At 57.0% G+C, this 50928-nt stretch carries 28 protein-coding genes and 1 tRNA gene; 21 read left to right on the plus strand and 8 right to left on the minus strand.

The window, feature by feature from the left end; genetic code table 11:
* Positions 1-233 precede the first annotated feature (233 nt).
* From B5F54_RS15360 to B5F54_RS15375, 4 genes are all read right to left on the minus strand, one after another.
* Positions 234-650 carry a winged helix-turn-helix transcriptional regulator gene (locus B5F54_RS15360; protein WP_087235087.1) on the minus strand — a complete coding sequence of 139 codons (417 nt, stop codon included), beginning with the start codon at positions 648-650 and terminating at the stop codon, positions 234-236.
* Between the two features lie 60 nt (positions 651-710).
* Positions 711-1874, minus strand: coding sequence for an MFS transporter (locus B5F54_RS15365; protein ID WP_087235088.1), 1164 nt, complete (start codon positions 1872-1874; stop codon positions 711-713).
* A gap of 134 nt (positions 1875-2008) precedes the next feature.
* Positions 2009-2641 (minus strand): epoxyqueuosine reductase QueH, encoded by a 633-nt coding sequence (locus tag B5F54_RS15370; RefSeq protein WP_087235113.1) that lies wholly within the window; start codon positions 2639-2641, stop codon positions 2009-2011.
* Positions 2638-3366, minus strand: coding sequence for a metallophosphoesterase (locus tag B5F54_RS15375; protein WP_087235089.1), 729 nt, complete (start codon positions 3364-3366; stop codon positions 2638-2640). Before B5F54_RS15375 ends, B5F54_RS15370 begins: the two co-directional genes overlap by 4 nt.
* 149 nt (positions 3367-3515) lie before the next feature.
* Here B5F54_RS15375 and B5F54_RS15380 point away from each other — a divergent pair, with 149 nt between their 5' ends.
* The 3 genes from B5F54_RS15380 (at position 3516) to B5F54_RS15390 (ending at position 6029) form a co-directional block, all read left to right on the plus strand.
* Complete coding sequence (locus B5F54_RS15380; RefSeq protein ID WP_087235090.1) at positions 3516-4040, plus strand: hypothetical protein; 525 nt, start codon at positions 3516-3518, stop codon at positions 4038-4040.
* 323 nt (positions 4041-4363) lie between these two features.
* On the plus strand, positions 4364-5701 hold the full coding sequence (locus B5F54_RS15385; protein WP_087235091.1) for an MATE family efflux transporter: 1338 nt from the start codon (positions 4364-4366) through the stop codon (positions 5699-5701).
* Positions 5702-5771: 70 nt separating this feature from the next.
* A complete protein-coding gene (locus tag B5F54_RS15390) occupies positions 5772-6029 on the plus strand; it encodes a helix-turn-helix domain-containing protein (RefSeq protein WP_087235092.1) in 258 nt (85 codons plus the stop codon).
* Positions 6030-6229: 200 nt separating this feature from the next.
* On the opposite strand, the gene B5F54_RS15395 is transcribed toward B5F54_RS15390, so the two are convergent.
* The 4 genes from B5F54_RS15395 to B5F54_RS15415 all read right to left on the minus strand — a co-directional run bounded on the left by B5F54_RS15395 (position 6230) and on the right by B5F54_RS15415 (position 19496).
* Entirely contained in the window at positions 6230-13942 is a 7713-nt protein-coding gene (locus B5F54_RS15395; protein ID WP_087235093.1) for a glycoside hydrolase family 2 TIM barrel-domain containing protein, read from the minus strand.
* A gap of 659 nt (positions 13943-14601) precedes the next feature.
* Positions 14602-14678: transfer RNA gene (locus B5F54_RS15400), tRNA-Arg, on the minus strand.
* A 100-nt stretch (positions 14679-14778) separates the two neighbouring features.
* Positions 14779-16689 carry a glycoside hydrolase family 13 protein gene (locus tag B5F54_RS15405; RefSeq protein WP_087235094.1) on the minus strand — a complete coding sequence of 637 codons (1911 nt, stop codon included), beginning with the start codon at positions 16687-16689 and terminating at the stop codon, positions 14779-14781.
* Positions 16690-17024: 335 nt separating this feature from the next.
* Positions 17025-19496, minus strand: coding sequence for a glycogen/starch/alpha-glucan phosphorylase (locus B5F54_RS15415; RefSeq protein ID WP_087235096.1), 2472 nt, complete (start codon positions 19494-19496; stop codon positions 17025-17027).
* A gap of 407 nt (positions 19497-19903) precedes the next feature.
* Here B5F54_RS15415 and zapA point away from each other — a divergent pair, with 407 nt between their 5' ends.
* The 18 genes from zapA to B5F54_RS15500 form a co-directional block, all read left to right on the plus strand.
* Positions 19904-20461, plus strand: coding sequence for a cell division protein ZapA (zapA, locus tag B5F54_RS15420; RefSeq protein ID WP_087235097.1), 558 nt, complete (start codon positions 19904-19906; stop codon positions 20459-20461).
* Positions 20451-22553 carry a peptidase U32 family protein gene (locus B5F54_RS15425; RefSeq protein ID WP_087235098.1) on the plus strand — a complete coding sequence of 701 codons (2103 nt, stop codon included), beginning with the start codon at positions 20451-20453 and terminating at the stop codon, positions 22551-22553. The genes zapA and B5F54_RS15425 overlap by 11 nt, the downstream gene beginning before the upstream one ends.
* Before the next feature lie 99 nt (positions 22554-22652).
* Positions 22653-23093, plus strand: a complete 441-nt coding sequence (gene dut, locus B5F54_RS15430) for a dUTP diphosphatase (RefSeq protein ID WP_087235099.1) — start codon at positions 22653-22655, stop codon at positions 23091-23093.
* A 12-nt stretch (positions 23094-23105) separates the two neighbouring features.
* Complete coding sequence (locus tag B5F54_RS15435; RefSeq protein WP_087235100.1) at positions 23106-23372, plus strand: DUF4321 domain-containing protein; 267 nt, start codon at positions 23106-23108, stop codon at positions 23370-23372.
* A gap of 4 nt (positions 23373-23376) precedes the next feature.
* On the plus strand, positions 23377-23931 hold the full coding sequence (locus B5F54_RS15440) for a Maf family protein (protein ID WP_087235101.1): 555 nt from the start codon (positions 23377-23379) through the stop codon (positions 23929-23931).
* A gap of 221 nt (positions 23932-24152) precedes the next feature.
* Positions 24153-25166 (plus strand): rod shape-determining protein, encoded by a 1014-nt coding sequence (locus tag B5F54_RS15445; protein WP_087235102.1) that lies wholly within the window; start codon positions 24153-24155, stop codon positions 25164-25166.
* A gap of 257 nt (positions 25167-25423) precedes the next feature.
* On the plus strand, positions 25424-26380 hold the full coding sequence (gene mreC / locus B5F54_RS15450) for a rod shape-determining protein MreC (RefSeq protein ID WP_087235103.1): 957 nt from the start codon (positions 25424-25426) through the stop codon (positions 26378-26380).
* Complete coding sequence (gene mreD / locus B5F54_RS15455) at positions 26380-26892, plus strand: rod shape-determining protein MreD (RefSeq protein ID WP_207738232.1); 513 nt, start codon at positions 26380-26382, stop codon at positions 26890-26892. Before mreC ends, mreD begins: the two co-directional genes overlap by 1 nt.
* A 269-nt stretch (positions 26893-27161) precedes the next feature.
* Positions 27162-29327, plus strand: a complete 2166-nt coding sequence (locus B5F54_RS15460; RefSeq protein WP_087235105.1) for a penicillin-binding transpeptidase domain-containing protein — start codon at positions 27162-27164, stop codon at positions 29325-29327.
* 132 nt (positions 29328-29459) lie between these two features.
* Positions 29460-30200, plus strand: a complete 741-nt coding sequence (locus tag B5F54_RS15465; protein ID WP_087235106.1) for a P-loop NTPase — start codon at positions 29460-29462, stop codon at positions 30198-30200.
* A 35-nt stretch (positions 30201-30235) separates the two neighbouring features.
* Positions 30236-30640: a methylglyoxal synthase gene (locus B5F54_RS15470; protein WP_054324610.1), complete on the plus strand. Its 405-nt coding sequence runs from the start codon at positions 30236-30238 to the stop codon at positions 30638-30640.
* A gap of 458 nt (positions 30641-31098) precedes the next feature.
* The gene (gene hisS / locus B5F54_RS15475) at positions 31099-32388 is read left to right on the plus strand and encodes a histidine--tRNA ligase (RefSeq protein WP_087235107.1); all 1290 of its coding nucleotides are present in this window, start codon (positions 31099-31101) and stop codon (positions 32386-32388) included.
* A gap of 134 nt (positions 32389-32522) precedes the next feature.
* Positions 32523-34313, plus strand: coding sequence for an aspartate--tRNA ligase (gene aspS / locus B5F54_RS15480; RefSeq protein WP_087235108.1), 1791 nt, complete (start codon positions 32523-32525; stop codon positions 34311-34313).
* Between the two features lie 83 nt (positions 34314-34396).
* Positions 34397-34567 (plus strand): hypothetical protein, encoded by a 171-nt coding sequence (locus B5F54_RS17780; protein ID WP_172749769.1) that lies wholly within the window; start codon positions 34397-34399, stop codon positions 34565-34567.
* A gap of 433 nt (positions 34568-35000) precedes the next feature.
* Positions 35001-38261, plus strand: a complete 3261-nt coding sequence (locus tag B5F54_RS15485) for a lectin like domain-containing protein (RefSeq protein ID WP_087235109.1) — start codon at positions 35001-35003, stop codon at positions 38259-38261.
* Between the two features lie 411 nt (positions 38262-38672).
* Positions 38673-41885, plus strand: coding sequence for a lectin like domain-containing protein (locus B5F54_RS15490; RefSeq protein ID WP_087235110.1), 3213 nt, complete (start codon positions 38673-38675; stop codon positions 41883-41885).
* A gap of 344 nt (positions 41886-42229) precedes the next feature.
* A complete protein-coding gene (locus tag B5F54_RS15495) occupies positions 42230-45799 on the plus strand; it encodes an FIVAR domain-containing protein (RefSeq protein WP_087235111.1) in 3570 nt (1189 codons plus the stop codon).
* Positions 45800-46574: 775 nt separating this feature from the next.
* Positions 46575-50928: TIM-barrel domain-containing protein (locus B5F54_RS15500; RefSeq protein ID WP_087235112.1), on the plus strand; the 4354-nt coding region annotated here is incomplete at its 3' end.

Genomic DNA, 50928 nt, shown 5'->3' on the forward strand with positions numbered 1-50928 from the left:
TATGGAGCAGAAAGCAAACTCTTTTCCGTTTGCTTTCTTAGGGAACGCCGTAGGCGAGAGAGGCACTTTGTGCCCGCGAAAGGCACTGTGTGCCCGCGAAAAGACGCTGTGCGTCCCCTGTAAACAGCAAGGTTCCTGTCCTGAGAAAATTTCCGGGACAGGGACCTTCCTGTTTTCGTATTTTTCTTACGTATATGCCAAGAGGAGCAGTATTGGTACGTTCATTTTCCTCGTTATGAATGGTTGGAAAGTTCCATTTGGCGTTCCCACTCGCACAAAGCGTTCAACGCGGGCAAAAGTGTTTTCCCAGAGGGGGTCAGGCTGTATTCCACCTTTGGGGGAATCTCCTGATACTGCTGCCGGTGCAGCAACCCGTCCGCGCAGAGGTCCTTGAGGCTTTGGCTGAGCATCATATCCGTGATGCCGGATACCGCACTTTTGATCTCCCCATAGCGGTGGCATTTCCCATCTTGCAGCGCCCATAAAATCCGGGTTTTCCATTTGCCGCCCGCCACGCGCAGAAAATAGACGAGGGGCGCTTCCGGCGCAGCCAGTTGGACGCTTTCCCCGGCAGACACAACCTCCACGGGCGCGGGGGAGGGGGAAGCCCGCTTTAACCGCTTCTTCTTTTTTTCCTTATCCTTTTTCATACCGCCGCTCCTTTCTATATTCACTCATGAATATAGAGTCAATCTATAAAACCGATGATATCATATTCCCGGATGTTTGGCAAGCACTTTTCCCCGGAAACATAGAAATAGACCGAAAAAACAAAACGCGGCCCCCAGGAAAAGGGCAGGAATCACCGAATGATCGGCCAGGGCGCCAAAGGCCAAATTTGTGCTGGTGGCCGTCAGGTTCATCACAAAGGAATGCACGGACAACGCTGTCGCGCGGTTGGCGACGGAGATATGCCGGTTTTGAATGTCCATACGCAAAGGGATAAATAGGGCGCCCGCCGCGCTCAACGCCATCATCCCGGCAACTGAAAGGATGGGTTGCGCAAAGAGCGCCATGAGGATGCAGGCCATCCCTCCCGTGCCAAACAGCAGGATAGCCGAACGGCGCTCCCCGAGGCGGCCAGCCAAGCGGTGCGATTGCGCGGCCAAAAGGCTCGACAAGGTCACCAGGATGGTGCAAATGCCCATTGCAACGGGCGGGATGCCGCTGCGCAGATATTGGAGTTGATTTAAGAACACCGTGATGGTCTGTTTGCTTTCCGCCAAGAGCGCGGCGCCTAGGAGAAAGAGCAGGAACCGCCGGTCTTGGAAGAGCGTGGCCCAAAATGCGCGCAGTTTGGGCCGGGCGGCGGCAGCTTCCAAAGGGACGGATGGCAAAAACAGGGAGAGCAGAAAGGCCGCCCCGTATGTATAGGCGGAAAACAGCGCCGCCAAGCGGTAGTTCTCCCCGATGAAGAGAGAAAAGACCATGCAGGCAAGCACCAGTCCCGCGGTGTTCAGCGCTTCCCACAGACCAAAGATGCGGCGGGACTCCCGCTCCGGGCAGTTGTTCCCGCCCATGGAGAGGAAGAGATAGGCGCTGTCACATCCGGATAGGCCGGACAAAACAATGGAGAGCAGCAGCCGTTCCGTGAGAAACCAGCCGAACCCTTCCGCGCGCCAAAAGACGATTTTGGAGATAAAATAGAGAAAATGGCAGATCACCAGCGTGTTGCGGTAGCCGATACGGTCGGCGATCCAGCCCCAGGGAAGCTCCATCGCGAGGCTGGCCGCAAGGGAGATGCTTTCGATCACCGTGATTTGAAAAACGCCCACGCCGTTCGCCTGCCGGTACAGCGTGGCGACCGGCGCATAAAAGACAAGGCCCTGCAAAAATGCGATCGCATAGCAGAGCCGAATGTTTCGTTTCTGCATCGTGAATTTCCTTTCCGTGAAAAATGGCAACACAAATCAAAGCCCGCCGGGCATCATCCTACGGGCCTGTTTTGTCGAAACAGGAAAAGACAAATCAATGCAGAGGATTCATAGAGAAGTCCCTTTCGTCCGTTTTATTTGGCGTCCAGCGCCAGGGCTGCCGCGCGGGAATAGACGCATCCGCAATAGTTCTGGCGGTAAAGGTTGTATTCCCGGCTCAACTCGATGGAGCGCTTGTACCCGTTCCGCTTTTTGAAGTCGGAGAATAGATAGGGGACGCCGTACTCTTTCGCCAGCTCCGCGCCGATGGTATTCAATTTCTCGGCGTTTTTGTAGGGGCTGATGGAAAGGGTGGTGGTAAAATAGTCGCATGCCAGATCCTTTGCAGCCTGTGCTGCTTCCGTCAGGCGCAGGCGGTAACAGAGGGTGCAGCGGTCTCCCCCCTCGGGTTCCGCTTCGTGGCCCTTTGCCAGGTCGAAAAAGCGCTCGGGTTCGTAATCGCCCAGCGTCAATGTAACGGGGCCCGCAAGCGGCATTTCCTGCAAGAGGCGGCGTACCTCCGCCACGCGCTTTTCGTATTCCTCCTGCGGGGAGATGTTTGGATTATAGTAAAACAGGACGATGGAAAAATAGCGGGAGAGGTATTCCAGTACATAGCTGCTGCAAGGCGCGCAGCAGGCGTGCAGCAGCAGCTTGGGCCGCAGCGTTTCCTGCTCCAAATGCGCCAAAACCACATCCAGTTCTTTCTGATAGTTTCGCTTGTTCATATTTTCCACCATCCGTCCTCTTTCGGTTGAAAATCCACCTGGCCTTGCCCCAGGGGGAGAAGGTTTTGGTACACCGCCGTGTGGCGTTCATCCACGTCGAGATCCTTATGCACATGGCCGAAATACCAGCGCTTATAGTGAAGCCGCGCGTCAATCCCCTCTAAAAAACGGTTGAAGGGTTCTTCTCTCGGCCGCTTGCGGAATTGGTTGACGATCTGAAGCGGCGCCGTATGCGTGACGACGTAATCTACCGCAAACTGTGCGTCCATCAGGGTGCGCATCGCCTCCCCGTATTCGACCGCATTCGGCATTTCCTCCGGCCACCAGGAGACGCCCTCGGTCCGGAATTCCACATCCCCGGAGGCGCCGCCGCCCATGGTGAAGATTTTGCAGCCATCCAGCGTGAAAAGCTGGCCGCGCATCAGGTGGATGACGTGGTCCGTCACGCGGTGTACCTTGCCGCCGTTCCACAGCTCCACCGGGTATTGGTTCAACAGGCTGAAATTCTCGTGGTTGCCATCGACAAACAGCGTGGTGAACCGTTTGCGTTTAAACCAGCGGAGCCAGAAGTCGTCCGAACCGCCTGGCCCGGTCCACACGCCGCCGAAGTCGCCGCAGATCAACACATAATCGTTTTTGGTCAGCTTTTTCTGTTCGGGGAACGCCTTGGTCGTCAGTTTTGTCACGTCATAAGGAATATGCGTGTCGCCTGTGATATAGATCATGCGGTATCCCCCCTTTTGCATCTATTGTAACAAGCCGGTTTGGAAAAAGCAAATCCGGGGTGAAAAATCTGCCCCTTTTCTTGCATCGCCTATCCGGTTATGCTAAAATGGAACCAACGAAACCGGATGTACGCAGGAGGGGAACTGGTATGTTGGAGGAGAAGGACATCCAAGCGATTGCGCAGCTCATTTTGGCAAGCGAAGAGCGTTTGCGTGGAGAAATTGGCCAAGTCGAAGAGCGTTTGCGCGTGGAATTTCATTCGAAATTGGAAACCGAGATTCATGCCAGTGAAGAGCGGACGCGCACCGGAATACAGGAAGAAATTCGTGCCAGCGAAGACCGTTTGCGTGGGGAAATGGGCCAGGTAGAAGACCGTTTGCGCACGGAATTCCAATCGAAGCTGGAAACGGAGATCCGCGCGAGCGAGGAACGCCTGCGCACAGAATTCCATTCACAGCTGAAAGAGGAAATCCACGCCAGCGAAACCCGCACCCATGCCTACATAGAGAGCGGCGTGATGAAGCCGATCCGCCTGTTGGCCGAAGGCCATGCCCAGATTTTGGAACGTCTGCCGGAGGCGGACGAATTGGATTCCCTGCGCGGACGTGTGCGCAATTTGGAGCGAATCGTCACAGAGCAGGGCCGCGAGATCGACGCCCTGAAGCGCGCATAAGCCCTTCCTAGCGCGGGAAAAGCTCCCGTCTTACATTCCTTCCGAATCCTTCATGGGATGTCCATCCTGTTGAAAAACGATACCTGTGCCGGAGAACGTGTTCTCCGGCTTTTTTATGAAAGCGCAAGCTTTTGTATGGTAAGTCGCCTGCGGAACTATAGAGCTATTTTTCGGCATTATACTATTAATAATCAAATGATTTTGGGCGCGCGTTGTTTGGATGCGGGCCCACTTTTGACCTCAAAAGGGGAAGATCGCCGCCTGGTGGGGGAAAGGGGAGAATCCACACGAAAGACGCACAGAACGATTTTACCAAGGGAAGCATGGCTGGAAATATCATGAATATGGCCATGCCGATGATGCTGGCGCAGCTCATCAACCTGCTGTACAGCGTGGTGGACCGCGTCTATATCGGGCGCATTCCGGACGTGGGCACGTTGGCGCTGACGGGCCTGGGCGTGACCTTTCCCATCATCAATATTTTGAACGCCTTTGCGAACCTCTTTGGAATGGGCGGCGCGCCGCTCTGTTCCATTGCACGCGGGCGCGGGGAAAAGGAAGAGGCCGGGCGCATCATGCAGTGTTCCTATACGCTGCTGCTCATCAGCGGGGTGGCTCTGACCGCCCTCGGCTATCTCTTTTTAAAGCCGCTTTTGTATCTGTTCGGTGCGAGCGACGCGACGTATCCCTACGCGCGGGACTACATGCTGATCTATCTGGCCGGTACCCTCTTTGTAATGGTCAGCCTGGGGATGAACAATTTCATCAATTCGCAGGGCTTCGGGCGCGTCGGCATGCTCAGCGTGTTGAGCGGTGCCGTGGCGAATTTGGTGCTCGACCCAATCTTTATCTTTGCCTTTGGGATGGGCGTCCGCGGCGCGGCGATTGCGACGGTGCTCTCGCAGGGGTTGTCCGCGGCATGGGTGCTCTGCTTTTTGAGCGGGAAAAAGGCGATCCTGCGCCTGAAACCAGCGAAGTTCTTTTTGCACGGCGGGATGTCCAAACAGATCACAGCCATGGGCTTTTCGGGTTTTACGATGTCGGCCACCAACAGCGCTGTGCAGATCCTCTGCAACGCGCAGATGCAGGCCTACGGCGGTGACCTCTATGTGGGTGTTATGACCATCCTCAACTCGGTGCGCGACATCCTCACCATGCCGGTCAACGGATTGACCAGCGGGGCGCAGCCGGTGCTGGGCTTTAACTACGGCGCGCAGGCATACCGGCGGGTGAAAAAGGGCATTGTGTTCATGACACTGAGCTGCATGGCGTATACGCTGGTGGCGTGGCTGTTGGTGTTCCTGTTCCCGCAGTTCTTTATACAGATCTTTAATACCGACGACGCAGCCCTGTTGCAGGCGAGCATTCCGGCGCTGCACATGTATTTCTTCGGGTTCTTCATGATGACCTTCCAATTTGCCGGGCAATCCACGTTTGTGGCGCTGGGCAAGGCAAAACATGCGATCTTTTTCTCGATCTTCCGCAAGGTGATTATCGTCATCCCGCTGACCATCCTGCTGCCGGGCCTATTCCAGATGGGCGTGAACGGCGTCTTCTGGGCGGAACCGATTTCCAACTTTGTGGGCGGCGCGGCAAGCTTTATCACCATGCTGTGTACGGTATGGCCCGCCTTGAAAGAAGAAAAAGGGCTTGCGCATTAGGTCAAAATCCCCCTGACACGCCTTTAAAATCCTGTTATGATGAAAACAAGGATTTTAAGGGGGAAGAAACATGAAGGACAAAGTAACACGCGATTTGCTTCGAATGTGCCAGAATTTCCGGCGGCTTCGACGGGAAAGGGGAATCTCCCTTGAAGAGCTTTCGAAAAATACGTTGGTAGAGGAGTCCCTTTTACAGTGTTTAGAGGCGGATGACGTGCCCGATGCGTTTGATGTGGAGCAGTTTTGCCGGATGTGTGAATATTTCCAAATCCGGCCCTCGGAAGCCTTTCAGGAGCCGAAGGAAGCAAATAGTGATCGGAATGGATAATGATTGCTTGGGAATCCATGGCCGGCATGGATAGAAATGAATCGGAACGAAGTTTCTTACAAAAGAGAGAGCTCCCGCTCTGGAGAAATCCAGAGCGGGAGCTCTCTTGTTTACAGGGAAGAGTCTTCCCCTTTTCTGCTATTTCCGATTAGCCAATGGTTACCGTGCAATGGACGCGTAGCGTCCGTCTACGAAAGCTCTTACGCAATCGTCACTGCACAATGCTTCACAGCGTTCTGGCCCGGCAGGGTCGTATAAACGCCCGTGCTCTGGCCCGGCGTGCCGGTCGCCCAAACCCTGTAATAATAATCGTTGCCGATCTGGGTCAGGAACTGCGTCTTGAGCACGCTGCCATTGCCAACCGTAAAGCTCGGCGCCATGCCGTTGCCATTGACGACGGTCATCTTAAAGCAATACGCCTGGCCGTGCAGCAGGGTGAAGTCCACGGTCGTGTCGCTGCGCACGCTCGCCGGTGTAGCGACGTTCTGTGCAGCCGTCACGACGGAGACGCCCGCCGCGCCGTATGCGTTGGACGCATTCGCCGAGGTGGAACCGCTGGAACCCTTCTGTGGCTGCTGGTTTTCGGCCTTCACAAGGCCGTCCCGTGCCGTCTGCACCGCGTTGTATGCGGAGGCAAGCTCTTCCTTGCTCGCGTTGGCGTCTGCAACGACCGCCTTTGCGACGCGCAGGGCTGCTTGCAGGCTTGCCGCGCTCCGGTCGGTGTATTCGTCCAGGTCGATCTGTTCTGTCTCGTCGATGAGCTTTTGCAGCTCTTCGCGGGACGGGATTTTCCGCAGGGCTGCCATTGCGCGGTTCAGGGTTTCCGCCGCCTCGTCAACCTCTGCCTGCGTAGCGTCCAGGTTTTCCAGGACGTCCTTCGCCGCATCGAGGGCTTCCAGGAACGCATCCTGTCCATCCTCCAAATAGTCGGCCAGGTCGATGCTTTCCGCCTGGTTTACGACGGCCTGTAATTTGCTGGTATCCGCCACGAGGTCCAAATTGGTCAGGGCATCATAGAGGGCATCATATGCCTCTTCTACGTCCGCCTGGAGAGGCTCTTCGTCCGCAAGCACTTCCTGCGCCGCGTCCATTGCCTCTTGGAGCACGGACCAGCTGGAGGGGGTGTAGCCCGCTTCGTCGAGCATGCCTGCAATGGCGAGCAGCTCTTCCAGCTCGGTGGTGTCGCCCTCTGCAAAGCCCAGCAGATGGATGGCGTCGAGCAGGTCGCTCCATGCGCCGTTGATCGCGTCCTGCGTGGCCGCATGGTCCGCTTCAACGTCCTTCGCCGCCTGCAAAGCATTGTCAAAGATCTTTTGTACCGTCGGGATGGCTGCGTTGTATTCGTCGCCGCCGGCCAAGCCCTCTGCCGTTGCGATCACATTGCGGAGGATCTGCTTGTCCACGACGGTGAAGGTGAATTCCAGCGTCTGCGCCGCAGCCGCCATGCTGCCCTCATAGGTAAAGGTCGTGGTGTTGGTTTCTTCGTCGTAAGCGATCTGATCGCTGCAATCCTCGCCGTTGACCAGGACTGCGGAGAACTCCCTGCCGTCCACTCTGGGGGTAAAGACGAGCGTGTATGCGTCGCCCGCCTTCAGGGAGGAGGTGTACTTGCCAATCAGGTTTGCGATGGCATTGTCTTCACCGTTGACGGAAATTTCCGCATTCGTGGTGAAGTTCACGGTGAATCCATATTCCTGGTCGGGGTCCGTGGACTCGCCAACCGTCACCGTGCATTGTGCCTGCGCGCCGAAGCCGGCTGCATAGCCGTAGACGGTGAAACTGCCTTCCTGCTGGCAGGCATCCTCTGGGATGGTGTCCCAAACGATCGGAAGCGTTCCCTGCGTCCCGTCCACATAGGTGACGGAAGCGGTCTCCGGGAGAACCGGTGCAACGCCTACCGTAGTCTCTGCGGCGCTGGATGCGATGGCGGAGACCAGGTTGATCTCGCTGTACACATACAGGCGGCAGACCGCCGGACGGTCGGTGTCTTCCACGGTGCCGGTGAGGACGTGTTGGCCCAAAACGCTGGAAGCGCCGCTGAGGTCGCCCCAGGTGACGTTCCGGACTTCCTGCGCGCCGTTCGCCATGGTGACGGTCACCTGCTGCGGCAGGGAAACCGTTCCCTCATACGGCACGGAAGCGCTGACTTCTTCCACAGTGGAAACGGTGTTGGACTTGCTGACTTCCACCGTGCAGATTGCCTTGATGGAGGTACCTTCGACCGTGCCTTCAATTGTGAAGGAACCCTCCTGCGCATAGTCGCTAGCGTCGATGTCCGCCCACTTCAGGCCGATCATGCCGCTGGTGTTGTCCGAATAGAAGACCCGGACTTCTTCCGGCATATTTGGCGCATGCCCCACCAGCGTGGAAAGGGCTTCTTCCTGGATCGCGACGATGGCCGGTTCTTCTGCATAAATGCTGACCGGGATGGAGAGATACTGGGATTCAAAGCCCTCTTTGGTGAGGGAAACCAGCATCTCGGAATGTCCGGCCTGCTCGCCGGTGATCTGGTTGTTCTGAATGGAGAGCGCGCCGTCCGTGGACGCTACGCCATAGGCGATGGATACATCCGCGGGGTCGGTCTCGAGGTTCAGCGTATAGGTGGAACCCTCTTTGAGCTGAATCTGCTCCGGAATGCCGGTGACTTCGATCTGCTCAAAGTCGCCCTCGCCCCTCGGCAGGAAGCGGGCGTTTGCCCAGTCGCTGTGGTCGTGCGCGTTGGTTCCCATGGAATCGACGACCAGCTTGAGCTCCTTCGCGCCGATGATGTTCAGGCGGACGTGTTCCGCCTCGGTATCCTGGGTCATGACCGGGGAGGTGTAGACCTGCTCGTTGTCCACCCAGATCTCAAACCGGGCTTCGCCGCGGGATTCGGAACCGTCGCTGGCGATGCTGCCCAGCCAGTCGAGGCCGAGATACGTCTCAAAGATGTCGTAGCCGAGGCCCTCGATGTCATAGACGATTTCGGAGGAAGCATGGACGCCCAGGCCGCTGTTGAACTGCGTGCGTTCGCCGTTGACCGTCAGCTCCATCGGGCCGCCTTCGAGGTTGGTGCCGAAGCAAATGTCTTCCCAGCCCGTGGTGGCGGACTTCCATGCCACGTCCTCCAGCGGGATTTCATCCATCTGGGTGAAGTGGATGGTATACACCTGCGGGTTGCCGTCCGCGTCGTCGATGCGGACCTCTGCGGTATCGCTGAAGGACGTAGGCTGCTTCACTTCGGCCTGGATGGAGGAATGCGCGGTGACCGCTTCCACATGTGGGAGCTCCGTGCGGGCGCTCAGATAGGGGATGGTATACTCGTGCTTGTCCAGCGAGAAATCAGGCAGGGCGCGTCCGTCGACCTCGATGCCGGTGAGCGTCTGGGTGATGATCGCCTTTTGTGCCTGCTCCATCTTCTGTTCGACGGTGTTCGTCTCACTGGTGACCGGACGCATCCGGTAGGTGAAGGAATACTGCCGGTTGGACAGGACCTTGTATTTTTCCAACATGGTCGGGCCGCAGCTGCCGTTGCCAAGGCCGGTCTGCATGTAGTCCAGGGTCAGATAGACCTGGTCTGCCCGGGTGAGCTGGTATGGATGCGCCTTGCTGTTCAGCTCGGAAGCGGAATAGTGCAGCGCGCCGAACTCCATCGGGGTGTCGGTGGAGAACAGGATGCCGTCGCCCGCCTCGTCCGTCAGGGAGACCCAGCGGACGTCCGTGCGGTTGCCGTTCTCCTGCGGCTTGAGGTACGGCACAAACATGCCGTCCACGGTGTTGTCATACACGCCGATCGGGGAACCGGTCTTGCGGTCCACATAGTTTTCTTCCGGCCCTCTGCCGTAGTAGGTGATGTTCTCATAGCCTGCGGGCAATTCCATCTTCATACCCACGCGGCCCAGCATTTCGGACGCCTTGGAGTCGAATTCGCTGTTGACCACGATGTCGCCCGAGGGGTACACGGTGTAGGTGATGACATTGGTGGAATTGTTCAGGGTGGAATAGGAGAGCGGCACGGTGATGACGATCTTATGCTCGTCCTTCTCCACTGTTACCTCGCCGACGGTGGTTGCCGGGTCGCGGTACTTGGTGTTGATGGTGCCGTTGTCGATCCTTGCGCGCCAGTAGTTCGGCTCCGGCGCATTGTGGATCAGTTCCTTGCCGTTGTTCTTAAAGGAGGTCAGCTCGCCCTTGGCGGTGTCGAAGGTGACCTCAAAGCCCTCGCCCTTGGCCGTCAGCGTGTCGCCGCTTTCCGTGACCTCGGTGAACGTCGCGGAGGTGTCCAGTATGAGACCGGGCTCGTTTGCGTCAAAGCTCAGTTCGAACTGCTCGAACGCCATGGTGGTTCCCTTGTCCGCCCAGAGGGTATCCTCTTTCAGGCGGAACTCGATGTTGAGCAGGAATTCGCTGCCTTCGCGCACGGTTTCGGGCGTGTGATAGCCGATGGTCACCACTTTGGTCTCGCCGCCCGGGATGTCGAGCTGCTCGTCCGTCAGAACGCCGGACTGGATGACCTCATTGTTGTTGTACAGTGTCCAAACGCCCTCGTACTCGTTCAAATTGGTGAAGTCGAGGAGGTTTTCGATCTGGATCTCGCCGGTTTCGAGGTCTTTCGCCGTGAGCTTGACGCCCTGATAGGCCTTTTTGACCTCCTGATAGGCGGGATGCAGGGAGCGGTCGGGGAATACAACGCCGTTTCCGCAGAAGTTGCCGTCGTTGGTGTTGTCGCCCCAGTCGCCGCCGTAGCCGAAATACCACTGCTGGTTTTCGCCGGTATCGATCTCCTTGACAGAATCAAAGTCCATCCAGAGGACAACGCCGTCGTCTTCCGGCGTGCGGCTTTCGCTGTTGATCTCTTCGAGCGAGAGCGCGCGGTCATAGATGCGCACATTGTCGATCTTTCCCTGGAATTCACGGCCGGTACGCTCCGTATCGGTGCCGATGGCGACCGCGTAATCGTTGGAGGTGACCGTCTTCTGGGTGACCTCTTTGCTGGCGCAGAGCTCGCCGTCGATGTAGATGTTGATGGTGCCCGCGTCTGCGTCAAATGTAGAGACGACCTGATGCCAGTTCTCGAACCAGTCGTCCGGGACGGTCGCTTCAAGGCTGATCCAGGTGGCGCTGGTGCTGCCGGTCGCGTTTGCGTCGTAGATGAAGAATTCCACCACGCTCTTGCCGGTCGATGTGTTGCCGATGTACTTCATCGCATACTGGCTGTTGCCCTTTGTGACGATGGCGCCGTTGGTGCTGCCGGAGACCTTGTCCGGATAGACAAGCGCTTCCAGGGTCAGGCTGCCGGTCAGGTCGAGAGCCTCGCTCACGGGCAAGGTTGCGGTGCCTTCCAAAGCGGTGCCGTTGCCAATGCCGCCGCGGGCTTCCAACGTGCCTTCATAGGCGGCGTTCAGCCCCAAGGGCCCGTTGTCAACCAGCTTGTTTTCGGTATCCACTGCGCCGAAATCACACCAGAACAGGACGGATTCGTCGTTGGAAGGAACGCTCGCATCCGCGACCTCCTGCGCCGTCAGTGCGCGGTCATAAATGCGCACTTCGTCGATCAGGCCGGTGAATTCACGGCCGGGGCGCTCCAGGTTTTCACCCACCGTGACGGCATAGGTGTTGGTATTGCGCACATTCTTGCCGCCGGTGGATACGGATTTCAGTTCCACGCCGTCCACATAGATCTTCAAGGTGCCGTCCTCTGCGCTGAACACGCCGGTGATCCGGTGCCAGTTGTCGAGCCAGTCCGCAGGTGCGGCGACCGTCGCAGAGACCCAGGAATTGCCGCTCTTGTAGCAGAATTCCAGGTTGCCCTTGGTGTATTGCAGCGTAAGCTGCTCGTTGCCCTTGGCAACGATGGTGTCGTAGCCTTCCGTATTTTTGCCCGTCTGACAGACAAGCGCTTCCACGGAGAAGCTGCCGGTTGTGTCGAAGGCCGGGTCGGCGGGCAGCTCTGCGGTGCCCTTGAGCGCGTTGTCCGCGTCCTTGCCTGCAACCAGGGAGCCGGCGAATTCGGCCTGGAATTGGTTGTGGCTGCTGTCGGTCAGGACGTTCTTCTTATCGCCGCCCAGATCGACGCGGATCGACTGGTCTACCCAGTCCCAAATGCAGCCGCCGATCAGCTTGTCGTATTTTTCAAAGACATCCACATATTCCTGGAGGTTGCCGGTGCTGTTGCCCATGGAGTGCGCATATTCGTGTGCAAGATAGGGCTTGGGGTTGCTGTCTGTCCCAATGGCCGGCAGGCTGATACGCCCGGAGAAGGAGCCGTCTGCGGATGGATAGGTGGAGGAACGGGTGTCCGAATAGGTGGCATTTCCGTCTCCTCTGGAATTGAAGTAGTGGACCGGGCGCGTATTGTCGCGCGCCTTGGTCCAATCGTACAGGATCTGGAACACGGAACCTGCGCCGGACTCATTGCCCATGGACCACATGATCACGCTGGGGTGGTTCTTGTCGCGCTCGACCATGCTCTTCACGCGGTCGAGATGGACATCCGCCCATTTTTCCGCGTCGTCGCCCGGGATCTTATGCATGGCGCCGTGCGCCTCGATGTTGGCTTCGTCAACGACGTACATGCCGTATTCGTCGCACAGCTCATACCAATAGGTATTGTTCGGATAGTGCGCCGTGCGGACCGTGTTGACGTTGGCCTGCTTCATCAGGATGATGTCCTGCTCCATCAGTTCGCGGCTGACGGTGCGGCCCGTGTCCGGCGAAGTCTCGTGGCGGTTAAAGCCTTTTATGATGACATTTTTGCCATTGACAAACAGGCCGGTGTTATCGCGCAGCTCCACCTCGCGGAAGCCGATCCGGGAGCTGGCAAACTCCACGCTGGCGCCCGTGTCGTCGCACAATTCCAGAACCAGTGTGTACAGGTTCGGCTTTTCTGCGCTCCAGAGCTTGGGGGAGAGGATGGTCTGCCCATAGTCCATGGTGCAGACGGCATGCCCCTTCTCATCCACGTCGCTGCCGAACGTCACCGGGAATTCCTGCTCCACGATGGCGTTCTGCTGGTCGTCCAGCAGGCGGGCGCGGACGGTGTATCCCTCCGGCGCATCCTGCGTCAGCTGGCGCGCCTTGATGGAAAGCTCGAACTGCGCATTTTCGTAGGCGTCGTCGAGGTCGGTGACCACCTCATAGTCGAAGATTTCGACTTCGTCTTTGGAATAGAGGTATACGTCGCGGAAAATGCCGCTCAAACGGATGAAGTCCTGGTCCTCCATGTAACTGCCGTCCGACCAGCGGTACACCTGGACGGAGACGGAGTTTTCACCCTCATGGAGATAGGGGGTGATGTTAAAGTCCGCCGGGGTGTAGCTGTCTTCGCTGTAGCCCACCTGCTGGCCGTTGATCCAGAGGTAGAATGCGGATTCCACGCCCTGGAACGAGATGAAGATCTGGCGTCCGCCTTCCAGCATCTCGGGCTTCACGGTGAAGCTCCGGCGGTAGGAACCGACCGGGTTGTACGTGGTTGGAGCGGTGGCGTTGGTGGTATCGGCCGAACCGCCGCCGTTCATCGTCCACGGGTAAGTCGAGTTGGAGTAAATCGGCTTATCATACCCCTGGGTTTGCCAGTTGCCGGGGACCTGGATGGTATCCCAGTCGCTGACGTCGTAGTCCTCTTTGAAAAATTCCGTGTTGCGGTCCGCTGGTTTGTCCGCATACTGGAATGCCCAGTCCCCGTTCAAGAGCTGGTAGTACGCGGAGTCCTCTTCGGACCGTGCGAGCGCTTTTTCTTCCGTATCGTACGGGACAAATGCGGTGTGGGCAGGTTCGCGGTTCACTTGATACTGCGTGGGCTGCCCAGTCCATTCGCTGCCTGTCCATTGGACGCCCGGTTCCGCGGTCACAGCCATGGAAACCACATTCCCAAGGCCCGTCCCGCTGAACAGCATGGTGAGCGCCAACAGCCAAGCAATCCTTCGCTGTTTCATAATGTTTCTCCTTTTCCTATCAATCTCTCCCAAAAGAATTTAGGCCATCCAAATTTATCCTATCACCTCCGTTTTGATCGTATTGCCTAATACTTTTTAACTTTATCACGGCTTTTTTTCTGTATTTTTCTGGATTGATTATAATAGTTTTATCCAGTTAATATTTTTTACAGTTCAAAGAGATCTTCTAACAGATGAAACCAATTTTTGAAAGAAAATCCAGAAGTTTTCCAGAAAATAAAGCATATCTATCAGGGTGTATTTGTATTCCTCCCAAGGATACACGACCCTTCGGGCGAAGTGCGATTGGAGGATGAGAGGCGAGAGAAAAAGAAAAAGTCAATTAAGCGACAAGCACTTAATTGACTCTTTATGGCGTGCCCTACGTTTCTTCCCAAGAACACGAGCCCCCTAGGGCGAAGTGCGATTGGAGGATGAGCAGTGAAAGAAAAAGAAAAAGTCAACTCAGCGACAAGCACTAAGTTGACTTTTTGTGGCGCGCCCGAAGTTGAGACGCAAAAAAGCTCCTGTGGAGCGTTTTTGTTGCCGAGGTCCCTTCCCAAGAACACGAGCCCCCTAGGGCGAAGTGCGATTGGAGGATGAGCAGTGAAAGAAAAAGAAAAAGTCAACTCAGCGACAAGCACTAAGTTGACTTTTTGTGGCGCGCCCGAAGGGACTCGAACCCCTGACCTTCTGATTCGTAGTCAGACACTCTATCCAGCTGAGCTACGAGCGCATAGACAGCTCACTTAAAGCTGCCATAGTATAATAGCATGTTTGTCCGAAAAATACAAGGGGTTTTTCAAAAAATATTCCATAATTTGCAGGAATTTCTTTTATTGCAGATCCTTCGGGCCGGGTGCGGGCTGTGCCGGTTTCTCTTTTGGCGCCGGATAGGACCATTTCAAGACAACGCAATCGAGCGGCGGGAGGAAAAGCGCGCTGCGCTCGTCGGGAAGCTTCCCAATCAACGCTTCTGCGTCGTGCCACTCCGGGGGCAGATAGATGCAGTGGTCCTGTTCCCCCGCGTTGATCGCCACCAGGAGACGCTGTTCGCCGTCGTCGCGGATATAGGCCATGCAGTGATCCCCTGCCATCAAGGGATAGATAATGCCCTCGTTTAGGCACGGGCAGGATTTGCGGAGTCTTGCAAGGCGGCGGTACCATTCAACCAGCCCTTCGTTCTCGTGGCCCCAGGGGTAGCAGCCGCGGTTAAACGGGTCGCGGTACCCTTCCAGGCCCGCCTCGTCCCCGTAATAGATACAGGGGACCCCCGGCAGGGTGTATTGCATCAACGCCGCCAGACGCATGAGACGAAGGCCCTTTTGCCTGCGCTCGCGCGAAAGATGCGTGCTGCTCTGCCAGTCGCGGCCGTGGTTGCCCATGGGTTCCCCCGCAAGGACCGTGATGGCGCGTTCGGTGTCGTGCGTACCGATGTGGTTCATCAGAAGGCGCAACACCTGCGGCGGATAGTTCTCCACAATATTCATGATGATCTCCATCATATTGGCCGCGTCCGCGCCGGTTAAGAATCCCAAGATGGCGTTGCGGAACGGGTAGTTCATCACGCTGTCGAGCTGATGTCCCTGGAAATATTTGCGGCGCTGCCCATAGGCTTCTTTGTTGGAGGCATCCTCCCAGACTTCGCCCAAAATAACCGCGTCGGGCTTTTCCGCCTTTGCCGCATCGCGCAGGTTCTCCAGGAATTCGTCCGGCAATTCGTCGGCAACATCCAGGCGCCATCCGTCCGCGCCCAGCGCCAGCCATTTGCGGATGATCCCATGGGTGCCATTGATGTAGTCATTGTAGGAGGGATCGCATTCGTTGACGTCCGGCAGGGTGTCGAAATTCCACCAGCAGTCGTATTGGTTGGGCCATGGATGGAAGTTGTACCAGGAGGAGTAGGGCGACTGCTGGGAATTGTACGCGCCTTCCACCGGGTAGCGCTTTTCGCGGTTGAAATAGATGCTGTCGCTGCCCGTGTGGTTGAAGACGCCGTCCACGATCACATGCATCCCGCGCTTTTTTGCTGCGGCGCACAGATGCTGGAAGTCGGCCTCCGTGCCGAGCAAGGGGTCGATTTTGGAGTAATCCGCCGTATTGTACCGGTGGTTGGAGTGCGCTTCAAAGATGGGGTTCAGGTAGATGCAGGTCACGCCGAGGGACTCCAAATAGGGGAGCTTTTCTTCGATGCCCTTCAGGTCCCCGCCAAAGTAGTCCGAATTGGTGATGATCCCCCGCTCATCCGGCTTCCAATCGGGCTGTTCCCCCCAGTGCTCGTGCAATTTACGATCCTGGGGGACATTGGCCTTGGGCGTCCCGGAATTGTAAAAACGGTCCGGGAAGATCTGGTACATAATCCCGCCGGTCATCCAGTGGGGCGTGTCAAAGCTGGGGTCGTAGACGGTGAGCTGCCACGGCCCATTGTGCGCTTCGGTCGAGCCTTCCCCGCCAAAGCCCTTCTTCAATTCCAACGTACCCCGCCATGTATCGATATAAAACCGGTAGAAATAGAGGCCGGGCGCTTTGGGCGTAAAGTGGCATTCCCACCATTCGTGGTTTTCTCCATCCATCCCGCACCAAAACATGCCGAAATTCTCCGTCTGCCCCCAGTTGTCGTCCTGCACCACCAGCCTGGCGGCGGAACATTTCAGGTCGCGCGAGACGTTGATGCGGAAATGGACCGGCGACTTTGCGGGTACTGCGCCCGTTGGGTTCCGGTAAGCCGGGTTGCGTGAATTGAACATGGTGTTTCCCCTCTTTTTTATGACGAAATATAAGACGTTGATCGATTGGCGTGTTTTTTATTCCATATTAAAAATGGAAAGGCCGCAAAACAGACGCCATACAAACCGGGCCCGCCATGGAACAGGAACTGTTCCATTCCAAAAGCTGCACGCAGCTTTTGTGCCGGACGCCCTGCGGCGCCCGGCGGCGGGCCCGGGAAAACGGTTCTGCACAAAAGGACAGGAAGATCGAACCGGGAGTGAATTGCACAGCCTGGAGGCATGGTTCATGCCGTCCACCATGCAGGCAAATCCACCCGCCCGATCCACACAATCCGAAAATGGAAATCTCCGAATTAGCGCATCTTTTTAAAGATTGGCTTTTTCACGGTCGCCTTGACCGTCTTATCCGCGGCCGGAGCCGGCGGCACAGGCGTTGCATGCCAGATGTTGTCGGCATATTCGCGGATGGCGCGGTCTGCCGCAAAGCGGCCCGCTTTTGCGATGTTGACCAGGCTCATCTGGTTCCAGCGCGCATGATCGTTATAGAGGGCCTCTGCGCGCTTTTGTGCCTGCGAGTAGGATTCGAAGTCGGCAAGGACCATGTACGGGTCTTCGTTCAGGAGGGAGTCCGTGATGTTGCGGAACGAAACCCCGCAGAAGCCCTTGTTCATCTCATCGATGGCCCTGCGGATAACGGGGTTGTTCTCATAGAACACGCGCGGACGGTATCCCGAGCGCTTCAGGGCGGCAACCTCCGGTGTGGTCATGCCGAACAGGATGATGTTGTCGTCGCCGACCGCCTCGTGGATCTCCACATTCGCGCCGTCGAGCGTGCCCAGGGTCACCGCGCCGTTGATCATGAACTTCATGTTGCTGGTGCCGGAGGCCTCTGTGCCGGCCTGGGAGATCTGCTCGCTGATGTCCGCCGCCGGGGTGAGGAGCTCGGCCAGCGTCACGCGGTAATCCTCCACGTAGACCACCTTGAGCTTCTGATTGACGCGCGGGTCGTTGTTGATGGTCTCCGCCAGGTTGACGATGAAGCGGATCATCTGCTTTGCAAAGTAATAGCCCGCAGCGGCTTTCGCGCCGAAGATATAGGTGTGGGGCGTGAAATCGGCGTTCGGGTTGTCGCGCAGCCACTGATACAGGGTGAGGATGTGCAGGGCGTTCAGGTGCTGGCGTTTATATTCGTGCATGCGCTTGATCTGGATGTCGAAGATGGAATCCGGATCGAGCACGATGTTGTTCGCCTTCTTGATATATTCGGCCAGACGGATTTTGTTGTTGCGCTTGATCTTGCCAAGCTGCTCCAATACGGAGGCGTCGTCCTTGAATTCCAGGAATTTCTCCAGCTGTGCGGCGTCGTGGATATAGCCGTCGCCGATTTTTTCCGTCAGCAGGGAAGCCAGCTCCGGATTGGACTGGTTCAGCCAGCGGCGGTGTGCAATGCCGTTGGTCACGTTCTGGAACTTCTCCGGCATCTCGGTGTAGAAATCATTGAAGACGGTTTCTTTGAGAATATCGGTGTGCAGCGCGGAAACGCCGTTAACAGAGTGGGCGCTGATGACCGCCAGATTCGCCATCTTGACGTAGCCGTCGTTCAGCGGGGCCATACGGCCCACTTTGTAGCCGTCCACATGGCGCTGGTGCATGGATTCGCAGAAGCGGCGGTTGATCTCCTGCACGATCTGATAGATGCGCGGCAGGCGGAATTTGAAGAGCTCTTCGTTCCAGCATTCGAGCGCTTCCGCCATAACGGTGTGGTTGGTGTACGCGGTCGTCCGGGTGACGATGTCCCAGGCCGCTTCCCAGGTATAGCCGCATTCGTCCAGCATCACGCGCATCATCTCGGGGATGGCGAGCACGGGATGCGTGTCGTTCAGATGGATGGCTACGCAATCCGGCAGATTGTCGAGCGTGCTGTACTTAAACAAGTGGCGGCGGATGATGTCCTGGATCGTTGCGGACACCAGGAAATACTGCTGCGACAGGCGCAGGCTCTTGCCCTCCAGGTGATTGTCCTCCGGATAGAGGACCTTTGTGATGACCTCCGCCATGGCGTTCTGCTCCATTGCGCGCAGGTAGTCGCCGCTGTTGAAGCGGGACATGTCGAAGGCTTCGCCGCGCGCGGACCAGATGCGCAGCACATTGATGCCCCGGCCGTCCATGCCGGATACATACATGTCGTACGGCACCGCCATCACTTTTTCGTAGTCCTTATGGTTTACAATATGGTATTGGTTATTCCAGTATTCTTCGATGTGGCCGCCAAAGTGGACCTCTACGCGCTTCTCCGGCACCTCTTGCAGCCAAACTTTTCCACCCGGCAGCCAGAAGTCCGGCAGCTCCGTCTGCCAGCCGTCGACCAATTTCTGGCGGAAGATGCCATATTCATAGCAGAGCGAATACCCCATTGCGGGATACCCCTGTGTGGACAGGCCATCCAGGAAACACGCCGCCAAACGGCCAAGGCCGCCGTTGCCCAAGCCCGCGTCCGGCTCCTTCTCATACAGGTTGTCGAGCTTCAGGCCCATTTCGGAAAGCGCCTTGCGGAAATCTTCTTCAATCCCGAGGTTGTACAGGTTGTTCTTCAGGGAGCGTCCCATCAGGAATTCCATGCAGAGGTAATAGACGCGCTTGGTGTGCGTCTCTTCGGCACGCTTCTTAAATTCGAGGTACCCTTTTACCATGAGGTCGCGCACGACAAGAACAACAGCCTTATAACATTGATCGTCGGTTGCGTTTTCCAGCGTCAGGCCAAAGTTATGCTGCAGCTTTGCTTCAATTTGTTCTTTGATCGTATTGATCGGCAGCCGGTAGTTCATAAGAAATCCTCCAAATGTCCAAGAAGTATATATATGTGAGAGAATGACCGGTTGGTCATACATACTTATTATATACCAATTATTACTAATTTACAACAAAATCATTCTTTTGTCCGCGAATTTCCATTTTTATCCGGGAACATCCGATTTCCGCATGGACAAGCCAAAAACAGCCTTTCCGATAGGGCGGAAGAAATGCGTCCCTTGCAAATGATTTTCGGCTTAAATTTATGCATTTTTACTAAATTTCAAGTTTATGGCCGTTTTGAAGAGCTTTTCTGTTTTTAGAAAAGAAACGCTTCCTTATTTGACCAAAATAGACTATAATAAAAACTGCTATAGAGATAGAAAAACCGGTGCGGCCGCATTCCCATGCCGTGCCGGCAGGAAATAGGGGGTATGTTTTCATGAGCAGAAACCGCATCCGGCTGAATATCTGCGGGGCTGAATTCGCCCTCACCTCGGACGACAGCGAGTCGTACATCCACGCGATTGCGGAGGAGGTAGAGGCCGGGATCACCGAGATGGTGGAAAAAAATCCGCATATTTCGATCACCACGGCCGGGATTATCTCGGCGCTGAATTATTGCGACGCCCAGCATAAGGCCGAGGACGCGGCGGACAACCTGCGCTCCCAGATCAAGGACTATCTGGAGGATTCCTCCCGCGCCCGCACAGAGGCGGACGAAGCGCGCAGGGAAGTGGAGCGCCTGAAAAAGGAGATGCAGACCTTGCGGGCGCGCCTCTCCGAACAGACAGAGCAGATGGCCAAGGCAACGCACGGGCCGCAGAGCGCCCAGGAACCGGAGCGGCCCGCCCAGCAAAAGCCCGCAAAGGCAGCCCCCCGGCAGCAGGGCTATGCGCGCCCCTCGCGGGAACACATCCCAGGGGAACGCGCGCAGACCGTTGTGGAAGACCCGGAAGGGTTCATGAGCTTCTTTGAGAAAAAAGACGATGAACTGTAACGAAACGAATATAGCCCCGGAGGTTTTGGCCCCTGCGGGAGGGCCGGAGAGCTTGCAGGCAGCGGTGCGCGCCGGTGCGGACGCGGTGTATTTGGGGGCTTCCGCGTTCAGTGCCCGCGCCAATGCGCAGAATTTTGACGGGCAGGCGCTCAAGGAGGCGGTCAGCTACTGCCATGCGCGCGGGGTGAAGGTCTATCTCGCTCTGAATACGCTTTTGCAGGAGAACGAGCTGCTGCCCGCGCTGGAACTGCTGCAATACGCCTGCACCCTGCCGGTGGATGCCGTCCTTGTGCAGGATATGGGCCTCTTTTTGCTGGCGCGCGCGTGCGCGCCGGGGATGCCCATGCATGCGTCCACCCAGATGTCGCTCCATACGCCCGCCGGGGTGCGCGCGGCATACGAGGCGGGGATGGCCCGCGTGGTGCTGTCCAGGGAGATGTCCCTGAACGAGATTGCCGGGGTGCACGCCGCCTGCCCGGTGGAGCTGGAGGCGTTTGTCCACGGCGCGCTCTGCATGTCCGTTTCCGGCCAGTGCTATTTCAGCTCCATGCTGGGGGCGCGCAGCGGCAACCGGGGATTGTGCGCCCAGCCGTGCCGCCTGCCGTTTTCCGCCCCTGGGGGGACGGGGCACGACCTGAGCCTGAAGGACCTGTCCATGATCGAACGCATCGGCGAGCTGGCGAAGGCGGGCGTGGTGAGCGCAAAGATCGAGGGCCGCATGAAACGGCCGGAATATGTGGCTGCGGCGACACACGCCTGCCGGCTGGCGGCAGACGGCCAACCCCTTCCGCCGGACCTGATGCGCAACCTGGGCGCGGTGTTCTCCCGCTCCGGGTTCACCACCGGGTATCTCGACGGGCGGTTGGGCCGGGAGATGTTCGGCACGCGGACCAAGGAGGACGTCACCGGCGCGACCGAGGAGGTATTCTCCGAGCTGCGGAACCTGTACCGCCAGGAATGCCAGCGGGTGCCGGTCTCGTTCCGGCTGACCGTGCACGCGGGGGAACCGGTGTGCCTGTCCGTCCGGGACGGCGATGGGCGCGAGGCGTTTGCCCAGTCGCCGCCGCCCGAGGCGGCGCGGAACAAGCCGGTCACCGAGGAGCGGTGTGTGGAGCAGCTGCGCAAAACGGGCGGGACGCCGTTTTTGGCGCAGGAGGTTTCCTGTGATCTGGAGGACGGCCTGAGCGTCCCGGTGTCCCTATTGAACCGGCTGCGCCGCGAGGCGTTGGAAAAGCTGGAATGGCTGCGCGCGGTGCATGAACCGGTGGCGTTTTCCATGAAACCATTCTCTCCCACGCCGCACCGGGTATACCCCCCGGATGGAAAATTGCCGCTGCGGGCGCGGTTTGCCAACGCCAGCCTGCCGGAGGCGGCAAAGCAGTGCGAACGGGTCTACCTCCCCTATACGACTGTGCCGGAGAAGCTGGCGGCCCTCCAGGAAGAGGGCTTCCGCGTGGCGCTGGACCTGCCGCGCGGGCTGTTCGGCATGGAGCAGGCGCTCAAACAGCGCTTGGCCGAAGCCCGGGACGCGGGCGTCACGCACGTCTGGGCAGGAAACCTGGGCGCGGCGGCGCTTGCCAAAGAGCTGGGGATGACGGTACACGGCGGCTTTTCTTTAAATGTGACAAATTCCGCGGCGATCGAGTGGTATGCTGCGTTTGGCCTGGCGGATACGGAGCTGAGCTTCGAATTGGCGCTGTCCGCGGCTGCGGCGCTGGGCGGGGAGCTGCCCCGCGGGTTGGTGCTCTATGGGCGGCTGCCGCTGATGCTGACCCGGAACTGCCCTGCGGCCAATTCTGCGAAGGGCTGCCTGCATTGCACGGCAGCCCCGGAGCTGACAGACCGCAAGGGTGTCCATTTCCCGGTGCAGTGCTATGGCGCGTGCAGCGAAGTGCTCAACTCCGTGCCGCTTTGGATGGCGGACCGCCTGGCGGAAGTCAAACAGATGGATTTCGGCGTGCTGCGGTTTACCACAGAGACGCAGGAAGAGCAGCAGCGCATCCTGGAAGCCTATCTCCGCGCGGACGGCACGCCGCCCGCACAGGGGACGTTTACGCGCGGCCTCTATTATAAGGGATGGGTGATGGGCTGACCGATCCTCCCCGGCGTGCGGCCGGGGGCTTCCCGCGGCGCTGGGGTTTTTACGAGAACGTGATAGAAGGCAACGCAATACAAACGAAGGACGTTGGTTATGAAATCTTTGAAAATCAAACGCTTGAATGAAAATGCAATCCTGCCGGAGCGCGCCAGCGCGGGCGCGGCGGGGATGGATTTGCACGCCTGCATCCCGTCCCCGGTGACCATCGCGCCGCGCGAGCTGGTGCGTATCCCGACGGGCCTGGCGATCGCCCTGCCCGACGAAAACATGGTCGCTCTGATCTTTGCCCGCAGCGGGCTGGGGATTAAGCACGGCGTGTCGCTCTCCAACGCGGTCGGCGTGATCGACAGCGACTACCGCGGCGAAATCTGCGTCGGCCTGTGCAATGTGGGCGGGGAGCCGTACACCATCGAGCCGAACGAGCGGATTGCGCAGATGGTGCTGATGCCGGTGTTGAACCTCCCTCTGGAGGAGACGGACGACCTGGGCGAGACGGAGCGCGGTGCAGGCGGCTTCGGTTCCACCGGCCGGTAAAGGGGCGCGGCGATGAAAAAGACATTGATTCGCGGCCTGCTGCTCATTGTGCTGCTATTGTTGGCCATTGTGTTGGGCAGCGTGATCGGTTCGGCGGTACAGGGCGTTTCGTTCCTCTCCTGGCTGGGCATGAGCACCGGCTTTGGCCTGGAACCTGTCACGCTGGACCTCGCCATCTTGAAATTGACCTTTGGGCTGTCCATCCAGGTCAACGTGGCGCAGGCGATTTTGCTGCTGGCCGCGATCCTGGGGTACACGAGAATCCATATAAAGGAGTGATCCCATGCTGTACCTTGCATCCGCTTCCCCGCGCAGGCGCGAGCTTTTGGACCTGGCGGGGATTCCTTATACAACCGCGCCGGCCAATGCGGACGAACGCTTTGCGGACGGCACCCCGCCTGAGGAGGCGGTGCGCCTGTTGGCCCGGCGCAAGGCGGAGGCGTGCTTTGCGCAGCACCCGGGCGCGGTCGTGCTGGGGGCGGATACCGTGGTCGCGCTGGGCGGCGCCATCCTCGGGAAGCCCAAGACCCCCGCACACGCGGCGGACATGCTCCGGCTGCTCTCCGGCAAGACGCACGAGGTGTTCACCGGCTTTTGCGTGCTCGCGGACGGGCGCTGCGAGGTGGGGGCGGAGCGGACCGAAGTGACGTTCTACCCGCTCGCGGAGGAGGAAATCCAGGCCTATGTCGCCACCGGGGAACCCATGGACAAGGCGGGCGCGTACGGCATCCAGGGCAAAGGCGCCCTGCTGGTGCAGGGGATCCGCGGCGATTACTACAATGTGGTGGGCCTGCCGGTCGCGCGCGTGGCGCGAATTCTGCGGACTTTTGCCGTTTAAAGGCGGTTTTCTTCATGGCAAAATGTGGAATTTGCCAAAGTTTATTTGTTCACAATTTTTCTGTTGAGAATTGGCATACCAGCGGGTATAATAAAGTTTATGTAAAATACCCGTGCCCTGCATAAGCGCGGAGCGGATGGGTTTACTCATAGAAAAACCGTACAGCGCGCCGCTGGATGAAAACCCGGTCGTGGGTGTTGTTTGAAAGGGGAATGTTGGCCATGTTTTCTAAGGATATCGGAATTGATCTCGGCACCGCCAATACGCTTGTATATATGAAGGGGAAGGGCATCGTGATGCGCGAGCCTTCTGTTGTCGCTGTGGACGTCCGTACTGACACGGTGTTGGCGGTCGGGTCCCATGCAAAGGATATGATTGGCCGCACGCCCGGCTCCATTGTCGCCGTGCGCCCGCTCAAGGACGGCGTGATTGCGGACTTCGACATCACCGCGACCATGCTCAAGCACTTTATCAAAAAAGCGGTGAAATCCACCGCGTTCAGCCGCCCGCACATCGTGGTGTGCATCCCCTCCGGCGTCACGGAGGTGGAGCGCCGCGCCGTTGAGGACGCAGCGCGCCAGGCCGGCGCCAGCCAGGTGGAGCTGATCGAAGAGCCCATGGCCGCGGCGATCGGCGCGGGCTTGCCCGTGGCGGACCCGACCGGCAGCATGGTGGTGGACATCGGCGGCGGCACGGCGGAAGTCGCTGTGATCTCCCTGGGGGATATCGTCACCTCCTGCTCCGTGCGCGTGGCGGGCGATAAATTCGATGAGGCTATTATTTCCTATGTCAAAAAGAAATACAACCTCCTGATCGGCGAGCGCACCGCAGAGGAGATCAAGATCGCCATCGGTTCGGCGTTCCCGACCGGCAGCGAAGAGGACCGCGCGTCCGTCGAGATCAAGGGGCGCAACCTGGTGGACGGCCTGCCCAAGAACGTGACGATCAGCGCGGAGGAAGTGCGCGAAGCGCTCTCCGACCCGCTCGCGACCATCGTCGACGCGATCAAGAGCACGCTGGAAAAGACCCCGCCGGAGCTTTCGGCGGACATCATCGACCACGGCATCATGCTGACCGGCGGCGGCGCGCTGCTGCGCGGCCTGGACCAGCTGGTGGAGCAGGAGACGGGCATGCCCGTCCATGTGGCGGATAGCCCGCTGGACTGTGTGGTGGACGGCACCGGCAAGCGCCTGGAGGTCACCATGCCGTCGTCCTATTACAAGGCCCGCAGATAAGCGGCTGCGAAGCCTTGGCGCTTCCCGGCGTGGAAGCGCAGAGAGAACAGAATTTTGATCCGGCCATCGAAGGGTGGGGACGGCGTTTCGTTTCTGCCGCCGGATTGGACCGGATTTTTGAGGGAAGGCCCCGGGATTTGTGAGGGACTTTCCATACACGGAGAGGGACCAAACGATCGATCACGGGCGTGCTTTGTGCGCCCGTGATTTTTGCAACGGCCTTTTTCTTTCAAAAAGCAACGGGAGGTGTTCGCAAGATGAGAGACTTTATGCACGGCACAAGTGCAAAAGTGCTGCTGGCGGTGGTATTTGTCATGCTGGCGCTGATGCTGTTCACGGCCACCCAGGGAGGGTCGGTCGTGGCGAATGCGCTGGGGCTGGTGGCGACCCCGATGCAGCGCGTGAGTACGATTATCACCAACAATGCCGCGGTTGCGGCAGAACCCCTTACTTACTCGAAAGAAGAGCTCCTGGAGGAAAACGCCGCCCTCAAAAAGGAGATCGAAGAGTTGCAGGCAAAGCTGGTCAACTATGACCAGTACCGGATTGAGAACGCACAGCTGCGGAAATACCTGGAATTGAAGGATGAAAACCGCGACTTCAAGCCCGTACCGGCGGCGGTCATCGGGCGGGACCCCAATGTGCTGTATAAATTTACCATCGACAAGGGCACAAACGACGGCATCTCGAAGAACGACCCGGTCATTACGGACGCGGGCGTGGTGGGCTTTATTTCCGCGGTAAACGCAAACTACAGCCAGGTGACCACCCTGCTCTCACCGGATACCAAAATCGCCGCGCTTGTGACGACGGAAGAGGAAAGCGGGACCCCCGTGAAGGATTCCGTCGGGGCGTTGCCTTCCATCGATGAGACGGAGCCCACCCTGCGCCGGGACAGCGGCGTGGTGAGCACCGATATCAAGCTGGCCGAGGAAGGGTTGGTCAAGTTGGGTTACCTGGCGGCGGATACCCCGGCAAAAGCGGGAGACATTGTCACCACCAGCGGGCTGGGCGGCGTCTATCCGAGCGGCCTTGCCATCGGCGAGGTGGTTTCCGTGCAGAACGAGGAGTATGATGTCTCGCTCTATGCGGAGGTCCGGCCGTTTGTAGACGTCAATTCCGTGCGCGACGTGATGGTGATCACCGAATTCGAGGGGCAAGGGCAGGCGCTGGACGAAGCCTTTGGCACCAGCTCCGCTTCGGAGGGCCAGTGATGGACCGTTATAAGATCATCCGGTATTTTGCCTATACGATCGAAATCTTAATTTTGTACATGGTGCAGGAGACCCCCGGCCTTCTGCCGGAAATCGGCGGGGCGCGGCCGGTGCTGCTGATCCCTGCGGCGATTTCCATCGCGATGTTTGAGAGCGAGCTGGCGGGGATCGCCTTTGGCCTTCTGTGCGGCCTGTTCCTGGACATCGGCATGGGGGGCGTTTTGGGTTTCCACGGCCTGCTGCTGGCGGCCGCCTGTTACGGGGTGGGGCTGCTCACGGCGGATCTGATCCAGACGAATTTCCTGACGTCCCTGCTCTTGGCGGCCGGGGCGGTCGCTGGGATTTTGTTCCTCCAATGGGTATTTTTCTATTTGCTCTACGGCTACGAGTACAGCGGATATGCGCTGGTCACACGGTACTTGCCGCGCATGGCGTATTCCTTCTGTACAATGCCGCTCTGTTACGCATTCAACCGCGCTTTGGCCCAGCAGATCCGCTCAAAAACGGAATAGCCGCAGGGCTGGCGTGTAAAATGGAGAGGGGCCGGTCCGCCGGTAGGCATGGGCCCGGCCCCTTTGGTATGAAAAATTGCGGCCGTTTGGAAGAAAACGGCCTGGGAAATGGTATTCTTAAAAGAGGGTTTCTGTCCTCGGGGACCGTGCCCTTTCCGGGGCGTTGCCTATATGCGGCCCTTTTGAAGAAGGCGCCGGGAGGGCGGCTGCCCGTTTGAAACAGTAGAATCAAAGGATCCTGTTTCGATACCTGTGTGGAGGTGAAATACATGAAGTCGAAAACATCGCTGCGCAGTTTTGCGCTGGTGGGGATCATCGTAGGAATCCTCGCGATTTATACGCTGCGCCTGGTGGATTGGCAGATTTTGAACGGCGCCGATACACGCCAACAGGCGGATTCGACCAGCGCGTCCATTGTCACGATGGATGCTGCGCGCGGCGAGATCGTCGATGCCGCGGGGAACCCCCTGGCGGCCAATAAGACGGGGTATGCCATCCAGTTTGAGCGCCCGTACATGACCTATGGCACGGAGAACGAGACCATCCGCCTGCTGACCAATCTGCTGAACAGCCGCGGCGAGGAATGGACGGACGAGCTGCCGATTTTGATCGACAGCGAGGGCAACTATGCGTTCATGCCGGACTCTGAGAGCGAAGTGGAGCGCTTAAAGGGCAAGGATTTTGCCGCTTTGAATTCGTACGCGACGGCGGACGACTGCATGAATGCGCTGATCGAGAAATATGAAATCGACGCCACCCTCCCCAAGGAGGAGATCCGGAACATCGCCTCCGTGCGCTACGGGATGACAAAGGCGGGCTTCAACTCTTCGACGCCGTACATCTTTGCGCCGGACGTCTCTGGGGACACGGTGGGCATTGTCAGCGAAAACACCCAGCTCCTCCCCGGCGCGAGCATCAAGATCACCACGGCGCGCACCTATCCGGGCGGGGACCTCGCGGCGCAGCTGATCGGCACCATGGGCCCGCTCTCCCAGGAGCAGTACGACGAGCGCAAGGACGAGGGCTATGCCTTTAACGACCGGATGGGGCAGAGCGGCATCGAGTACGCCTTTGAGGACGAGCTGCGCGGCGAAGCGGGCGAAAAGCAGGTGGAGACCACCAGCCGTGGCGGCGTTGCCTCTGAGACGGTCATCAAAGCGCCGAAGTCCGGCAATACCGTGTTCCTCACCCTGGACAGCAACCTCCAGCGGGTGGCGCAGGTTTCGCTGGAACAGAATGTGCAGGCCGCGCGGGAAAACGGCGAACGGCTGACCAGCACCAAGGGCGGCTGGAACGGCCAGGATTGTACGATTGGCGCGGCGGTGGTTTTGCGGGTCAAGGACAACGCGGTGTTGGCAGCCGCCGGCAATGAGAATTACGACCTGGAGAAATATACGTACGACAACGACTATAAAAACCAGGTTTTGACAAACGAGAACCATCCCCTGGTGAACCAGGCCTTTACAGGCATCTTTACGCCCGGCTCCTGCTTCAAGCCGGCGGTGGCCTGCGCAGCCCTGCAGGAGGGCGTGATCACCAACAATACGACGTTCCGCTGCACGCACACGTACCAGCGCTTTGCAGACGTCGGCTTTACGCCGCGCTGCTTGGGCACGCACGGGACCCTTTCGCTGCGCCGCGCGCTGGCCGAATCGTGCAACATCTTCTTCTTTGAAACCGGCTATTACACCGGCATCGAAACGATGAACCTCTATTGCCGCCGGTTTGGCCTGGGCGAAAAGACCGGGGTTGAGCTCAATGAGAGCGAAGGCATTTTGGCAGGCCCCGAAGAGTACGCCGAACGCGGGAAGACCTGGGTGGGCGGCGACGTGGTGCAGGCGGCGATCGGCCAGAGCGACAACCAGTTTACCCCGCTCCAGTTGGCGACCTATGCATCGACCATCGCGAACAACGGCGTGCGCTACCAGACCCACCTCGTCAGCAAGATCACAGACTATGCGCGCAAGGAAGTTGTGATGGAAAACGACCCGGACAACCCGACCGTTGTGGCGGAGACCGGCGTTTCCGAGCAGAACTTCGAATATGTCAAAGAGGGGATGCGCGCCGTCATCACGGATTCGCGCGGCTCCGCACACCGGAACCTCGGCAACTATCCCGTGCCGATCGCCGGCAAGACCGGCACCGCGCAGGGCCCCGGCTCGGACAACGTGGCGTTTATCGGCTTTGCGCCGTACGACGACCCGGAGATCGCCGTGGCCGTCATCCTGCAGCACGGCTCCACCGGCACCTATTGCCAGAACGTGGTGCGTGACATCCTGGACGCCTATTTCTACGGGAAAACCGTAGATGACGAGGGAAACCTGGTCATGCCGGAAGAGCTGGCGGCGTCCAGCGCTGTTTCGGACGAAGAGGGGGATGCTTCCTCAAATGCATCCGGGGAAACCTCCTCCCAGGGGACCGCCTCCGCCGAATGAGGCCGTTTGTTGGCGCAAGGCCCCGATTTCCGGGATAAAACATGATTTCGTGTTTTAAATGGATAAAATGAACAATAAAAATCTTTTGACACCTGCAAAATTTTGTGTTAATATAAAAATGAGGTTTTGTACATGGGAGTTGTGACGGTTATCACATCAGGAAAGGGAGGCGTGGGAAAATCTACGCTGACCACCGGCTTAGGGCTGGCGTTGGTTCGGCGCGGCAGGCGTGTCCTGTTGATCGACGGCGACGCGGGCCTGTCTTCATTGGATCATATGCTCGGCGTTTCCGAGCGCCAGGTATTCAATATCGCGGACATGGCTGCTGGCGAGGCGGACCCCAGTCAGGCGATTTATCCATGCGAGTGGGCCGAAGGGCTCTTTCTGCTGCCTGCCCCCGGGCGCGAAGAGGATATTGTGAGCCCGGAGATCATGAAGCGGATGGTATCCGTTCTTTCCCGGTATTACGACCACGTGCTGATCGACTGCCCCGCCGGCGTCGGCAGCGGTTTTATGAGTGCAGTTGCGTCTGCGCAGCGGGCGTTGGTGGTTTCCACCCCGGACCCCGTATGCCTGCGGGATTGCAATAAAACGCGCATTGCGCTGGAATATGCGGGAGTCCGCAGCCAGCGTTTGGTGGTCAACCGTTTCAGTGGCAAAAGTTTCCGCAATCTTGGCGCGTATCGGGATTTAGACGCCGTCATCGACGCATCCGGGATCCGTTTGATCGCGATTGTCCCGGAGGATGCGGCGCTTGCTGTTGCGGGAGCCTCGGGTTCGCCCGCGCCGCTGAAAAGTGCGGGAACAATGGCGCTTGGCCGCCTTGCGGCCAGACTAGAGGGGGAGCAGGTGCCCTTGGCGGTACGCGTTTAAGGAGCCTGTGCGTTTTATTGAAAGGAATGATACACATGAACATCGCACTCATCGCCCACGACGCCAAAAAAGAATTGATGGTCCAATTTTGTATTGCCTATTGCGGCGTGCTCAGCCGCCACTTCCTGTGCGCCACGGGAACGACGGGCAAAATGGTAGCGGAGGCTACCGGTTTGGAGATCCAGCGCTTTTTGAGCGGTTCCCAAGGCGGCGACCAGCAGATCGCCGCACGCATCGCCTGCAACGAGGTGGACTTGCTGTTGTTTTTCCGGGACCCGCTGAATCCAAAGCCGCATGAGCCCAACGATATGAATCTGCTCCGCCTTTGCGATATGCACAACATCCCCGTTGCAACCAATATCGCCACTGCGGAAGTGTTGATCCACGGTTTAGAGCGCGGAGACCTCGATTGGCGCAATATCCTGAACCCAAAGGGCTGATCCAGTTCTGCTTTTCGCTTGCCCCAACCATGTGGTGGGACAAGCATGGAAAAGCCCTCAAAGGGCAAAGGAATTGGGATTTTTAAAAGAATTTTATAATTTAGAATTATAAAACAAACAGAACCGTGTAAAATCACGTTGAGTATACACGGTTTCTTTTGTTTGCGTGCATATGCAAACGATTGGCGACGACACGGGAAGAGTACCCGGATGCCTCCTGCCACAGAGAGGCGCGCAGAGCTGAGAGCGCGCTGCAAATGGAGGGCCGGCGAAAGACACCCGCGAGCTGCGCGCAAGCCCCACGCGCAACCGGGTTTGGGGTACTTTGAGGGAGGCGCCGGAGGGCGCTTCTGAAAAAGGGTGGCACCGCGAGGAATTTCCCCTCGTCCCTTTCACTGGGACGGGGGTTTTCTTTTTATACCGCCAGAAAATCGAACAGAGCGATAGGAGGCAATCAGATGGAATTGATTAAGGCACAAAAGGGAACCCAGGACATCCTGCCAGGCCAGAGCGAAAATTGGCAGGTGGTGGAGGACGTGATGCGCAGCGAGGCCGCCCTGCACGGCTTCGGGGAGATCCGCACGCCCGTCTTTGAGGATACGCGCCTGTTCCAGCGTTCCGTAGGGGAAACCACCGACGTTGTGCAAAAGGAGATGTACACCTTCCAGGATAAGGGCGGGCGCTCGATCACCCTCCGGCCGGAGGGGACGGCGGGCGTTGTGCGCGCCCTGCTGGAGCACGCGCTCTATAACAACGGCCTGCCGGTCAAACTGCACTACTTCACCACATGTTACCGCTATGAAAACACCCAGGCCGGCCGCCTGCGCGAATTCCACCAGTTCGGCGTGGAGATGTTTGGCTCCAACAGCCCCAGCGCGGACGCCGAGGTCATCGGCCTGGCGAAGAGCGTGTTTGACCGTCTGGGAATCAAGAACCTGCGCCTGGAGATCAATTCCATCGGCTGCCCGACCTGCCGCGCAGAGTTCCACAAGGCGCTCAAGGCGTATTTCACGCAGTACAAGGACCAGCTCTGCGAAACATGCCAGGGCCGCCTGGAGCGCAACCCCATGCGCATCCTGGATTGCAAAAGCCCGATCTGCTCCAAAATCGCAGAGGGCGCGCCGAAGATTTTGGACTATCTCTGTGACGACTGCAAGGCACATTTCGAGGCGGTGCAGAAGTATTTGACCGCCGTGGGGACCGAATTCACGGTCAACCCCACCATCGTGCGCGGCCTGGATTATTATACGAACACGGTCTTTGAGTTCATCAGCGGGGACCTCGGCGCCCAGAGCACGCTCTGCGGCGGCGGCCGCTACAACGGCCTCGTGGAAGAGATGGGCGGCCAGCCCATGCCCGGCCTGGGATTCGCCATGGGCATCGAGCGCCTGATGATGGTGATGGACAAGCAAAACATCGAGATGCCGGCCCCGGACCGCTGTGAGATCTTTATTGCGTCGCTGGGTGAGGCGGCGCACCTGGAAGCGTTCAAGCTGGCGGACAGCCTGCGCAAGTATTCGATCATCGCGGCGTGCGATGAGAACGACCGCGGCCTCAAAGCGCAGATGAAATATGCGGATAAGATCGGCGCAAAATACAGCATGGTGCTGGGCGACGATGAAATCGCAAGCCAGAAGGCGGTCCTCAAGAATATGAAGACCGGCGAAAAGAAGACGATCGACCTGTCCAAGGACTTCGTGGAGCAGTACGTCTGCCTGTCCACGGAGCAGGAGGACTTGGCGTTTTAACCGGCATCGGACCGGAACGGACGATTTTGGTAGGGGCCCTGCCGGACAGCAGCGCTTCCTCCCAAAACGGATCAACCCCGCTGCGGGGAACGGCGGGTACCCATTGGAATTGACTATCTTTTTGGAGGTGCCATATGGCAGAGTTTATGACGGGCCTGAAACGGACCCACTACTGCGGCGAGCTCCGCAGCACGGATATTGGAAAAGAAGTGGTCGTCTGCGGCTGGGTGCAGCGCCAGCGCGACCTGGGACAGCTGATCTTTATCGACCTGCGCGACCGCACCGGCATTGTGCAGCTGGCGTTTGACGAAAGCACGGACCGCGCCATCTTCGAGAAGGCGTTTGCGGCGCGCGCCGAGTTTGTACTGCTCGCGCGTGGGACGGTGCGCGAGCGCACGTCCAAGAACCCGGACCTGCCCACCGGCGACATCGAGCTGGAGGTCCTGGAACTGCGCGTGCTGGCAAAGTCGGAGACCCCGCCGTTCGAAATCGTGGAGGACTCCAACGTCAAGGAGGATACCCGCCTGAAATACCGCTATCTCGACCTGCGCAGGCCCGACATGCAGCGCAAAATCATCGGCCGCCATAAGATCGTCAAGGTGGCGCACGACTATTTTGATCAGAACGGGTTCATCGAGATCGAGACACCGGACCTCATCAAATCCACGCCGGAGGGCGCGCGCGACTACCTGGTACCGTCCCGCGTGTTCCCGGGCAGCTTCTTCGCGCTGCCGCAGTCCCCGCAGCTCTATAAGCAGCTGCTGATGCTCTCCGGTTTTGACCGCTATATGCAGATCGCCCGCTGCTTCCGCGACGAGGACCTGCGCGCCGACCGCCAGCCGGAGTTCACCCAGATCGACCTGGAGATGAGCTTTGTGGATCAGGACGACGTCATGGCCATCGGCGAGGGCTTTATGAAGCGCGTCTATAAGGAAGTTTTGGACATCGACATCGAGACCCCGTTCCGCCGCATGACCTGGCACGAGGCGATGGACCGCTTCGGTTCGGATAAGCCGGATCTGCGCTTTGGGATGGAGTTGATCAATTTGAGCGATTTGCTCCGGAATACAGAGTTTAAGGTGTTTGCAGGCGCCCTGGCGGGCGGCGGTTCTGTGCGCGGCATCAACCTCAAGGGTAAGGCCGAGGCGCTCAGCCGCAAAGAGATCGACAAATTGACCGAATGGATCAAGGCCTATGGCGCGAAGGGGCTTGCCTGGACGCGCCTCGCGGAGAAGGAGACCTCCTCCTATGAGAAATTCCTCTCCCCGGAGGAAGTGGCCGCCATCCGCAGCGCGATGGGCGCGGAGCCGGGCGACGTGCTCCTGCTGGTCGCCAGCGACGAAAACAAGGTCGTGTGGGATTCCCTGGGCGCGCTGCGCTGCAACCTGGCCGCGCGCTTTGACCTGATCGACAAGAGCAAGCCCTGCCTGCTCTGGATCACGGACTTCCCCATGTTTGAATACAGCAAGGAGGAGCAGCGCTGGGTCGCGATGCACCATCCCTTTACCATGCCGCGCCCGGAGGACATCGACAAGCTGGCGACGGACCCCGGCGCTGTGTGCGCGGTGGCCTACGATATGGTGCTCGACGGCAACGAAGTCGGCGGCGGTTCCCTGCGTATCAACGACTCGGAATTGCAGGCGAAGATGTTTGAAGCGCTCGGCTTTACGCCCGAGGAGGCGCAGCACCGCTTTGGCTTCCTGATCGACGCGTTCAAATACGGCGCGCCGCCGCACGGCGGCATGGCCTTTGGCCTCGACCGTTTGGTCATGCTGATGCTCGGCTGCGACAGCATCCGCGAGGTAATCGCCTTCCCGAAGGTGGCTTCCTCCAGCGACCTGATGACGGAAGCGCCCACCGATGTGGACGCGAAACAGTTGGAAGAGCTGGGCATTGCCGTTGTAGCAACACAACCGCAAAAATAGAACAGCAAGATTTTCCACTGGATTTTTCCTGCGGTTCCTTCTTATAATAGAGCTAAGCGAAAAGAAAGAGCGGAGGTGGCGCATTGCATCTGACAGATGAAGAGTTGGAGAGGATTCTCCGGGAAATTGCGCGTGCCGCCGTGGAAGAGATGGAGCGCGGTGCGGACCGCCCGCCGCAAGGGATGGGGGCTGGGCGCGTCCTTCCCCGGCAACCGCAAGAAGAACCAGATGTGGATCATTCCGAACAGACATAAGTGCATACGATTTGAGGGCCGGAGTGGGTTTTCCCGCTTCGGCCTTTTTGGCTTTGTTGGGGCAGCCAGTGAGGGAGGGCCGGGTCAGGAAGGCGGGATATCGGGAGGGGGAGGACCCTTATTGGCAGCTGAAATTGACAGTAAGAAATATTGTTTTAATATAATAAATCGATAAATAAATAAAGGAAAAGAAGGAAATAAAATTTCACATGCAACACACCATCGAATTTCCCAAATAAAACTACAGTATTATGGAAATTTCGACAATAAAATGCAGGATAAAAGAAAGAAACATGCAAAAAGATTGCGATTTTGCTTGACAGGGAAATGTTTCCGGAGTATGATCATTCCTATGAACAAAATGTGAATGCGGATGTATATATCCTCTGCGATTCCGGCTTGTTCAAATCAATTGTAAAGCGAGGTAGAGTTTATGAAGACAGGAAACAAGATCGTATCCCTGCTGTTGGCCTGTTCTATGCTGGCGGCGTCCTTTACCGGGACCACCGCTTTTGCAGCATCGGACAAGCCCACACCTGTGGAGGGAGAGATCGAGACCGGTGCGGTCATGGGCTATTCCCATTCCGGCATGGATACGTCCTACATGTTGGACGCTGCCGCGAAGCCGAGGATGCTTTCCAGAGCGGCCAGATCTGCGCAGGAGGAATTGCCCTCCGCCTATAACACGATCGATGCGGGGCGCGTGACCACACAGGTGCGCGACCAGGCAGGGTGGGGCACCTGCTGGGCCTTCGCCGCGACGGGTTCGATCGCTTCGAGCCTGTACGATGAACTCCAGGAGAATACGCCCGTCCTTTCCCCGGCGCATCTGGCCTATTTTGCCTTCCATGGCAAGGCCAACCCGGAGGACCCGGCGGACAAGACGGACGGGGACACCTATCTGCCATATGAATACGACGAGAGCATGATCAATGATGATTACCGGGAGTATGTCGGCGGCGGCAACACCTTCTGCAGCACCGCCACCTTTACCAGAGGCGTGGGCCCGGCTTTGGAGGAGGTCGCGCCGTATCCGGACCCCTTCTACGAGGTGGATAAGACGCCGTGGCTGGATCTCGACCCCAGCATCCAGTTTGAGCAGGCATACCGCTTGGACGACAGCATCTATTTGCCGACCAAGAACGCGGACGGCGAATTGGATACCACGGCCATTAAAAAGGCTTTGATGGAAAACGGCGGCAGCCTGGTGGTTGCCTATGACTCCAGCGGCACCAGGGCTTTTTACTATGAAGAAGAATACCAGCCGGCGATGATCGGGGACGACGGCAATGGCAACAAGGTCATCATGACCCATTACACCGGTTCCGATTTCGGCGATTGCAACCACGCGGTCCAGATCGTCGGCTGGGATGACAACATCCCGAAGGAGTATTTCCAGGACGCACAGGGCAATTCGCCGGAGCACGACGGCGGCTGGCTGATCCGCAACAGCTGGGGCGATTGGTCCTATATGCACGGTTATTTCTATATGTCCTATGACGAAGGGACCATCACCGAGGTTTCCCAGTACCAGGTAGGGGATGCGGATGAGTTCGACCACACCTACCAGTACGATGGAACCGGTTGGTCCATGTCCGCCGGCGCGGAAGACAAGGCCACGGCGGTCCCGATGGCCAACATTTTCACCGCAACGAGCGATGAAACCCTGCGGGCCGTCTCCTTCTACACCACCGATGCGAATGCGGAATATTCCATCCAGGTGTATACGGATACCAACAATTACAACCCCACCAGCGGCAACAAGGCTTATGAAGAGCCGCAGACGGGCACGGAGCAGTATCCGGGTTACCACACCGTTTATCTGGACGAGCCGGTCAACCTGAAGGAAGGCGAGAACTATGCGGTTGTCGTCACCATGCAGAACCCGCTCGGCCGGGCATACCCGGTCGCCTGCGAGATGAATGCAACGCTGGATAACTTCCGCGTGCAGGCAGCAATCGACAACCATCAAAGCTTTATCAGCATCGATGGCGGCAAGAGCTGGATCGACCTGGCGGATGTGGGCGAAAACTACACGGCGCACTCCAAGCGGGTGGACCCCAACTCCCAGAACCAGGAAGACTGGACCGGAAATATCGAACCGGGCACCAGCGGCGTGAACATCGAAGTCGCCGGCGACTTCGACGGCGATGTGTGGGATAATCTGGCAAATGTCTGCCTGAAGGCGTTCACCACCGAGGGGAACGACGAAGACGCGGTTACCCCGGCAGAGGCGAAGCTGCTCACCATCACCTATGACCCGACGGTCACGATGCAGGTCAGCGGGGCTGCGGATGACGTAGTCAACACGGCTGGCACGTACATCGGCAAGGTGGTTTCTGGCGAAGAACTGACCCTGTCCTTCGCACCCGTTGTTCCCGGCAGGGAGATCACCGGCGTTACGGTCAACGGCGAAGCGGTCGAGGACTTTGATAAGAACCTGTTCACCTATAGCCTGACCATGGGCGAAGAGAACATGGCGGTGGACATCGAATTCAGCGTGGTCAACAAGATCACTTTGAACGCGGCATTGCAGCTGGCAAAAGAAGCCCAGAAGAGCGATGAATACGAAGCAGCGTTGAGCGACGTGCAGGAAGCGCTCGATAAGGCGATCGCCAACGGCGAAGAGGTCGCAGCGAGCACAACCGCGACCCAGGAGGAAATCGACGATGCTTGGAACCTCCTGTTTGATGCCGTACAGGCATTGCAGTTCCAGAATGGAAACATGGCTGGCCTGCAGGCCGTCCTGGATCTGGCCAATTCGTTGCAGAAGGAAGACTTCACGCAGGCTTCCTGGGATGCAATGGTCGCCGTGAGGGACGAGGCCCAGGCAATGGCCGATGCGCAGGATTCCCTGCAGCAGGACATCGACGAGATGACGCAGGCTTTGGCGGATGCGCTGAATGCATTGGAGCCGGCCACCGCGTTGGATCAGCTCCAGGCGTTGGTCGATACGGCCAATGGCTATGCGGCGGACGATTATATCCAAAACGATGCATGGGATACCTTTGAGGCAGCTTTGGAGAAGGCAGAGGCGTTGCTTGCCTCCACCGATCCTTCCCAGGACGATGTCACCGCGATGATCGTCGAGCTGAGCACGGCAATGGCGGAGATCCGCTTGGTGCCGGATAAGAGCAAGCTGGAAGACCTGATTGCAAAGACGGAGGGCAGCACGGATGCCACCGTTAAGGCGCTCAGAACGCAGGCAATCGCATTGCTCGCGAACGATCTGGCCACGCAGGAAGAGGTTGACGCACTCGTCGAAGAGCTTGAAGTTGCCATCGAGAACGCAGGCAAGCCTTCCGGCGGCAATTCCTCCAGCGGGAACAAGGGCTCCAGCTCTTCGAATACTTCTGGCGGAAATGTCTATGCGGGCGAAGGCACAGCAGTTGTGACCTCCTCCGCATCCGTAGTGACGGCGGCGAAATCCGTGGTTTCCGATACAACAGCGCCGTTTGTTTTGAAGAGAGGCAGCGCATACTGCTTCAAGATGACAGTCGTCAACGGCAGCACGGCAACGCCGAACTTCACGGTTGGCAACGGCAGCGTGCTCAAGACGCAGTATGTGGCGAAGGTTGGCAACGACTACTACTTCCGCGTCTATGCGATCGGAACGCCGGGCCAGAGCACGGGCGTCTACACGCAGATGCCGGGCGAAGCGCCGGTCCTCCAGTGTGCGGTTACCATTGGATAAGCTCATTTCGAGATACAATAGAACGGTCTAGCAATATTTTTGAGGCAATGGGGTCTCCGGGTATCCCGGGGACCTCCCTCTTTCTTTAGATGATTTACATAGTTTTTAAAAAAAAACACTTGTATTTTTGCATGAAGTTTATTGCATTAAATCGGCAAAATGACAGAAAAATGCAAGAGGGAAAAAGATACTTTCAAAATATAAGAAAAAATTGGAAAATTCTCGCAGAATTCGCAAGATAATCGAACCTGTGATGCAAGGTCTGTTTTGGTTAGATGCAAAATGAGGATGGTTCAATCTTGACATCCTTTTTTTACAGTAGTATCATCAATTTTATAGACAAATCAGGAACTGAAAAAACGTATTTTGACACGTTTTTCTCAAATTTTTTATTGAAGAGAGGTTGAGTTTATGAAGTCAGCGAACAAAGTCCTATCTGTGTTGTTGGCATGTTCCATGCTGGGAGCCTCCTTTGCTGGGACTACGGCAGCCGCCGCCAGCAAGGGGCCGGAGGAAGGGGCGGTCATGGGGAAAACCATGTCGTCGTATGTCTCGCCCAATATGGATCTGTCGTACATGCAGAACGCTGCGCCGTCGGCAAGGACGATGCTGCGCGCACGTGCGGCCACCGACGAACTGCCCGCCGCGTATAACGCGGTGGAGAAGGGCACGGTTACCACGGAGGTGCGCAACCAGGGCGGCTGGGGCACCTGCTGGGCCTTCAGCGGCACCGGCGCGATGGCGTCCAACCTGTTTGACGAAATGGGTGAGGATGCGCCTGTATTCTCGCCGATCCATCTGGCATACTTTGCTTACCATGGCCGCGCCAACCCGGACGATCCGGCCGACGGAACGGACGGGGATAGCTACCGCCCGTTTGAGTACAATGAGTCGGACGTGGATGTGAAATTCCAGGAGTACCGCTTGGGCGGAAACACCTTTATCGCAACGTCGACCCTCGCAAGAGGCGTAGGCCCGGTGCTGGAGGAAACGCTCCCCTATCCGGAATCGACCGGTTCTGCGGAAGCGGACAAATACGAGGATCTGGACCCGTCCATCCAGTTTGACCAGGAGTACCGCTTGGAGGAGACCAACTATCTGCCGACCCGCGACGCCGACGGCAACCTGGACGGCACAGCGGTGAAAAAGGCATTGCTGGCAGGCGGAAGCCTGGGAATCTCTTATAATTCCAGAGCTTACAACTATGTGGACTATAATGGGACGCCTGTGAAGACCCAGTTTGGCGGCCCCAATTTTGGCGACTGCAACCATGCGGTGCAGATCGTCGGCTGGGACGATAATATCCCGAAGGAGCTGTTCTCCAGCGGCTACGGCACGCCGGAGCACGATGGCGCTTGGCTGATCCGGAACAGCTGGGGCAGAGACCAGTATGACGGCCTGTTCTATATGTCCTATGACGAGGGCAGCATCACCGAGGTCATGCAGTATGTTTTGGACACGACTCCGGACAGCGCGGAGGCTTACGACCATCTGTATCAGTATGACGGCACCGGTTGGAGCATGTCCGTTGGCGGGGAAGAGATGAATGCGCCGGTTTCCATGGCGAACGTCTTTACAGCGACCAGCGACGAGACCTTGAAGGCGGTTTCCTTCTACACCACGGATGCAAATGCACAGTATTCTATCCAGGTTTATACGCAGCTTCCGGAGGATGGCGGCTCCCCGATCGGCGAGGCAAAGGCTTATAAGGAACCCATCACGGGCACGGAAGCATATCCGGGCTACCACACCATCTATCTGGACGAAGACCAGTGGGTCAACCTCGCAGAGGGTGAAAAGTACTCGATTGTTGTCACCATGGAAAACCCGCTCGGCAGAGCGTTCCCGGTTGCAACGGAAATGAACGGCAACTTCGACAACGTCCGTTGCGTTGCCAATATTGAGGAAGGCGAAAGCTTTGTCAATGTAAACGGCGAAGATTGGCTCGATCTGGAAGAGGTCGGCACCAACTATACCGCGCATGTCAAGAGAGTGGCGGGCAGCTCTTCCGCAGAAGACCTGCAGGATAAGCCCGGTACCAGCGGCGTGAACATCCAGGTCGCCGGCGACTTTGACGGCGATATGTGGGGCGCGCTCGGCAATGTTTGCCTCAAGGCGTTCACCACGGAAGGCAATGAAGAGGGCGCAATCACGCCGGCAGCGGGCAAGACCTTGTCGGTGGTTTACACGCCGGCTGTCACCATGGAAGTGGACGGCTATGCAGAGGCGATCCTGGACGCAACAGGCGCCTATATGGGCAGCGTTGTTCCTGGCGAAGAAATCACCCTGTCCTTTGCTCCGGCATACGACGGCCGTGAAATCGCGGGCGTTTCCGTCAATGGCGAGGCACAGGACGATTATGAAAAGGATCTTTACACCTATGCCGTAACCATGGGCGACGAAGACCAGATGCTCGATTTTGATTTTACCATCGTTAATAAGCTCACGTTGAACGCTACGCTGGAAATTGCAAAAGAATTGCAGGGCAGCGACGAATACAATGCCGCTTTGAGCGACGTCAGAGAAGCCATCGATGCAGCCATTGCCAATGCAGAAGAAGTTGCAGAAAGCGCAACGGCGGATCAGGCAACGATCGACAACGCTTGGAGCGAATTGTTGAACGCCATCCAGTACCTGCAGTTCAAGAACGGCGATATGACGTTCCTGAAGCTCCTGCTGGATACCTGTGACAGCCTTGACCAGGCCAGCTACACATCGGCTTCTTGGGAAGCGCTGATGGCGGTGAAGGAAGAGGCCCAGGCGATGTATGACGCGCAGGATTCCCTGCAGGAAGACATCGACGCAATGGCGGATGAGCTGGTTAATGCACTCAACAACCTGGAACTCGGCGCCGATCTGGGCAGCCTGCTGCATTTGATCGAAGTGGCAGATACCTATGAAGCAAGCGAATACATCCAGAACGATGCATGGGATACCTTTGTGGATGTCCTGGCAGAGGCCAAGGAATTGGTCGCGCAGGAAGATCCGTCCCAGGCGGATGTTGAGACAATGACCAGCCGGCTTTCTGTCGCGATGGCAGAAATCCGCTTGATCCCGGATAAGAGCAAGCTGGAAGACCTGATTGCAGAGACGGCGGACAGCACGGATGCCACCGTTAAGGCGCTCAGAACGCAGGCAATCGCATTGCTCGCGAACGATCTGGCCACGCAGGAAGAGGTTGACGCACTCGTCGAAGAGCTTGAAGTTGCCATCGAGAACGCAGGCAAGCCTTCCGGCGGCAATTCCTCCAGCGGGAACAAGGGCTCCAGCTCTTCGAATACTTCTGCCGGAAATGTCTATGCGGGCGAAGGAACGGCGGTTGTGACCTCCTCCGCATCCGTAGTGACCGCGGCGAAATCCGTGGTTTCCGACACGACGGTCAACTTCACCCTGAAGAGAGGCAGTGCGTACTGCTTCAAGATGACAGTCGTCAACGGCAGCACGGCAACGCCGAGCTTCACAGTTGGCAACGGCAGCGTGCTCAAGACGCAGTATGTGGCGAAGGTTGGCAACGACTACTACTTCCGCGTCTATGCGATCGGAACGCCGGGCCAGAGCACGGGCGTCTACACGCAGATGCCGGGCGAAGCGCCGGTCCTCCAGTGCGCGGTTACCATTGGATAAACATTTTATTTGCAAAGAATAACGGGATCCATCTGTAGATGGTTCCTGTAAAGAGGGCAGGCTCCCGGATGTATCCGGGGGTCTGCTTTTTTTGAAATCAGGAGTATGGAAACAAAAAATGTAATACAATTTTAATGGAAAAGAAAAGTTAAATTTTTATAAAAGTATATTATTGATATGTTAAAAAATTGTATTTTTTAGATAACTTTTTGTAAATACGCGACCTGATCGGCGTGTTACAATGACCTCAATAGAGGAAAGTACCATCCCAAATACTGCGGAAAGGAGAGGCGCTGTCTTAAAGGGATATCTTTCGTATGATTTGGAGAAAAAGGAGGAGCTTTATGAAAAAGAAACTGGCTGCGTGTTTGCTAAGTGCCGCCATCCTGTGTTCAGGGGTCACGACGGCATGGGCCGCTACGCCTATTGAAACTGGATTTGCGGGTTTGTCTGTTTCGGAACATCTATACGATTGGGCTTCAGGGGAACTCAGCAATCTGGCGCTGAACCCGACGGGAGTGGGTTTCCCGAAGTTGTTTGCAGAATACACCAACGGCGGCGACAACCTCCAGGATTTGGCGGATGGGATCATCTCGAGCAAGCAGGGGCCGCCGCATGACGAAGGGCCGCGCAACCGCTGGACCAATTACGACAAACAGGGGCCGGCGTTTGTAGAGGTGGAGTTTGAAACCGAGCAGGATGTCCATCAGGTGGAATGGTTTGCTTACAACGATTTCGGAGGCGTACCGACGCCCAAGTCGGTGAGCGTCCAATATTGGGACGGCAGCCAGTGGCAGGAAGCGGCAAACCAGGAAGTCACAGTGGGGACCTATGGGGACGACACGTGGATTGTGCCCTTCACCATCGACTTCGACGTGTTCCGCACAGCAAAAGTGCGGGTGACGGTCACCCCGCAGGACGGGAAGTCGGTCGGCGCTTCCGAACTGCGCGTATGGGGCGTCCGGGAAATGCTGCACGGCTTTGAAATGACGGTGCCAGCGGTCGTGCCGGGCGACAACCAGCTGCCGCTTTCCGTCACGTTGGAGACGGTCCGGGAGCAGGCGCAGCCGCTTTATATCAAGGCGGTGGACAGCACGGGCGCGGAACAGACCTTTAGCGAAGAGATCCCGGCAAACACGCAGACCGCTGATTTTTCCTTGGACCTGAGCAGTTTAGCAGAGGGAGAAATCGAACTGACCGTCTCTTTGCAGGAAGATTTTTCTGATGCAAGAACGGTTGCCTTGACAAAGCGCCTGTCCAACGAAGTTTTCCAGTCGATCTATGAAGAGGTCAAAACACCCTATGAATACGGCATTGTGCTGTCTTATTCGGGCGTGGGGACGGGCACGTTTGACAGCGACCTGATCGACAACCCCAATGTCTTTGCCATTCCGGGCGACGACACCTATGTCTATATGACGTATGTCGGGCACGACGGAACCGGCTACCGCACGGGCCTTGCGCGCAGTACGGACATGCTCCATTGGGAAAAGGTTGGAAAGATTTTGGAGAACGGCGAACCCGGCGCTTGGGATGAATACAACGCGGCGGGCTATATTGTGCGCGACCATAAATGGGGCGAGCTTCCCACCCCGCACGTGATGGCGGATGGACGCCTGGCGATGACCTATCTGGCGTCCGATACCCCCGGCTATGAGGCGGGCATCAAACGCGCTGGCGTGGCGTTTGCGGACAGCATTTTCCAGCCGGACGGTTCGCTTTCCCAGTGGGAACGTTATCCGGACCCGGTACTGGATGCACATGACGGCACCTATCCGTATGAAAAAGGAACCATTTGGAAATTGCAGGCCATTTGGGATGAGGAGAACAGCCGGTATGTGGGCTTCTACAATGCGGCGGGCGGCCCGGAAGTCATGTGCCAGGCGTATTCCGAGGATTTAACGCATTGGGAGCGCGAAGCGACCAATCCTGTGCTCAATCAGGACACCTCTCCCAGCGGCGATGTTTGGGGAGATAGTCATAATGCCGACGCAGACGTTGTAAAAATTGGAGACTACTGGGTGATGTTCTATTTCACCAGTTCCCCGGGCGGCATCATTGACTCGTTTGCTGTTTCAAAGGACATGGTCCATTGGGAAAAATCGTACATCCCGCTGACAGAGCGCAACAGCACTTACAGCTCGACCTATGCGCATAAACCCTGCGTTGTGAAAAAGAATGGCGTGGTTTATCATTATTACAACGCGGTGGGAAGCGAAGGGCGCTTGATTGCACTGGATACATCCATCGACTTGAGCGCCTTGCAGCGCGCACAGGCGATCTCACCGGATGATTGTTCCGAAGCTTGGTATCAGGGCTTGCAGGAAAAGATCACTGCGTTGCAGACGGAATTGCGTGCAGACGATGGTTCTTTGGAACGCATCCAAGCGGCGCTCAGCGCGCTTGCGGTTTATCTCGATGCGGGCGAAGAGGTGGAAGCCCAGCTGTTGACGGTGCAGTGGAGTGGCAACGCATCGATGAGTGTCGAGGGCGAAGTGGAAGAGATCATTTCTTCCGATGCGATCTACGGCGCAAAGGTACAGCCGGGCGAAGAGCTGGTCTTCACCTTCACCCCGACCAAGGGCGCGTTCTCCGGAGCGCAGCTCAATGGCGAGGACATCGAATTTGCAGCAGATGGCTGCACCTACACCTTCACCATGCCGAACGAGGGCACGACCCTGCGCTTTACGTTCACAAGCGTGGATAAGAGCATCCTGGGAGCTGTCCTGGAACAGGCCAACGCCGTGCCGCAGGACGTCATCGACGGCCTGGCGCCGCAGGCGAAGGAGTTCTTCGAAAACGCCCTGGAGAATGCACAGACTGTTTATGACAACGCGAATGCCACCCAGGAAGAGGTCAACGAGGCGTGGAGCGACCTGCTGGATGCGATGCACCTCTTGGAATTCGAGGCGGGCGACAAGGAAACCCTGCTGCCGCTGATCAACATTGCAGAGCAGCTGAAAGACATGCTGGATCAGTTCAAGCCGGGCACGACCGAGGGCTTCGAGGAAGCGCTCAACGCGGCGAAGGACGTCTATGCCGAGGAGAACCCGCTGAAGGCGGACGTGGACGAGGCATATGACAACCTGCAAGCAGCGATTGAAAAGTTGGAATTCCGTGCGGATATGAGCGAGCTGCAAAGCTTGGTGGACGAAGCGAACACCCTCGACCCGGACGACTATATCCAGGATGAGGCGTTCGATACCTTTACCACGGTATTGGCAGAGGCGGAAGAACTGCTTCTGAACGCAGACGCAGCGCAGGCCGACGTGGATGCAAAGGCCGAGGCCCTGACGAGAGCGATGGCAGCCCTGCGCAAGATCCCGAGCAGAGATGAGCTGAACAAGCTGATCGCGGAGATGGAGCAGAAGGATCTGGACGGCTACACCGACCGCAGCGTGGCAGCCTTTCAGGCGGCATTGAGCGTTGCGAAGACGGTTGCCGCGGATGCAAATGCAGACGAGCAGGCGGTCGCAAAGGCATATACCAACCTGGAAGCTGCCGCGAATAACCTGGTCAAGGCGGAGAAGCCGAGCTCGGGTAACAGCGGAAACAGCGGCAAAGGCAGCACGTCTGCCAACGTTGGCAACGCATACGGCGCAGCGGGCGTGGTATCCGCAGCCCAGGGCGTGACCAGCCAGCAGGCCTATGTGGTTTCCGACACGACGGTCAACTTCACGCTGAAGCATGGCCAGGCATACTGCTTCAAGATGACCGTGGTCAACGGCAACAACATGGTGCCGGGCTTCACGGCCGGTAACGGCGAAGTGCTCAAGACGCAGTTTGTGGCGAAGATCGGCAACGACTACTATTACAGAGTCCATGCAACCGGCACGCCGGGCCAGAGCACGGGCGTTTACACCACCCTGCCGGGCCAGAACGCGGTCAAGCATTGCACAGTTACGATTGCGTAAGAGCAAATAGGAAAATGAAAGGGAAGGTTTCTTCCCGATAAACAAAGGACCTGATCCTGGGGATTCCCAGGATTAGGTCCTTCTATGTTTTAGCTTTTTATATTTCATGGCCTGATGGGGTGCGGTTTATCTTTATGAAACGTTCGTCTTGCTTCTATAGGGATTTTCCCTGTGAAGAGAAAGACAAGTTTTTTGCGGTGTGCTTCTGTAGGGCTTCCAATGTGGAGAGGAAAGCAAATTCCTTGCTGCCCGTTTTCGTAGGGAACGCCGTAGGCGCGGAAAGACGCCGTGCGTCCGCCGTAGGCGCGAAAAGACGCTGTGCGTCCGCCGTAGGCGCGGAAAGACGCCGTGCGTCCGCCGTAGGCGCGAAAAGACGCTGTGCGTCCGCCGTAGGCGCGAGAGGCACTGCGTACCCGCGAAAAGGTGCTTGTTTTAGAAGATATCCTGGAATAAGTACCTTTTGTATGGTATAGCAATATGGCGCACAAATTATGAGATGCAGTTGCTTTAATGAACATTAAAACAATTACATTTACTTATTAAACGCAATTAATATTAATATAGCAGAGCTCTTCCTGTAAATGACAAAAAAATACAGAGAATTTGCAATTAATTCTATTGACAATGAGATATATTTTATTTATATTTTTGACACAAGGTAAATCTAAAAAATAAATTCATTGCAAAGTGAATTGTCAGAAAGGAGGAGGATCTATACCAAAAGAAATCGGGATGTTTTAAAACAGAGACAGTTCAAGAGAGAAGGAGGAGAACGATGAAAAAAAGATGGTTGTCCGCATTACTAGCAGTTTCTATGTTGCTTTCCCCATCGTATTTGTTTGCTGGGAATGCACAAGCTCTGTCTGTAGGCACGGACACGTCCAAAATGGTCCATGCAGCACCAATTGACCAGGAGGTTTACGAGGCGGAAGAAGCAGCCCTTACGGGAGCAACCGTAGCGCAAAATCTGGATGATTTTTCTGGAGATGGCTTTGTAGACGGCATGAAGACTGGCTCCAAGGTTGTATTCACCGTGACGGTTCCGGATGCAGGCGATTATGCGGTCCGCCTGCGTTATTCCAACGGCTCTGGCGAAAATAAGACCATGAGCCTGTATGCGAATGATGAAAAAGTCCGGACGTTCACATTGTCAAAGATGATCAATTGGGACACATGGGGCGCGCAAACGGAAAACGTGCCGCTTCAGGCTGGAGAAAATACCATTGCCTTTTCGCTCGAGGAAGGGGACACAGGCAGTGATATCAAGCTGGATTGCATCAGTTTGGCAGATATGTATGAAGCCGAAGATGCAGAGTCCTTGAATGACAACAAAGTCATGTCTGATCACCAAGGGTATTCCGGAGAAGGTTTTGCGGCAGGGTTTGAAGCTGTCGGTTCGGGCGTTCGCTTCATCGTAGAAACCCCAGAAGCCGGCACTTATACCATGGTGGTACGATATGCAAACGGTAAGAATGATGGTTATGCGCAAAAACTGACATGCTCCGTCAATGGTAGTACACAGAAGGTCCGTTTCAGCGACCTTGGCAACTGGGAAGAGTGGGAAGACCGCCCGGTTACCGTAGAATTGCAGGAAGGGACGAATACCATTGACCTGGTCAAAAATAGCGATGATAGCGGTGGGATGAATATCGACTATATCACGCTCAAGAAGACCAAATGGACCTATATTGGCGATGTCCTTTCAGTGGAGAACGCCAGCAACAACGAGTTGGTTTTTGAATGTGATAATGCAGCGGTTAGCATTAAATCGGTTTCCCCCAGCGCACTGAAAGTTTGGTGCGAACCCAGCAAACGTTTTGACCGTAAATATGATTCTTTTGCGGTTCAAAATGAGGCAGTGAACCCGGAAACCCTCACAGCGGAGGACCGCGGCGACTATTACCTGATTTCCACTGGGACAATGGATGTGCAGGTCGATAAGAGCCCGTTCCGTCTCACTTACTGGGATAAGAACGGCCAACTGCTCTGCGAAGGCGATGAACAGAGCATGGGCTGGAGTACGGACAGCGAAGTCCTGGTGCAAAACAAAAAGCAGGCCGATGAGCGTTTTTGGGGCTTGGGCGAAAAGACCGAGGCATTTGAAAAGACCGGCCAGCGGTTAATCATGTGGAGCAACGACGGCCCCGGGCACGAGGGCGATTCCTATGTCCAGGAGAGCGGGGAAGGCCGTTGGTATATGTCCGATCCGCATTTTATTAGCTCCAAAGGGTACTCGATCTATTTTGACAACACAAGCCGTACGGTGTTCGATTTTGGGAAAACCGACCCAGAATCTTATTCCTTCGGGGCCCTGAACCCTGCCCCAGGCGGGGAGTTGTTGTACTATTTCATGTACGGTCCGTCCATGAAGCAGATTGCAAAGACCTTCACGGATATCATCGGGAAATCATACTTCGCGCCCGAATGGGGTTATGGAAACATCCAGTGCCATTATGGTTACACCCAAGAGGATATCGAGCGTGTGGCACAGACATACCGAGACAAGGAAATCCCGCTGGATATGATGATGGCGGATATTGAGTGGTATCAATATAAGTGTAGCCCGACGCAATGGAATACCACTAATTTCCCCGACCCAGAGGGGATGATTGCAAAACTCCACGGCCTCAATGTACGTATGGGTGTGATAGACGACCCGAATGTCACAAATGCACAGCCGGAGGATTACCCATATGGTGTGGAGAACGGCTACTTTATGCACAGCAGGACCGGGGATCAGAAGGATATTATCTGGCCTTGGGGCGCTGCTTCCGGCCTGACAGACTTCTTCAATCCAGAGGCCCAAGAATGGTGGGGCGAGCAGCATAACATGATCCTGGATCAGGGCGTGGAAGGCTTCTGGCTCGACATGAACGAACCGGCGCGTATGCGTCCGGATTGGGTGGGCTGGAATGAAGAAGGAAAGGCGTGGGGCGACATTGAAGAGCTCCACAATGCCTATGCCATCCAGCACAACGAAACCATTTATAATAAGGTGACCGAGGATGGGAAGCGCCCATTCCTGCTGACCCGCTCTGGTTTCACAGGCAGCCACCGCTATGTTTCCCCGTGGACGGGCGACATCGGCTGTGGGTGGAACGATATGCATGAGCAGATCCGGTTGGGTACCAGCCTCTCCCTGTCCGGCTTCAATTACTGGGGATTCGACATCGGCGGCTTCAATGGCACGCCTTCTAGCGACCAGTTCAAACGCTGGATTCAGTTGGCCACGTTTACCCCGATTCACCGGTTCCATTATGCCATTGGACTTCCAGCAAAAGAGCCTTGGGAAAATGGCGGCGAAGATGTAGCGCGTAGATATATTAACTTGCGCTACCGCTTGATCCCGTATACGTATTCGCTGACTGCGGATAATATCATCGGCATCGGCATCGAAAAGGGCCTTGGAGAAGGCGGGACAGGTGTCCCTCTTGTAAGACCTATGGTCATGGAATTCCAGGACGACCCGAATACCTATGGCATGGATACGCAGTTTATGAACGGCCCCAGCTTCCTGGTGGCCCCGGTGGTAGAGGATTCTTCCATCAAAGAGGTTTACCTGCCCGAGGGGGATTGGTACGACTATGACGACGGAAAAACGGTTTATGGCGGCGGTGGTACGTTACAGTATTCCGCGCCGGTTACGCTGCTCCCGGTCTTTGTCAAGGCGGGCTCGATTATCCCGATGCAGCCGGAGATGGAATATGTCGGCGAAAAACCGATCGATGTTTTGACATTGGACGTATTCCCCACGTTGGAGAACGGCAGTTTTGACTTTGTCCTCTATGAGGATGACGGCGAAACGGATGCCTATAAGGAAGGCGTGTATGCCACCACTCCGTATACTTGCAATGTTGCTGCTGGCGAAGAAAATACGGCGATCACATTCCAAATTGGCGAGCGCACTGGTCGTTATACGGATATTGCGCCGCGCAGCTATCTGATGCAGTTCCATAAGGCGGCATATGAAGACATATCCGTCCAGCAGGATGGGCAGGAACTCACAGCGTACGATTCCCTGGAAGCCCTCCAGGCAGCGGAAACCGGCTATTATGCCGATGTGGCTAGTGAAATCTGTTATGTGAAGGTGCCGGATACGGCGAAGGCTTCCACCATCACCCTGCGTGGGACGACGATTCCTTCGTTTGAATTTGAGGCAGAAGACGCAGAGATCATGGGGAATGCACAGAGTGAAAACGTCTTCGGCGGTTATAAAGGCTCCGGATACGTGGCGTGGCTCCACGACGTGGGCGATGGGGTGCGTTTCTCCGGTATTACCGTCCCGGAAGAGGGCGACTATACCGTGTATTTGCGGTATGCAAATGGCTCTGGCAATACGCAGACGATGAGCGTCTATGCAAATGACAGTGCGGATGCCCAGCAGGTATTTTTCCCGAATATGAAGGATTTCAGCCTCTGGGATGAAATTCCAGTGACCGTCCATCTCCAGGAAGGAGAAAATACGCTGACGGTTCTTGTAAACGAAGGCGATACGGCAAACATCAATATTGACCGTATCGAAGTGAGCCGGGAACCCATGGTAATGGTACAGTTGCCTGTTCCGAATGGCGGGTTCGAAAACGGAATCCTGGACAACTGGACGGTAGAAAACCTTTCGGGGACAGCCGGCCATGGCGTAGATGAAAACGATGCATTTGGCGGCAGCTATAAATTCTATTTCTACAATGGAAGCGCCTATGAGGGCCGCCTCAGCCAGACGGTCACCGGCCTGCCGGATGGCGTTTACCGCGTGAATGCGACGGTAAAAATGTCGAATACGGCGGCAGATACCAGCCGCATGGAGCTGTCGGGTTATAATGGCACGCAAGAGACAATGGTCAACATCCCGTTTAATAGCATCTATCAGAAGTTTTCCACAGAAATAGAAGTTACGGATGGAAAAGTTGATATCGCATTTTATTGCAAATCGTCCGGAAACACCTCCATGCAGATCGACAACGTGGAACTCTGGAAGATCGACAGCACAGCCCCGAGCGAGACCTATGCGATCCAGGTGGCGGACGACCAGGAAGCAACCCTGAGCGCGCCGGAAGAGGCGGCTTTGGGCGAGACCGTGACGGTTTCCGTCTCCGGCCTGCCGGCAGGAAAGACCGTGCAGGCGGTCAAGG

Origin of the sequence: Anaeromassilibacillus sp. An250, from assembly GCF_002159845.1 — a bacterium.
Lineage (GTDB): Bacteria > Bacillota > Clostridia > Oscillospirales > Acutalibacteraceae > Anaeromassilibacillus > Anaeromassilibacillus stercoravium.

What these genes read in the sequence shown, in the direction of transcription:
- B5F54_RS15495 (WP_087235111.1), top strand. Translation starts at nt 42,230, where the DNA reads ATGAAAAAGAAACTGGCTGCGTGTTTGCTAAGTGCCGCCATCCTGTGT.
- hisS (WP_087235107.1), top strand. Translation starts at nt 31,099, where the DNA reads ATGGAATTGATTAAGGCACAAAAGGGAACCCAGGACATCCTGCCAGGC.
- B5F54_RS15380 (WP_087235090.1), top strand. Translation starts at nt 3,516, where the DNA reads ATGTTGGAGGAGAAGGACATCCAAGCGATTGCGCAGCTCATTTTGGCA.
- B5F54_RS15360 (WP_087235087.1), bottom strand. Translation starts at nt 650, where the DNA reads ATGAAAAAGGATAAGGAAAAAAAGAAGAAGCGGTTAAAGCGGGCTTCC.
- B5F54_RS15470 (WP_054324610.1), top strand. Translation starts at nt 30,236, where the DNA reads ATGAACATCGCACTCATCGCCCACGACGCCAAAAAAGAATTGATGGTC.
- B5F54_RS15485 (WP_087235109.1), top strand. Translation starts at nt 35,001, where the DNA reads ATGAAGACAGGAAACAAGATCGTATCCCTGCTGTTGGCCTGTTCTATG.
- B5F54_RS15385 (WP_087235091.1), top strand. Translation starts at nt 4,364, where the DNA reads ATGGCTGGAAATATCATGAATATGGCCATGCCGATGATGCTGGCGCAG.
- B5F54_RS15395 (WP_087235093.1), bottom strand. Translation starts at nt 13,942, where the DNA reads ATGAAACAGCGAAGGATTGCTTGGCTGTTGGCGCTCACCATGCTGTTC.
- zapA (WP_087235097.1), top strand. Translation starts at nt 19,904, where the DNA reads ATGAGCAGAAACCGCATCCGGCTGAATATCTGCGGGGCTGAATTCGCC.
- B5F54_RS15465 (WP_087235106.1), top strand. Translation starts at nt 29,460, where the DNA reads ATGGGAGTTGTGACGGTTATCACATCAGGAAAGGGAGGCGTGGGAAAA.
- B5F54_RS15460 (WP_087235105.1), top strand. Translation starts at nt 27,162, where the DNA reads ATGAAGTCGAAAACATCGCTGCGCAGTTTTGCGCTGGTGGGGATCATC.
- B5F54_RS15370 (WP_087235113.1), bottom strand. Translation starts at nt 2,641, where the DNA reads ATGAACAAGCGAAACTATCAGAAAGAACTGGATGTGGTTTTGGCGCAT.
- B5F54_RS15435 (WP_087235100.1), top strand. Translation starts at nt 23,106, where the DNA reads ATGAAAAAGACATTGATTCGCGGCCTGCTGCTCATTGTGCTGCTATTG.
- B5F54_RS15390 (WP_087235092.1), top strand. Translation starts at nt 5,772, where the DNA reads ATGAAGGACAAAGTAACACGCGATTTGCTTCGAATGTGCCAGAATTTC.
- B5F54_RS15490 (WP_087235110.1), top strand. Translation starts at nt 38,673, where the DNA reads ATGAAGTCAGCGAACAAAGTCCTATCTGTGTTGTTGGCATGTTCCATG.
- B5F54_RS15365 (WP_087235088.1), bottom strand. Translation starts at nt 1,874, where the DNA reads ATGCAGAAACGAAACATTCGGCTCTGCTATGCGATCGCATTTTTGCAG.
- B5F54_RS15415 (WP_087235096.1), bottom strand. Translation starts at nt 19,496, where the DNA reads ATGAACTACCGGCTGCCGATCAATACGATCAAAGAACAAATTGAAGCA.
- B5F54_RS15440 (WP_087235101.1), top strand. Translation starts at nt 23,377, where the DNA reads ATGCTGTACCTTGCATCCGCTTCCCCGCGCAGGCGCGAGCTTTTGGAC.
- mreD (WP_207738232.1), top strand. Translation starts at nt 26,380, where the DNA reads ATGGACCGTTATAAGATCATCCGGTATTTTGCCTATACGATCGAAATC.
- B5F54_RS15445 (WP_087235102.1), top strand. Translation starts at nt 24,153, where the DNA reads ATGTTTTCTAAGGATATCGGAATTGATCTCGGCACCGCCAATACGCTT.
- dut (WP_087235099.1), top strand. Translation starts at nt 22,653, where the DNA reads ATGAAATCTTTGAAAATCAAACGCTTGAATGAAAATGCAATCCTGCCG.
- B5F54_RS15375 (WP_087235089.1), bottom strand. Translation starts at nt 3,366, where the DNA reads ATGATCTATATCACAGGCGACACGCATATTCCTTATGACGTGACAAAA.
- aspS (WP_087235108.1), top strand. Translation starts at nt 32,523, where the DNA reads ATGGCAGAGTTTATGACGGGCCTGAAACGGACCCACTACTGCGGCGAG.
- B5F54_RS15405 (WP_087235094.1), bottom strand. Translation starts at nt 16,689, where the DNA reads ATGTTCAATTCACGCAACCCGGCTTACCGGAACCCAACGGGCGCAGTA.
- B5F54_RS15425 (WP_087235098.1), top strand. Translation starts at nt 20,451, where the DNA reads ATGAACTGTAACGAAACGAATATAGCCCCGGAGGTTTTGGCCCCTGCG.
- mreC (WP_087235103.1), top strand. Translation starts at nt 25,424, where the DNA reads ATGAGAGACTTTATGCACGGCACAAGTGCAAAAGTGCTGCTGGCGGTG.